This window comes from Syntrophobacterales bacterium, from assembly GCA_019429105.1.
In the GTDB taxonomy this organism is placed as follows: Bacteria; Desulfobacterota; Syntrophia; order Syntrophales; family UBA5619; genus DYTH01.
The window spans coordinates 54964-96493 of record JAHYJE010000005.1 but is presented as its reverse complement, the minus strand read 5'-3'; the positions used below and the strand labels follow the sequence as shown (position 1 = coordinate 96493).

General features: G+C 53.1%; 37 protein-coding genes and 1 tRNA gene (1 of these 38 cut by a window edge). 34 read left to right on the top strand and 4 right to left on the bottom strand.

What is annotated here, in order from left to right; all coding sequences use genetic code 11:
• From K0B01_03045 to K0B01_03015, 7 genes are all read left to right on the top strand, one after another.
• The coding region (locus K0B01_03045) for a DUF4143 domain-containing protein (protein MBW6485114.1) at nt 1-483 on the top strand (483 nt) is incomplete at its 5' end.
• Nucleotides 484-924: 441 nt separating this feature from the next.
• Nucleotides 925-4311, top strand: a complete 3387-nt coding sequence (locus tag K0B01_03040) for a hypothetical protein (protein ID MBW6485113.1) — start codon at nt 925-927, stop codon at nt 4309-4311.
• Complete coding sequence (locus K0B01_03035) at nt 4308-7649, top strand: Eco57I restriction-modification methylase domain-containing protein (protein MBW6485112.1); 3342 nt, start codon at nt 4308-4310, stop codon at nt 7647-7649. The genes K0B01_03040 and K0B01_03035 overlap by 4 nt, the downstream gene beginning before the upstream one ends.
• Nucleotides 7627-8082 (top strand): hypothetical protein, encoded by a 456-nt coding sequence (locus tag K0B01_03030; GenBank protein MBW6485111.1) that lies wholly within the window; start codon nt 7627-7629, stop codon nt 8080-8082. Before K0B01_03035 ends, K0B01_03030 begins: the two co-directional genes overlap by 23 nt.
• A 77-nt stretch (nt 8083-8159) precedes the next feature.
• Nucleotides 8160-9335, top strand: coding sequence for an AAA family ATPase (locus K0B01_03025; protein MBW6485110.1), 1176 nt, complete (start codon nt 8160-8162; stop codon nt 9333-9335).
• Entirely contained in the window at nt 9332-9991 is a 660-nt protein-coding gene (locus K0B01_03020; protein ID MBW6485109.1) for a hypothetical protein, read from the top strand. Before K0B01_03025 ends, K0B01_03020 begins: the two co-directional genes overlap by 4 nt.
• 7 nt (nt 9992-9998) lie before the next feature.
• Entirely contained in the window at nt 9999-10685 is a 687-nt protein-coding gene (locus tag K0B01_03015) for a DNA-processing protein DprA (protein ID MBW6485108.1), read from the top strand.
• Nucleotides 10686-10897: 212 nt separating this feature from the next.
• On the opposite strand, the gene K0B01_03010 is transcribed toward K0B01_03015, so the two are convergent.
• Together K0B01_03010 and fusA are read right to left on the bottom strand one after the other, a co-directional pair.
• Nucleotides 10898-11398: a MogA/MoaB family molybdenum cofactor biosynthesis protein gene (locus K0B01_03010; GenBank protein MBW6485107.1), complete on the bottom strand. Its 501-nt coding sequence runs from the start codon at nt 11396-11398 to the stop codon at nt 10898-10900.
• Nucleotides 11391-13469, bottom strand: a complete 2079-nt coding sequence (gene fusA, locus K0B01_03005) for an elongation factor G (protein ID MBW6485106.1) — start codon at nt 13467-13469, stop codon at nt 11391-11393. Before fusA ends, K0B01_03010 begins: the two co-directional genes overlap by 8 nt.
• A 250-nt stretch (nt 13470-13719) precedes the next feature.
• Here fusA and secA point away from each other — a divergent pair, with 250 nt between their 5' ends.
• The 23 genes from secA (at nt 13720) to K0B01_02890 (ending at nt 36996) form a co-directional block, all read left to right on the top strand.
• Nucleotides 13720-16245, top strand: coding sequence for a preprotein translocase subunit SecA (secA, locus tag K0B01_03000; GenBank protein MBW6485105.1), 2526 nt, complete (start codon nt 13720-13722; stop codon nt 16243-16245).
• A gap of 53 nt (nt 16246-16298) precedes the next feature.
• Nucleotides 16299-17495: a bifunctional glutamate N-acetyltransferase/amino-acid acetyltransferase ArgJ gene (gene argJ / locus K0B01_02995; GenBank protein ID MBW6485104.1), complete on the top strand. Its 1197-nt coding sequence runs from the start codon at nt 16299-16301 to the stop codon at nt 17493-17495.
• A 187-nt stretch (nt 17496-17682) separates the two neighbouring features.
• Nucleotides 17683-18525 carry a 30S ribosomal protein S2 gene (gene rpsB / locus K0B01_02990; GenBank protein ID MBW6485103.1) on the top strand — a complete coding sequence of 281 codons (843 nt, stop codon included), beginning with the start codon at nt 17683-17685 and terminating at the stop codon, nt 18523-18525.
• A 20-nt stretch (nt 18526-18545) separates the two neighbouring features.
• The gene (gene tsf, locus K0B01_02985) at nt 18546-19148 is read left to right on the top strand and encodes a translation elongation factor Ts (GenBank protein MBW6485102.1); all 603 of its coding nucleotides are present in this window, start codon (nt 18546-18548) and stop codon (nt 19146-19148) included.
• 7 nt (nt 19149-19155) lie between these two features.
• On the top strand, nt 19156-19872 hold the full coding sequence (gene pyrH / locus K0B01_02980; GenBank protein ID MBW6485101.1) for a UMP kinase: 717 nt from the start codon (nt 19156-19158) through the stop codon (nt 19870-19872).
• Nucleotides 19873-19876: 4 nt separating this feature from the next.
• Entirely contained in the window at nt 19877-20434 is a 558-nt protein-coding gene (gene frr, locus K0B01_02975) for a ribosome recycling factor (GenBank protein MBW6485100.1), read from the top strand.
• Between the two features lie 122 nt (nt 20435-20556).
• On the top strand, nt 20557-21294 hold the full coding sequence (locus K0B01_02970; protein ID MBW6485099.1) for an isoprenyl transferase: 738 nt from the start codon (nt 20557-20559) through the stop codon (nt 21292-21294).
• Nucleotides 21291-22142: a phosphatidate cytidylyltransferase gene (locus K0B01_02965; protein MBW6485098.1), complete on the top strand. Its 852-nt coding sequence runs from the start codon at nt 21291-21293 to the stop codon at nt 22140-22142. Before K0B01_02970 ends, K0B01_02965 begins: the two co-directional genes overlap by 4 nt.
• The gene (locus K0B01_02960; GenBank protein MBW6485097.1) at nt 22139-23299 is read left to right on the top strand and encodes a 1-deoxy-D-xylulose-5-phosphate reductoisomerase; all 1161 of its coding nucleotides are present in this window, start codon (nt 22139-22141) and stop codon (nt 23297-23299) included. The genes K0B01_02965 and K0B01_02960 overlap by 4 nt, the downstream gene beginning before the upstream one ends.
• Entirely contained in the window at nt 23296-24396 is a 1101-nt protein-coding gene (gene rseP / locus K0B01_02955; protein ID MBW6485096.1) for an RIP metalloprotease RseP, read from the top strand. Before K0B01_02960 ends, rseP begins: the two co-directional genes overlap by 4 nt.
• Before the next feature lies 1 nt (nt 24397).
• Nucleotides 24398-25090, top strand: a complete 693-nt coding sequence (tsaB, locus tag K0B01_02950; GenBank protein ID MBW6485095.1) for a tRNA (adenosine(37)-N6)-threonylcarbamoyltransferase complex dimerization subunit type 1 TsaB — start codon at nt 24398-24400, stop codon at nt 25088-25090.
• 266 nt (nt 25091-25356) lie between these two features.
• Nucleotides 25357-26010, top strand: coding sequence for a phosphatidylserine decarboxylase family protein (locus tag K0B01_02945; GenBank protein ID MBW6485094.1), 654 nt, complete (start codon nt 25357-25359; stop codon nt 26008-26010).
• Nucleotides 26007-26789, top strand: coding sequence for a CDP-diacylglycerol--serine O-phosphatidyltransferase (pssA, locus tag K0B01_02940; protein MBW6485093.1), 783 nt, complete (start codon nt 26007-26009; stop codon nt 26787-26789). The genes K0B01_02945 and pssA overlap by 4 nt, the downstream gene beginning before the upstream one ends.
• A 115-nt stretch (nt 26790-26904) precedes the next feature.
• On the top strand, nt 26905-27921 hold the full coding sequence (locus K0B01_02935; GenBank protein MBW6485092.1) for an aspartate-semialdehyde dehydrogenase: 1017 nt from the start codon (nt 26905-26907) through the stop codon (nt 27919-27921).
• On the top strand, nt 27918-28493 hold the full coding sequence (gene rsmD, locus K0B01_02930; protein MBW6485091.1) for a 16S rRNA (guanine(966)-N(2))-methyltransferase RsmD: 576 nt from the start codon (nt 27918-27920) through the stop codon (nt 28491-28493). Before K0B01_02935 ends, rsmD begins: the two co-directional genes overlap by 4 nt.
• A gap of 70 nt (nt 28494-28563) precedes the next feature.
• Nucleotides 28564-29055, top strand: a complete 492-nt coding sequence (gene coaD, locus K0B01_02925) for a pantetheine-phosphate adenylyltransferase (protein MBW6485090.1) — start codon at nt 28564-28566, stop codon at nt 29053-29055.
• Nucleotides 29056-29057: 2 nt separating this feature from the next.
• A complete protein-coding gene (locus K0B01_02920; protein MBW6485089.1) occupies nt 29058-30293 on the top strand; it encodes a pyridoxal phosphate-dependent aminotransferase in 1236 nt (411 codons plus the stop codon).
• Between the two features lie 82 nt (nt 30294-30375).
• Nucleotides 30376-31449: a flavodoxin-dependent (E)-4-hydroxy-3-methylbut-2-enyl-diphosphate synthase gene (gene ispG / locus K0B01_02915; GenBank protein ID MBW6485088.1), complete on the top strand. Its 1074-nt coding sequence runs from the start codon at nt 30376-30378 to the stop codon at nt 31447-31449.
• Between the two features lie 15 nt (nt 31450-31464).
• Nucleotides 31465-33180, top strand: coding sequence for a proline--tRNA ligase (locus K0B01_02910; protein ID MBW6485087.1), 1716 nt, complete (start codon nt 31465-31467; stop codon nt 33178-33180).
• Between the two features lie 141 nt (nt 33181-33321).
• Nucleotides 33322-35463: a bifunctional (p)ppGpp synthetase/guanosine-3',5'-bis(diphosphate) 3'-pyrophosphohydrolase gene (locus tag K0B01_02905; protein MBW6485086.1), complete on the top strand. Its 2142-nt coding sequence runs from the start codon at nt 33322-33324 to the stop codon at nt 35461-35463.
• Nucleotides 35464-35653: 190 nt separating this feature from the next.
• A complete protein-coding gene (locus tag K0B01_02900) occupies nt 35654-36307 on the top strand; it encodes an N-acetylmuramoyl-L-alanine amidase (GenBank protein MBW6485085.1) in 654 nt (217 codons plus the stop codon).
• A gap of 25 nt (nt 36308-36332) precedes the next feature.
• Entirely contained in the window at nt 36333-36929 is a 597-nt protein-coding gene (locus K0B01_02895; protein MBW6485084.1) for an XTP/dITP diphosphatase, read from the top strand.
• A tRNA-Pro gene (locus K0B01_02890) sits at nt 36920-36996 on the top strand. The genes K0B01_02895 and K0B01_02890 overlap by 10 nt, the downstream gene beginning before the upstream one ends.
• On the opposite strand, the gene K0B01_02885 is transcribed toward K0B01_02890, so the two are convergent.
• Nucleotides 36975-37247 (bottom strand): hypothetical protein, encoded by a 273-nt coding sequence (locus K0B01_02885; protein ID MBW6485083.1) that lies wholly within the window; start codon nt 37245-37247, stop codon nt 36975-36977. The genes K0B01_02890 and K0B01_02885 overlap by 22 nt on opposite strands.
• Before the next feature lie 53 nt (nt 37248-37300).
• Between K0B01_02885 and K0B01_02880 the strand changes: the two genes are divergently transcribed.
• From K0B01_02880 to K0B01_02865, 4 genes are read left to right on the top strand one after another with little or no spacing between them, the layout of a single operon-like run.
• Nucleotides 37301-38275: an ABC transporter permease gene (locus tag K0B01_02880; GenBank protein MBW6485082.1), complete on the top strand. Its 975-nt coding sequence runs from the start codon at nt 37301-37303 to the stop codon at nt 38273-38275.
• Nucleotides 38276-38284: 9 nt separating this feature from the next.
• Nucleotides 38285-39118, top strand: a complete 834-nt coding sequence (locus K0B01_02875) for an ABC transporter permease (protein MBW6485081.1) — start codon at nt 38285-38287, stop codon at nt 39116-39118.
• The gene (locus K0B01_02870; protein MBW6485080.1) at nt 39096-40451 is read left to right on the top strand and encodes a DUF401 family protein; all 1356 of its coding nucleotides are present in this window, start codon (nt 39096-39098) and stop codon (nt 40449-40451) included. Before K0B01_02875 ends, K0B01_02870 begins: the two co-directional genes overlap by 23 nt.
• Nucleotides 40452-40487: 36 nt before the next feature.
• Nucleotides 40488-40859, top strand: a complete 372-nt coding sequence (locus K0B01_02865) for a hypothetical protein (protein ID MBW6485079.1) — start codon at nt 40488-40490, stop codon at nt 40857-40859.
• An 8-nt stretch (nt 40860-40867) separates the two neighbouring features.
• On the opposite strand, the gene K0B01_02860 is transcribed toward K0B01_02865, so the two are convergent.
• A protein-coding gene (locus K0B01_02860) for a hemolysin family protein (GenBank protein MBW6485078.1) crosses the window boundary here: on the bottom strand, nt 40868-41530 show its end. The gene runs 699 nt beyond the window's last position; only the last 663 of its 1362 coding nucleotides appear in the window; the start codon falls outside the window, past its right edge; its stop codon occupies nt 40868-40870.

The window sequence follows — 41530 nt, the reverse complement described above, 5'->3', positions numbered from 1 at the left end:
TGGCTTGACATTCTGGAGACGCTCTATGTCGTTTTCAAGGTGCCCCCTTTTCACCGAAACATTGCGAGGTCCATCTTGAAATCCCCGAAATACTATTTTTACGATACAGGTCAGGTGCCTGATGATCGGGGAATGAAGCTGGAAAATCTTGTTGCCTGCGCCCTGCTGAAAGAAACGCATTTTCGGGAGGATTGCCTTGGCGAAAAATGGGATGTTTTTTACATCAGAAACAAGGAAGGCCGAAAAATTGATTTCTTTTTAACCAAAGAGGATAGCCCCTCGCTGCTGGTTGAAGTTAAATGGGCAGGAGAGGAGAGGAGTCCCAACTTTGCCTTTTTCGATAAATATCTGACCGGTGCAAGAAAAATTCAGATTGTCAAGGAACTCAAAAGAGAGAAAACCTATCCCGACGGGCTGGAAATGCGAACCGCCCGAAGCTGGCTGTCCGAAATGCCTCTCGTAAAACCGGTGACATCATGCTGACGAGGGCTGACCCCCTCAACCCAAAGGACCCCCATGCCCTCAGACATGCACAACGAACGATGAAAATTAAGTTTGATGCGGTCGCGGGGCAGGGACATGGCATGCCCCGTGTCCCTGCGAAAACTTGGTTGCTCAATGTGTGGTATTAAACGGAAAAATTCTATTTTCACATGAGCCAATTGCAAAACTCCGTATGCGTCATTCCGGCGAAAACCTCAAAAGCGGAGCTTAATGTTCATAATCCAGTCATTTCAGTCCGTTCTGGGCCCCGGCTTATGCCGGGGCGACGGATAAGCTTATTTTGCAATTGGCTCCTATTATTATAGCTTTATTGCATCCATTGTGGTAGGTACAAGGCTCCTTGAGCCATCTGATATACAACGGACAGGCGGTACAGGCCTCCGCCCGGCATTTGTTCTGATTCAGGAGGACAATAACACAATGCCCCAGATATTCGACAATATAGAAAAACACCTTTTGCCCACCCTTTCGGAAGCGATGGGATTGTCGGAACGGGCGGATTTTTGCGTTGGTTATTTCAACCTGCGCGGATGGCGAAAAGTTGATTCACTGGTCGAGAAATGGACAGGAGGGGATGGCCATTGCTGCAGGCTTCTTGTCGGGATGCAGCAGATGCCGCAGGACCAACTGCGATCAGCCATGAGCCTGATCGGGGGCGAAGATCAAATTGATCAGGCAACGGCCATTGCCTTGAAGCGTAAGCTTGCTGAGGATTTTCGCGATCAGCTTACCATAGGGATTCCAACAAACGATGATGAAGAGGGCCTTCGCCGCCTTGCGGCACAAATTACAGCGCGGAAGCTGATCGTAAAGCTATTCCTTCGCCATCCACTTCACGCGAAACTCTATCTGTGTTTCCGGCAAGATCCCCTTAATCCCAAGATCGGTTATTTGGGCAGCAGCAATCTGACTTTGGCTGGTCTTTCTAAGCAGGGCGAACTCAATGTAGATGTTCTTGACCGCGATGCTTGTGACAAACTTGCCAGGTGGTTCAAAGACCGTTGGGAGGACAGGTTCTGCATCGATATTTCTAAGGAGCTTGTCGAGATCATCAACACCAGTTGGGCGCGCCCCGATCCGATTCCTCCGTATCACATTTACGTTAAGATGGCCTATCACCTTTCCCATGAGGCGCGGTCCGGTCTGACGGAATTCCGTATCCCCAGCGATTTCGGCGACAGACTTTTTGAATTTCAAAAGGCGGCGGTGAAGATTGCCGCCCACCATTTGAACAAGCGCGGGGGCGTTGTAATCGGCGACGTTGTTGGGCTCGGCAAGACGCTGATGGCGACTGCGCTCGCCCGCATCTTCGAGGATGATCACGGCGTCGAAACACTCATTATATGTCCGAAGAACTTGGTGAGGATGTGGGAGGATTACCGTCAAGAATATCGTCTTCGGGCCAAGGTGCTTTCCATTACCCAGGCTCAAGGCGAGCTTCCAGATCTGAGGCGGTTCCGTCTGGTGCTTATAGACGAGAGCCACAACCTGCGAAACAGAGAAGGCAGTCGTTATCGTGCTATTGCCGAGTATATCGCTACCAATGACAATCGCGTGATTTTGCTTTCGGCCACGCCATACAACAAGACCTACATTGATCTGTCGAACCAGCTCCGACTATTCATTGACGAAAAGAAGGACATCGGCATTCGCCCTGAGAAGCTGCTCCGTGAGCTCGGTGAGACGGAATTCATCCGGCGCCACCAATGTCCGCCTCGATCACTGGCTGCCTTCGAGAAGAGCGAATACGCTGACGACTGGCGGGATCTCATGCGGCTCTATCTTGTCCGCCGCACTCGAAGCTTTATCGAGAGTAACTACGCCAAGTTGGACCACGAGCGCAACCGAAAGTATCTCGAATTCTCGGACGGCACGAGATCCTACTTTCCAACGCGCATCCCCAAGACGGTCAAGTTCACGATCAACGAGAAAGACATTAACGACCCTTATGCGCGCCTGTTTTCAGACGACGGAGTCGATACGGTAAACGGACTGGCGCTTCCGCGATACGGCTTGGGCAACTATGTGAAGCCTTCACCCCACGAACCGCCGACACCCGACGAAGCGAGGGTGCTGGCCGATTTGTCCCGCGCGGGCACGCGACTGAAGGGGTTCTGCCGCACGAACCTCTTCAAGCGTTTGGAGAGCAGCGGGCAAGCGTTCACCCTATCCATCGAGCGGCACATCCTCCGCAACTTTATCTGCCTCCATGCCATTGAGAACGAGCTGCCCATCCCAATCGGGACACAAGACATGGGCCTGCTCGATACCTGGGCGAATGACCAGGACACCGACTTATGGGATCCCGCTGCCGACAATGACGACAATAACAACGCGACCGCAGATCCTGCCGTCACGACCTCGCATGTGGCAACCGAACGGGAATTTCAGGAGCGAGCATCCAATGTATACGACACTTATGCGAAACAGTTCCGCCGCAGGTTCAAGTGGCTCAAGCCTGAGCTTTTCAATGATGCCCTGGCCAAGGATCTGCGTAAGGACATCAGTTCGCTGATGAATGTCCTGAAAGAGGCCGGCGGATGGGATTCCAAGCGTGACACGAAACTACAAGAACTTGCAACTCTCTTGACCAAAAAGCACACCAACGACAAAGTCCTGGTATTCTCCCAGTTTGCCGACACGGTGGATTATCTTGCCGTTCAACTGAAGGCGGCAGGTCTGCAGGCTCTCGAAGGCGTCACCGGCGACACGGACGATCCCACAGCCATTGCCTACCGTTTCAGCCCAGTCAGCAATAACAAACACATCAAGCCGGAAGATGAGCTGCGCGTCGTTCTTGCCACCGACGTGCTCAGCGAAGGCCAGAACCTCCAGGACTGTTCAATCGTCGTGAACTACGACCTGCCCTGGGCTATCATCCGCCTGATCCAGCGCGCCGGTCGTGTGGACCGTATCGGGCAAAAGTCGGATAAGATACTGTGCTACTCATTCTTGCCTGCCGATGGTGTGGAAAGGATCATTCGTCTTCGCTCACGGGTTCAACAGCGCCTGCGGGAGAACGCCGAGGTTGTCGGCACTGATGAGATGTTCTTCGAAGATCAGGACAATGACCAGGTGGTTCGCGATTTGTTCACTGAGAAGGCGGGTATCCTGGACGGCGACGAAGACACGGAGGTTGACCTGGCCTCCTATGCGTACCAGATATGGAAAAACGCCATTGACCGAAATCCCGAACTGGCGAAGATCATCCCGGCCATGCCGAACGTGGTTTACTCGACGCGGCCGCATAAGCCGACGGCCAATCAGCCGGAGGGGGCGTTGGTTTACCTTCGAACCGCCGAGGGCAATGATGCCCTCGCCTGGATCGATAAGAACGGCAACAGCGTTACCGAATCTCAGTTTACGATTTTAAAAGCCGCCGAATGCCTTCCCGACACCCCGGCTCTGCCACGCCATAACGATCACCATGAGATGGTCGCCAAGGGCGTAAAAATGATTGTTGAGACCGAGAAATCCGTCGGCGGCCAACTCGGCCGCCCCTCCGGCGCCCGTTTCCGCACTTACGAACGCCTCAAAGCATACGCCGAAGAAATCAAGGGCGCCCTTTTCGATACGCCTGAACTCCGCAAGGCCATTGAGGACATTTACAAGTGTCCGCTGCTCCAGTCCGCAACCGACACACTGAACCGGCAGCTCAAGAGCGGCATCAGCAACCAGGCGCTGGCCGATCTGGCAGTATCGCTTCGCGCCGATGCCCGCCTCTGCCGCGTCGCTGAGACTGTCGAGTCGGTTGAACCCCGGGTGATTTGTTCCCTTGGCCTTAAGAGTGAGGATGCAGCATCATGAGAATCAATGTAACCGATGTCCGCCAATGCCTTAAATCGTTCGATTTCAAAACTCTTTTTCGCGAGCATCTTGGCTGGGATAATTACCAGGCAGCGCTGGAAATCCCGGTGGATGGACGAACCATTTTCCTGAGCGCCATCGCCCAGAAACGGGGATTTGTCGCCTTCGTTTGCGACGGCCCCATCCCGGACCGTGCCGTACGCCTGAAGATCGACCACCAGACCACCAAATCTGTCCACGAGCATTTCGTCATTTACGCCGACAGGGGCGCCGGACAGCAGGTGTGGCAATGGGTCCGCCGTGAGCAGGGCAAGCCCCTGGCCAGTCGCGACCACCGTTTTGACATCCGCCAATCGGGCGACCCCCTTATCCAGCGGCTTGATCAGATAGCTGTAAGCCTTGATGAGGAGGAACAAATCACCGTCGTGGATGTGGCGGGACGCACCCGGGCTGCCTTTGACGTGGACAGGATTACCAAACGCTTCTACGATCGCTTCAAGACCGAGCATGCCGCCTTTCTCGATTTTATCACGGGCATCAAGGCCGTCGCCGATCTTCAGTGGTACACCTCGCTCATGCTCAACCGGTTGATGTTCATCTACTTCATTCAGAAGAAAGGCTTCCTCGATGGCGATACGGATTACCTCCGCAATCGGCTGAAGATGGTTGAGCAGGCGAGGGGCAGGGATAAGTTCCAGTCCTTCTACCGCTATTTCCTCTTGCGGCTCTTTCAGGATGGCCTGGGCAGATCTCCGGAAGAACGCAGGTTTGATCCAATAATGGAGAAACTGCTCGGCAAGGTTCCCTACTTGAACGGCGGTTTCTTTGAAGTCCATGATCTTGAAAAGCGTTATCCTGAGATCGATATCCCGGACAAAGCATTCGAAAATCTCTTCGATTTCTTCGACCGGTACAACTGGCACCTTGACGAGCGTCCATTGCGCGCCGACAACGAAATCAACCCCGATGTGGTCGGCTACATCTTTGAGAAATACATCAACCAGAAGCAGATGGGCGCCTACTACACCAAAGAGGACATCACCGAATACATCAGCAAAAATACCGTTATCCCGTTCATCTTCGATGCTGCCCAAAAGAAGTGCGCCATCGCCTTCAACCCCGACGGCGCTCTCTGGCGCTTGTTGCGCGATAACCCGGAGCGCTACATATATTCTGCTGTCCTTCATGGAGTGCTCCGCGAAGACGGTTCCCTTGTTTCTGAGTCCGAGTTGCCCGATTTCGTGCAAAAGGGCATGCACGACCCCGAGGCCCGCATGCACGAAAACCGCTACAACCTCCAGCAGGCGCCGGGCGGTGATCCAATACGTCTGGTCACCGAAACCTGGCGCGAATATGTCTATCGTCGAACCCGCTGCCTGGAGGTGCACGAGAGACTCCAAAGGGGTGAAGTCTGTCAGATCAATGACCTGATCACACTGAACCTGGACATCTGGCAGTTAGCCCGAGACGCCATTATCAACGCCGAAGGGCCGGAGCTGCTGCGCGCCTTCTGGTATGCCATCGAGAAGCTCACCGTTCTTGATCCGACCTGCGGTTCGGGCGCATTTCTGTTCGCCGCCCTGCGGATTCTCGAGACACTTTACGGAGATTGCCTGGAGCGGATGGAAAGGTTTATCGAGGACCTTGAGGGAAAGCCTCATCATCCGGAACAATACAGCGACTTCAAAAAAGTTCTGGCCCGGATCGAAAAGCACCCCAATGAGCGCTACTTCATTCTCAAGTCCATTATCATCAACAATCTCTATGGCGTGGACATCATGGAAGAAGCGGTGGAAATCTGCAAGCTGCGCCTCTTCCTCAAGCTTGTTGCCCAGGTGGAAACGGCAGAACAGATCGAGCCGCTGCCGGATGTAGATTTCAACATCCGCGCAGGCAATACTCTGGTTGGCTATGCCACGGCAGATCAGGTGCGTAAGGCCTTTACGGAAGAGCGTCAATCCGATCGGCAGGTTCAGGGCCGGCTGCTCATGGGCGAAGATGAGGATAACTACAAGTGTTTTGAAGATGACATGGAGATTGTTAAACTGGCTTTCCGGGAGTATCGCCACCAGCAAACAACATACGGCGGTAGGGTCACGCACAAGGACAAACTGGATTTGCGCAAACGCCTTGCCGAACTCGATGCGGAACTCGACCGCAACCTCGTGGGCGAATATGGCATTACACCCAAAAACTATGGTTCAAAATCCGCTTATGAACAGGCGTTTAACCAATGGAAAGAAAGTCATCAGCCTCTCCATTGGTTTGTCGAGTTTTATGGAATTATGAGCGCGGGCGGGTTTGATGTTATTATTGGGAATCCTCCTTATGTGGAATATAGGAATGTTAGGCAAGATTATTGTGTTCACAACTTTGCTACAGAGTGTTGCGGAAATTTATTCGCTTTTGTAATTGAGCGGTCGTTTAACTTGGGAGTACCATGCGGACGTTTTGGCATGATCGTCCCGATTAGTATCGCATCCTCTGATAGGATGTCATCAGTCCGAGCAAAGTTGATGAATATTTGCGCGAGCGTATGGTTGAGTAATTTTGCTATCAGGCCACAACCCTTGTTTGCTGAGATTATGCAGCGTAATACGATTGCCGTTGCTGAGATTGGCCCGCGCCGAGGTGGGCGGCTTTTTTCAACCAATTATCTCCGCTGGTCTGCCGCTGAGAGAGAGACTCTGTTTGCCCGTCTATGTTACTCCGATGTCACAGAGGTACAAGCAGTCAAAGGAATTATTCCAAAAGTAGCATCTCACCCCTCTGAATCACTACTCCGAAAAATTATAAATACCTCATCACGAATTGGTCAACTTACCGGGCCGTCCAGCGGATCGCTATACTTTCATGATAGTGGGGAGTCCTACTGGACAAAGACGCTCTGTGATAAGCCTGTCGCCTACCGGAATGGTGTGAAAGTTGATCCGTCGCAATGGTTTCCTATTCAAGTTTTGGAGAGGGAAAGAGCGTTTGTCTATTTAGTTCTGAATTCAAATCTGTTCTACTGGCTGTGGACGGTATACACGGATTGTCGTCACATGACGAGAGGCTTCATCAATGACATGCCGCTACCCACCGATCGGCATTGCGATAACAACCTGTTGGATCGACTTCACCGAGCATATGATGAGAACACTACTTTATTCGAGAAGCGGCAGGGATACAAGTCGCCAGAGATAACTGTTCACAATTTCAAACCCCTCCTTGACGAAATCGACAAAGTGCTTGCTCAGCACTACGGCTTCACCGACGAGGAACTGGACTTCATCATCAATTACGACATCAATTACCGCATGGGAAACACCGACGATGAAAATGGTGATGATGGGTAAAGGGGGAAAGGCGATTTTTATGTTTAAGCCGAAATTTAACTACACCGATCAGATGGTCGGTTTTTTAACCCGGATAGCCGTGGCCAGGGAGGTTATCCTCGGTGCGCCGCTGATTCCCCGGTGGGAAATATCCCTGCGACGGGAGGCCATTGTTCGTAGCGCACATTCTTCGACCAGCATCGAGGGCAACAGCCTTTCGCTGGAGCAGGTAAGCGATCTTGCCGCCGGGCGCAAAATCATGGCCAAACGAAAAGACAAGGAAGAAGTCCTCAATTATATTCAAGTTCTCGAAAAATTGGACACCCTGTCCACGAACAGTGAAATCTCGGAAGCGAATATCAAAAACATCCAGAAACTGCTGACGGTCAACACGATTGACGACCCTCGGGATTGCGGCGCTTACCGGAGTGAAACCAATAAAAAGGAAAATTAAGAAAAAAAAGAAGGAATGGATTTGGTATTCTGATATGATTTAACTCGATTAATGACTGATTTATTGAGGAGCTCATTATGAAGATAAAGGAAAAGGGCAGGGGCGGAAAAAGCGAATCCGTCCGGGAAGATGTCGCCCCCTTCGCGGTGCCATTGAATAACGTGGAAACATTGTTGCCGTACAGTAGTTTCCAGGTCCGGCGCTTCCGGTGCTTGAAGGAAATCGTTATTGAACCGCTGGAGCAGGTTAATCTGATTACAGGCAAGAATGATGTGGGTAAAACCACGCTGCTGGAGGCACTGTTTCTTCATATCGGCGAGACCAATCCGGAATTGGCGCTGCGGATTGGCAACTGGCGTGGACTGAGCCTGGAGATGTTTTCTTCCTGGCGCTCGCTATTCTGGCAATTTGAAGACGACAAATCCATTGAGCTTGCCGCCACAACCATAAAAGGCATAAAACGTTCGCTGACAATTACGGCAAAAGCAGCCGAGGCGACAGTCATAGAGGAATTGTCGCCAAAAGAGGGAGCGGATTTTGTCAGGAGTTCAGGAGTAGAAATTACCTTTGACTATGCCGCCGAAAAAGGGAAACGTGAAAAGGTGGTTGCCGTGCCATACCAGGTCGGTCAGGGGGATGTGCTCAGGTTTGAATTAAGGATGAAAACGCCTGTACGACGAAATGCCTCGTTGAGCGGCATATTTTTGAATTCCCGCGGCATTGCAAACGTCGTGGAAGAAAACCGTCGCTTCAGTCAGTTGATAATGAAAAAACGAGACCATCTGCTCCTCGAGGCCTTACAAATCATCGAACCACGCCTGGAAAAAATCGAGATTCTTTCCCCTCAGGGCGCCCCCATGATGTGGGGCCATTTGAAAGGCTGCCTTGAGCCGATACCCCTTTCTCTGTTTGGCGACGGAACGCGAAGGCTTGCCTCGTTAATTCTGGCCATTGGGGAGGCGCAGGGGGGCGTGGTGCTGGTGGATGAAATTGAAAACGGCATCCACCACTCCGTGTTGAAAGACATGTGGCGCGTTGTTGCCGCGGCGGCAAGCCTTTTCAATACCCAGGTTTTTGCTACCACGCACAGTCATGAATGCCTGGTTGCCGCACATGAGGCATATATGGAAAGAGAACATTACCGTTTCCGGCTTCATCGGCTGGACAGGAAAAACGGGGATATTCGAGCCGTCACCTATGATCGGGACAGTCTGCAGGGCGCTTTGTCCATACCCCTTGAGGTGAGGGGATGAAGAAGATCGCCTGTCCTGCATGTGGAATAGAAATAAGCGATCTGCCTTTGAAGCTGCAAAAAAGTAAGCTGCTCCTGGTGGAAGGCAGGGATGAGGAAGAATTTTTCGGTGGATTGTTGCGCCATCTGGAGATAGACGACATCCAGGTGATCCCTGTCGGCGGGAAGGATCAATTCGCTGGTAAGCTGCAAGGATTGATAAAAGATCCTGACTTCGCCGACATCATCTGTATGGGCATTGTAAGGGATGCCGATGACGACCCGAAGGCAACGCTGCAAAGTATTGGCGACGCCCTGAAACAAGCCAGTTTGCCGGTTCCCAAAAAGGCAATGGCAAAGGCAAAACATAATGGCTCGCCCGACGTTATCATCATGATTCTTCCGAGCGCTGATGAGAGGGGCGCCCTTGAGGATATTTGCCTTGCGGCTGTAAAAGAAGATAACGCCAGCGCGTGTGTTGAGCAGTATTTGACCTGTCTCAAAGAGCAGAACGTTGCCGGTCCAAAACAAAAATGGTTGAACAAAGCCCGCGTGCGCGTCTTTCTGAGTTCCAAAGAAGAACCAACCTTGTCTCTGGGTATCGCCGCCCAAAGAGGCTACTGGCCCTTTGATCACAATGTTTTTGACGATGTTAAGAAGTTTCTGAAATCGGTGTAAGGCAATAATGAAAGAACTGGGCAGTGTCAAAACGGTGAACGCGCAACGAATCGTCCAGGGAGGCAGCGATTATCCAACGGTCCTGCAAAACCGCCTTTTCCAAGATGCGCCTCCTCAACTGGTTGCGCTGGGCGAAACGGTTGTTTTGGGTCGGCGTCTGCTGGGCCTGATTTGCTCGATTCAGTGTCCCGGCAGTCTTGTCCTCAAAACATTTGACGCCATCCGTGCCTTGCGGGATGCGGGAATGGCGGTAGTGGGCGGCTTCCTTTCGCCGATGGAGCAGGATTGTCTGGATATTCTGTTGCGCGGCAGGCAGCCGATCATTCTCTGCCCGGCAAGAGGGTTGAAAGGTTTGCGCCTCGGTGAAAAGGAAAGGCAAGCAATTGACGAAGGCCGTTTGCTTGTGCTTTCCGCATTTGCCGATGATGTCCGGCATACGACGGCCGCGCAGGCGGTAAGGCGGAACAATCTGGTTGCCGCCCTTGCCGATGCGCTTCTGGTTCCCTACGCCTCCCCCAACGGCAAGACCTGGACAACCGTCCATGCCGCGCTGAAAAGAAAACAGCCGGTGTTTACATTCGATGTGGAAGATAACGCCGATCTTCTCAAAGCAGGCGCGCGACCCTTTGAACTTCTGTTGGAGCAGGCGAATTCTCCTCAAACACAGAACGACCAATTCACTGTACCGCAATGAGGGCGCATACGAATGATATCCAACTCTTCCCACATGCTGCGGCCCGGGAAACTGGGCAGCGCCTGTCCTCGCGCCAGGCTGATGGTTTTTGGGTCAGGTTCTCCGGCAAAGGGGATTTTTGATATGAATTGGCCAGGTTGCCGAGAATGCCTCAGTGTCAGCAGCTATCGGAAATGCTTGGTTAAATGCTTATGAATTATATTCAACAGCACTCATGTCGCACAGTCGCGGGTGTCTCCCTGGATCTTTTCAATCGCATGATTCAGGGCCGGCAGGACGACGTTGAGATTTTCGCGGGCGCCGCGGGGGCTCCCGGGTAGGTTGATAATCAGGGTCTGGTTGAGGATGCCGGCGATGGCGCGCGAGATCATCGCGTGCGGGGTGACAAGGCCGCTTTGCCGGCGCATCTCTTCCGCCATGCCGGGGATTTCCCGTTCGATAACTTCGCGGGTGGCGTCGGGGGTTACGTCCCGGGGACTGACGCCGGTGCCGCCGGTCGTCAGGAGCAGATCGATTTTATTGCCTGCGCAGAATTCCACAAGCGTCTGCCGGATAACCTCCTTTTCGTCGGGGATTATCCGCCGGGCGACTATTTCTATCCCGATTGACTCGAGGATGCGGGCAATCTCCGGGCCGCTTTTGTCTTCCCTTTCACCGCGCGCTCCCCGGTCGCTGACCGTTACCACCGCGGCGCGAAATTTTGTCTCAGGCATCGGTCTTCTTCGCTTCCGCAATGATCTTTTCGGCTATGAACGAGGGAACCTCCTCGTAGTGTGAATGGGTGTAGGTGAAGTTGCCGCGGCCGCTTGTCATCGAGCGGAGATCGGGGGCGTAGCGGAGAATCTCCGCCAGCGGCGCCTGCCCCTTGATGATCTGGTTGTGGCCGAGGGAATCCATTCCGAGCACCTTGCCGCGCCTGCTGTTCAGATCACCGATCACGTCGCCCATGTATTCATCGGGAATCTCGATTACAATATTGACGATGGGTTCCAGGAGAATCGGCTGGCAATCGAGCACCCCCTTCTTGAAACCGAGGGAGCCCGCAATCTTGAAGGCCATTTCCGAGGAGTCAACCGTGTGATATGACCCGTCCACCAACGCCACCCGGAGGTCAACTACCGGGTAGCCGGCGAGGATTCCCTCTTCCATCGCCTCCACGATCCCCTTTTCCACGGCGGGACGGTACTGCTGCGGAATAACGCCGCCAAAGATCTTGTCGGCAAACTCAAAACCCGACCCCCGCGGCAAAGGTTCGATCTCCAGCCAGGTGTCGCCGAACTGACCGCGACCGCCGGACTGCTTTTTGTAACGGCCCTGTATCCTTGTCTTGCCCTTGATGGTTTCCCGGTAAGGAACCTTGGGCGTCTTCAGGATGACCTCGAGACCGAATTTGCGCTTCATCTTCTCGACGGCGACCTCGATATGGATCTGTCCCATGCCGGAGAGGATCATCTCGTTGGTCTGATCGTTTCTGTTGAATGATAAAGTCATATCCTCGTCGATCAGACGGTTTATCGAGGTGCTGAGCTTGTCTTCGTCGCCGCGTGATTTTGCCTCTACTGCAAAAGAGATAATCGGGACAGGCGGGATCATGCGGGGATAAACAATCGGTGCTTTTTCAGCGCACAGCGTGTCCCCCGTTGCCGTTTCCTTCAATTTTGCAACCGCGGCGATGTCGCCCGGGACCAGGCTTTCTGCCGGCTTCTGGCTCTTTCCTTCCAAGAAGAAGATGGTGCTGATCCTTTCCGTCAGATTGCGGGAGGCATTGTAGAGCCCCTGATCGGCGCTGAGGGTTCCGGAATAGACGCGAAAGAGGGTCAGGCGGCCGGCGAAGGGGTCGGCAATCGTCTTGAAAACGAAGGCCGAGAAAGGGGCGCTTTCTTCCGGCGCACGGACTTCCTGCTCCTCGCTTCCCAATTTTGTGCCGTAAATGTCTCCCCGATCGACAGGAGATGGACAATAATGGGCGATTGCATCGAGAAAGGGATGGATGCCGATATGCTTCAGCGCCGAACCGCAGTAAACAGGAATCAGCGAGCCTTTCAGGATTCCTTTTTTGAGACCCTCTTCCATGTCCTCGGGGCTCAGTTCTCCGCTTTCCAGATATTTGTTCATGAGGCTGTCGTCGGTCTCGGCGATGTCTTCAGTGAGTATTTCCCGGTACTTCTGCACTGTGTCGGCCATATCGGCAGGGATATCGACTGCCTTCACTCCCTTTTTCTGCTCGTCGTACTGCAGCGCCTTCATTATCGTCAGGTCAACCACGCCGGTAAAGGAGTCTTCCTTGCCGATCGGCAGCGCGCAGATCGTGGTCTTGGCGCCGAGACGATTTTTGACGCTTTCAACCGCCTTGAAGAAATCAGACCGTTCCCGATCCAGACGGTTGACGAAGACTACTCGGGGGAGGTGAAACTCGTTTGCATATTCCCACACCTTTTCCGTCTGAAATTCAACGCCGCCCACGGCATCGATAAGCACTACCGCCCCGTCTGCCACCCGGAGGCAGCTTTTCGTGTCGAAAGCGAAATTGGAGTCCCCCGGCGTGTCAATGATGTTTATCCGGCTTTTGTTCCAGTCGATACTGTTGGTTGCGGAGTTGATGGAGACATGCTTTTTCTGTTCTTCCGGTTCATAATCCATAACGGATGATCCGTCATCAACACGGCCGGGCCGGTCGGTTTTCCCGGACAGGTAAAGGAATGACTCGCATAATGTTGTTTTGCCTGTTCCGCCATGGCCGACGATGGTCATGTTTCTTATAGATTTTGATTCGTATTTTGACATGGACGCTCCTTTCAGATTATCTTTGATGCCACTGGTATGCGGGTGCATTTATTAGCGTAACCGTAATTGCAAAGTCAAGATAAATCTGGAATAAAATAGTCGCTTGACTTTGGGGGGCAGTATGGTATCTTCAGCCAACAGTTAACTGATGATATTCTGGCTGATTATCGGGAATATGGAGCTTTATAAAAAAATGAATTTAATAGTCAACTGACCGAAGCTGGGGTCGGTTTTTTTTTGAAAGGATATTATGCTTGGTCTGGTTCTGAAAAAAATTTTCGGCAGCAAGAATGAAAGGGAGATAAAGCGGCTTTCGCTTATCCTGGATGAGGTAAACCGCCTCGAACCGTCGATCAAGGCCTTGAGCGATGAGGAGCTGAAAGCCAAGACCCCTTATTTCAAACAAAAGCTGGAAAGCGGGGCGGAGCTCGCAGACATTATGGTCGAGGCTTTTGCCGTCGCGCGCGAGGCTTCCTGGCGGACGCTCGGTATGCGGCCCTTTGATGTCCAGATTATCGGGGGACTGACGCTGCACGAGGGGAAGATTGCCGAGATGAAAACCGGCGAGGGAAAGACGCTGGCCGCGACTCTCCCCATTTACCTGAACGCCTTGACGGGCAAGGGTGTTCACCTGGTTACGGTCAACGACTACCTTGCCCAGCGGGATGCGGCCTGGATGGGGCCGATCTACAACTTCCTGGGTATGAACGTGGGCGTAATCGTCCACGGAATGGACGACGTCGAGCGCCGCGCCGCCTATCATTCAGATATCACTTACGGAACAAACAATGAGTTCGGGTTTGACTACCTGCGCGACAACATGAAGTTCAACATCGAGGAGTTTGTGCAGAGGGATTTTAACTACGCCATTGTTGACGAGGTGGACAGCATCCTGATCGATGAGGCGAGAACGCCGCTGATCATCTCCGGACCCTCGGAGGAATCTACCGATAAATATGCGCGGGTAAACGGGATAATCCCCAGCCTGCGCAAGGAAAAGGATTATGTCGTTGACGAAAAGAGCCGCACGGTCGTGCTCACGGAAGAGGGGGTGGCCAGCGTCGAGCATAGTCTCAAGGTGGAGAATCTCTACGAACCGGCAAATATAGACCTGCTGCACCATGTCAACCAGGCGCTGCGCGCCCACACCCTTTTCAAGCGGGATGTTGACTATCTGGTAAAGGACGGAAAGGTTGTCATAGTCGATGAGTTTACCGGCCGGGTAATGCCGGGAAGGAGATACAGCGACGGACTCCATCAGGCGCTCGAGGCCAAGGAACATGTAACGATCGAGCAGGAAAACCAGACAATGGCGTCGATCACCTTCCAGAATTATTTCCGCATGTATGAAAAACTGGCGGGCATGACCGGGACGGCGGACACCGAGGCGGAAGAGTTCAGCAAGATTTATAATCTGGAGGTTCTTGTCATCCCGACTAATATGCCGATGATCCGCGAGGATTTCTCCGATGTCATCTACAAGACGGAAAAAGAGAAGTTTAATGCTGTCATAGAAGAAATAAAGGATCTGCATGAAGCAAAAAGGCCCGTTCTGGTCGGGACAATTTCCATTGAAAAATCGGAATTGCTCAGCAAGTACCTCACCCGTACCGGCATCAAGCACCATGTTCTCAACGCGAAGAACCATGAGCGGGAGGCGGAAATCGTCGCTCAGGCCGGGCAGCCGGGACAGGTAACCATTTCGACCAATATGGCAGGAAGAGGCACCGACATCAAGCTGGGCGAAGGCGTCGCCGAGCTGGGCGGTCTCCATATCCTGGGGACGGAAAGACACGAAAGCCGCCGGATAGACAATCAGCTCCGGGGACGTTCCGGACGGCAGGGCGACATGGGTTCTTCGCGCTTCTATTTGTCGCTGGAAGATGATCTGCTCCGGATTTTCGGCGCCGAGCGGATCTCCGGCGTTATGGAGCGGATAGGGATGGAAGAGGGGGAGCCTATCGAACACAAGCTCATTTCCAGGGCGATCGAAAACGCCCAGAAACGTGTCGAGGGTCAGAATTTTGATATCCGCAAGCATTTGCTGGAATATGATGACGTGATGAACCGACAGCGCCAGGTGATCTACGAGCAGCGCAAAAGGGTGCTCAAGGGCGAGACGCTCCGGGAAGACATCAAGCAGATGATCCGGGAGATCGCCGATGAGATGGCCCCGGTTTACATCGATGAAAAGAGTCATCCGGAAGAGTGGAATCTGGGAGGATTCGACGACGAAATCTTCCACCGTTTCGGGCTGAAGCTTGATTTGGCGGAAACCGGCAGGGAAGCGGGACCGGAGGCGCTGCAGGGGATGCTTGTTGGGGCTCTCGAAGAACATCTGAAAAAAAAGGAGAACGATTTCGGCGAGTCCCTGATGGATTATCTGATGCGGGTGATCATGCTGCAGGCGATTGATTCCCAGTGGAAGGATCATCTGCTGGCGATGGATCACCTGAAAGAGGGAATAGGGCTCAGGGGCTACGGCCAGAAGGATCCGGTGCGGGAGTATCAGAAAGAGGGATACGACATGTTCATGGAGATGATCGGTCGGATCAAGTATGAAAGCGTCGAGAAGCTCTGCCTGGTGCAGGTCCGCCGCGAGGAAGAGGTAGAGCGGATCGAGGCAAAACAGCGCCGGAACTACAGGCTTTCCCGGGGCGAGGATGAAGCGCAGGCCGCCGCTCCCATCAAAAGAAGCAAGCCGAAAATCGGGCGCAATGACCCGTGTCCTTGCGGCAGCGGCAAAAAATACAAGAATTGCTGCGGCAGGGGCTGAAAAAGGCTCTGGCGCCGGCAGCGTTACGGCAGATGGTTGGTGACGAGGTTGTTATGAAAAAGGTTCAGGAATGCAAGGTTCCGGGATTTCTTGCCAATGGAATTCCGGTTGGCATCAAGGAAAACGGCGAGCGGGATTTGTCGCTGATTTTTTCGCGGCAACCGGCAACAACGTCCGCGGTTTTTACGACGAACTGTTTCAAGGCTGCCCCGGTGCAAGTCGATATGGAGAGAATCCGCTCCGGGAAGATTCAGGCGATCGTCATCAACAGCGGCGTCGCCAATGCCGCAACGGGCAAAGAGGGCATAGCCGATGCGCTGGCCGTTTCCCGGGCTCTCGCCGCAGAACTTGCCATTGATGAAGAAAGGATTTTTGTCGCCTCCACCGGCGTCATTGGACGCCGCTTGCCATTAGGAAAGATCGTGGGTGGAATTAAGGACTTGGTGGCCGGCCTTAATGAAAATGGCATTGCGGACGCCGAGGCGGGAATCATGACGACAGACCGGTTTCCCAAAATCGCCTTTCGCCGCGGCGCGATAGGAGGGTGCGAGATTTCCCTCTGCGGGATAGCCAAAGGGGCCGGGATGATCCAGCCCAACATGGCGACGATGCTGGCCTTTGTCATGACCGACGTGGCAATAGAAAAGGAGGCGCTTGATGCCCTGTTTCACCGTGCCGCAGCAGGCACTTTTAACGCTGTGACGGTTGACGGCTGTATGAGCACCAATGACACCGCCGTCATTATGGCCAATGGAGTGGCGGGCAACAGGCCCGTAAAAAAGGGGTCGCGCTCGGCGGCGCTCTTCGGGGAGATGCTTGCGGATTTGATGCTGGAGCTTGCCAAGAGCTTGGTACGGGATGGCGAGGGCGCCACAAAGATGATTGAGATAAATGTAACCGAGGCGCTTACGCAGAAAGATGCCGAGAAGGTCGCCTACGCCATTGCCAATTCCAATCTGGTGAAGACGGCATTTTTTGGAGAGGACCCGAATTGGGGGAGGATTATCTCCGCGGCGGGAGCGGTTGGCGTCGATTTGCCCGTTTTGCAGGTGAAGTTGTTCATAGAGGATGTCCCACTTTTTGCAGAAGGCAAAGGAGTGTCAGGAAGGGAAGATGAAATAGCAAAAATCATGAAAAGGCCGGAAATAAAAATCGGCATCTCGCTGGGGATGGGTAAAAAATCGTGGCGGGTTTGCACATCCGATCTTTCCTTCGACTACGTAAAAATCAACGCGCATTACCATACTTAACTGCAGGCGGTCATCTGTTAGACGAAAGCCGACAGCTTATTTCACCTTGCTTATTTTTAATCTTTATGTTATCAGCCGCGCAAATTCGCACACCCCCGGATTGTCGGGCGTTGCCTTTATTAAAGTAAAGGTCCCCGCCAAGATGATGGTGGTGGAGGGAAAAAAACAAATAGAGGAGGATTTTACAGTGGCGAGTATTTCAATGAAGTTGTTGCTTGAGGCGGGGGTTCATTTCGGTCATCAGACCAACAAATGGAATCCCAAAATGAAAACGTACATCTTCGGCGCGAGAAACGGGATCTACATCATTGATCTGCAGCAGACGGTCGGGCTTTTTCAGACGGCGTACAAGTTTGTTGTGGATACAGTTGCCGAAGGCGGGGAGCTGCTCTTTGTCGGCACCAAAAAGCAGGCGCAGGAGTCGATCCAGGATGAAGCCGCGAGGTGCGAGATGCCGTGCGTCAATCAGCGCTGGCTGGGCGGCATGCTGACCAATTTTGTGACTATAAAAAAGAGCATTGATCGTTTGAACGAACTCGATCGGATGTTCGAGGATGACAGCATCAAGGCTTTCCCGAAGAAGGAAATCCTCGGCATGCAAAAGGACAGGGATAAGCTGATCAAGGTCTTAGGCGGGATCAGGAAGCTGAAAAAATTGCCCAAATGCCTGTTTGTTGTTGACCCCAAACGGGAGGATATCGCCGTGACCGAGGCGAGAAAACTGAAGATACCGATTGTGGCGATGGTCGATACCAACTGCGATCCTGATGTGATTGATTACATAATCCCCGGGAACGACGATGCGATCAGGGCGATTAAGCTGTTTTCCGCCAAGATGGCCGATGCCGTGCTGGAAGGCAAAAAACGTTTTGAAGAGCGTCTGCAGGCCGAAAGCGACAAGGAAAGGGTTGCGACTGACGGGCCCATAGTCACTTACGTAAAAGACGAGAACGATGTCCCGGAAACAGTGGAAAGCAAGGGTTTGGAAACCCCGGAAGGCATTTCTCCGGAACAGGAAGCGGCTCAGTAAAGAGCGAAAAGGAGGATAAATTGGAAATAACATCAGCGATGGTGAAGGAGCTCCGGGTAAAGACAGGCGCCGGGATGATGGATTGCAAACAGGCTTTGACTGCGGAGAATGGAGATTTTGAAAAGGCCATTGATTTTCTTCGTAAAAAAGGGATGTCCGCCGCAACGAAGCGTTCTTCCAAGGCGGCGAAGGATGGAACGGTAGCCTCGTACATCCACATGGGGGGCAAGATAGGGGTTATGGTGGAACTTAACTGCGAGACGGATTTCGTCGCGAAGACCGATGACTTCCAGACCATGGCGAGGGACATTGCCATGCACATCGCTGCTTCCAATCCCCGCTACATACGCTCGGAGGAGATACCCGCGGAGGCGTTGGAACGAGAAAAGGATATTTACCGCAGCCAACTTGCCGCAGAGAAAAAGCCCGAGAAAATGTGGGAAAAAATCATGGAGGGCAAACTGAAGAAGTACTATGAAGAGGTTTGTCTGCTCAACCAGAAGTTCATAAAGAATACCGATGTTTCGGTTGAAACCCTGGTCAACAACATGATTGCCAAGACCGGAGAAAATATTGTGATCCGAAGATTTTCAAGGTTCCAGTTAGGTGAAGAGCTGCAATAGGAAGACTATGGAACAGGCTGTTTACAAAAGGGTTTTGCTGAAACTGAGCGGCGAGACCTTCATGGGTAAGCTTTCCGCCGGCATAGATCCAGGCGTTGTTGACGCCCTGGCCGCTGAAATACGGGATGTTGCGGCCCTGGGCGTGCAGTTGGGCATTGTCATAGGGGGCGGCAACATTTTTCGCGGCATGTCGGAAAGCGCCAAGGGGCTGGACAGAACCACGGCGGACTATATGGGGATGCTTGCCACCGTTATCAACAGCCTCGCCCTGCAAAGCGCCCTCGAACATGCGGGCGTCATTACCCGCGTGCAGACGGCCATTGAGATGAGGGCCGTCGCCGAACCTTTTATCCAGAGGCGCGCCATGCGTCATCTCGAAAAGGGGCGGGTGGTCATTTTTGCCGCCGGGACCGGAAACCCCTATTTCACGACCGATACGGCGGCGGTGTTGCGGGCGGTGGAAATAAAGGCTGACATCATCATGAAGGCCACGAAGGTTGATGGCATTTATGATAGCGATCCGGTAAAAAACCCGGACGCAGTTATGTATAAGAAAATAAGCTATACCGATGTGTTGACAAAAGACCTTAAAGTAATGGATGCAACCGCCATCTCCCTTTGCCGGGCCAACAAATTGCCGCTGAATGTTTTCAACCTGCAGAAACCCGGCAACATCAAAAAAGTGATCTGTGGTCAGACGGTGGGCACAATTGTCGGAGGTTAAGGCTATGAAAGAAGAAATTTTTGAGCAACTTCACGAAAATATGGGCAAGATGCTCCAGTCTTTGGAGAAGTCCTTCAGCAAGGTAAGGACGGGCAGGGCGTCGTTGTCGCTGCTGGATGGGATTCGCGTTGAATATTACGGCACGGTGACGCCTCTCAATCAGTTGGCTTCTCTTTCCACGCCGGAAAGCCGGATGATCCTTATTTCTCCGTGGGACAGTTCTGTTCTGGGCGCCATAGAAAAGGCGATTCAAAAATCGGATTTGGGGCTGATGCCGAGCAATGACGGCAAGCTTATCCGGTTGTCAATTCCTGTCCTGACCGAGGAGAGACGCAAGGAGCTGGTCAAGGTTGTCCGCAAGGCGGCAGAGGAGTGCCGGATCAAGCAGCGAAACTTGCGGCGGGATGCCAATGAGGAGATTAAAAAGCTGAAAAAAGACAGCGCCATATCCGAGGATGAGCAATTTGCCATTCAGGAGGAAGTGCAGAAGATTACCGATGGTTACATAGCGCAAACGGACAAGCTCTTGACCGCGAAAGAAAAAGAAATCATGGAGATATAGGCTGATTCATCCGTAAAACTTTTATTGGGGAGCCTGCCGGCTCCCCGTTTTATTTTGCAATATAGGCGGGATGTTTTAATTACAAGCTCAATTACGGTCCGGCAATTCGCATCAGGTGGATAATGAGTAGTATAAATTCCGAGAAACTGCCGCAGCATATCGCGATTATCATGGACGGAAATGGTCGCTGGGCGAAAAGCCATGCGCTGGGAAGGGTTCTGGGGCACCGAAAAGGGGCCGAGTCCGTCCGTGTGGCGGTGAAGACCTGCCGCCGGATCGGCATCAAATTCCTGACGCTGTACGCGTTTTCCATGGAAAACTGGTTTCGTCCGCAAGAGGAGGTCAGTGCCCTGATGAAGCTCCTTGAGGAGTATCTGGAGGGCGAAGCCGGGGAGATGATGGAGCAGGATATTCGTCTCATGGCGATTGGCCGCACCGAGTCCCTCGAAAAAGGGGTTTTCAAAAAACTCCTGGAGACAATCGAGAAAACCGCCGGAAACGGCGGGATGGTTCTTAATCTGGCGTTGAGTTACGGCGGCCGTGAAGAAATTGCAATGGCGGCAAGAAGAATGCTCAAGGAAGGTATGGCGGGGAAGTTCAAACCGGAGGAGGTAACCGAGCAGCTCTTCCAACGTTATCTCTATACAAGTGAGCTTCCTGATCCCGACCTGCTGATTCGCACCGGGGGAGAGCATCGCATCAGCAACTTTCTGCTGTTTCAGGCGGCATACACGGAGTTCTATTTTTCCAATGTTCTGTGGCCCGATTTTCGCGAGCCGGAACTACTGGATGCCATTGCCGAATTCCAGAAAAGGGAACGGCGTTTTGGCCGTATAAGCGAGCAGTTGGAGAAACGGTGAGGACGGAAAAACTGCCGCTGCTAGCCGATGAAAAGGGAAATATGTTGTCACACGCCAAAAGATGGATAACCGCCCTGATTGCCGTTCCGGTTTTGTTCTGGACGATTGCCCGGGGCGGGATGACTGCCTTTGCCGTTTTAATTATCGCCGCCGCGCTTGCGGGGATGTTTGAATACAACCGGATGGCTTTCAGTCGCGGGTTTTCTGTTGAAAAAATCGTTACAACCGCCTGTGCCCTGTTATTTCCGCTGGCAGCCTGGGGGGGGGACAGGGAACTGCTTTTGGCTCTTGCCGCCCTTTCGGTCATAACGGTGTTTGTTTTAAACCTGCTTCAGACTAAAAAGGGCAGGCTGGAGATGAATCGCCCCGCCCGCGCCGTTCTGGGAATAATGTACATTCCCCTGTTGCTTTCGCACTTGCTTTTGATCCGCGCGCTGCCTGCCGGAGAATTATGGGTTTTTTATGTCCTCGTCATTGCCTTTGCCGGTGACGTTGCCGCCTATTATGTCGGGCGATCGCTCGGAAAACGGAAGCTCCTGATCGAGGTCAGCCCCGGCAAGACCGTTGCCGGTACCGTCGGCCTGATTGTCGGCAGCACTATCGGCAGCATTGTTTTCATGAAATATTTTTTTCCCTCTCTGTCGCTCTGGCATGCGGTTTTTCTTGGTTTGACCGGGGGAGTGATCGGCCAACTGGGGGATCTTACCGAATCAGCCTTGAAACGCGAGGCCGGGATCAAGGATTCCAGCTCCCTGCTTCCCGGACACGGAGGGATTCTCGATCGCCTCGATTGTCTCCTGTTTATTTCTCCGTTCGTGTTTTATTACAAGGAGTTCATCATTAAATGAAGAATATCTCGCTTCTCGGTTCCACCGGCTCGATCGGAGCAAACACGCTGGATGTGGTCGCTTCCCATCCGGCGGAGTTTGCCGTTTCGGCTCTTGCCGGCGGGCGCAATATCAATTTGCTGAAGGAGCAGATTGAACGCTTCCGGCCGCGGTTGGCGGTAGTTATTGACGAAGAACATGCGGTGGGATTAAAAAACATTTTAAATAATTCCCGCACGACCATTTTATCAGGGGCGGATGGCTACCGGGAGGCGGCCTCTGTCCCGGAGGCACATATCGTCGTTTCCGCGATTGTCGGCGCCGCCGGTCTAATCCCCACGCTGGACGCAATTGACGCCGGCAAGGATATCGCTTTGGCTAACAAAGAGACGCTGGTTATGGCCGGGGGGCTTGTACTGGGCAAGGCAGCTTCCAAGGGGGTCAGAATTATCCCGGTTGACAGCGAACACAGCGCCATTTTTCAGTGTCTGCAGGGAAACGATCCCCGCTCGGTGCGGCGGGTAATCCTGACGGCGTCGGGGGGGCCATTCCTCCACGCAACCCGGAAAGAGCTGGAAGCAGTCACCCCGGGGCAGGCGCTGAAGCATCCCAACTGGCAGATGGGGAGGAAGATCTCCATCGATTCGGCGACGATGATGAACAAGGGGTTCGAGGTCATCGAGGCAAGCTGGCTCTTCGGGCTTGCGGCAACGAAAATCGACGTGCTGGTTCACCCGCAAAGCATTGTCCATTCGCTGGTTGAATATTGCGATGGAAGCGTGATTGCCCAGTTGGGGATTCCGGATATGAGGATTCCGATCGCGTACGCCCTGTCCTATCCGCAGCGTCTGAAGAGCTCCGGAGGCCGTCTTGACCTTGCCGCGGCCGGAGAGCTTAGCTTTTTAAAGCCAGATTTAGAGCGATTCCCGGCGCTTGGTATTTCTTTCCGGGCGGCGGAAGCCGGAGGGACGTTGCCGGCCGTTCTCAACGCGGCCAATGAGATTGCGGTAACGGCTTTTCTGGAAGAGCAGGTCGGCTTTTATGGTATAAGTCGCGTTGTGGAGATGGTTCTTGCCAGGCATGAGCGAAAGGAGGAACCGTCTTTGGCGGAGATTCTAAAAGCTGACCGGTGGGCCAGAGTTGAGGCCTTAAATATTATCAAAGGAATGACAAAGTGATTGGAACAAGTATTGTATCGGTAGTAGTTCTGTTGGGTGCGCTGATCTTCATCCACGAATTTGGCCACTTTTTGGTTGCAAAATGGTCGGGGGTCGGGGTGCTGAAATTTTCCCTGGGCTTTGGCCCTCGCCTGATCGGCAGGAAAGTTGGGGAGACCGAATATCTGCTCTCTCTTATTCCGCTCGGCGGCTATGTAAAACTTCTCGGGGAGGAGCAGGGTGAGGAATTGTCGCCCGAGGAAGAAAAAAGATCCTTTGCGGTGCAGAAAGTCTGGAAGCGAATTGCCATTGTGGCGGCGGGGCCGATTTTCAACCTGCTTCTGGCCGTTTTGATCTTCACCGTCGTCAACATCTATGGAATGCCGGCGCTGACGTCGGAAGTGGGAACCATCCATTCTGATTCCGCCGCATTGGAAGCAGGGATGCAGGTAGGCGATAAGATAACCGCAATTGATCAGCGGGCTGTGAAAAAATGGGATGATATTGCCGCCATTGTTACCGAAAGCAACGGGAAGACCCTGCTTGTGGCCGTCCAGAGGGGCTCAGCCCTGCTGAAGATTGCCATTACTCCGAAACGGATGAAGGCCAGCAATATCTTCGGGGAAGCAGTCGAATCCTACAAAATAGGGATCTCTCCGGCAGCGAGCACCCAAATTGAGAGACTGAACCCGGCCATGGCCTTTGTCGAAGGTCTGAAGCAGACTGGACGAATCAGCAAGCTGACTGTTTTGAGCATTGTCAAGATGTTTGAAGGGGTAGTTTCTCCCAAGACCATGGGCGGGCCGATCTTCATTGCGCAGATTGCCGGAGCTCAGGCAAAACAGGGGGTTGCCGCATTTCTGCTTTTTATGGCCCTGCTGAGCATCAATCTGGGGATATTGAATCTGCTGCCGATTCCGGTGCTGGATGGGGGTCATCTATTTTTTATGACAATTGAACTTATAACCGGCAAGGAGGTAAAGCAGCGCTGGCGGGAAATGGCCCAGCAGGTCGGTTTTACTCTGCTTATTCTGCTGATGATTTTTGTCTTTTTGATGGATATAGAGAGGCTGGACATCAGATTCATAAGCGATTTCATCCGAAAAATTACCGGTTAAGATGATTACTCTGGCAATCGAGTGCGCGACAAAAGCGGCAAGCGCGGCCCTCCTGGTGGGTGAAGAGGTAACAGGCGAGGTATATCTGGATGCAGGGGGTCATCATTCCGGGGTCGTGCTTCCGGCCTTGGAGAGCCTTTTGGCGTTAGCAGGGTTGACAATCAAAAATGTCGATCTTTTCGCCTGTACCACAGGACCGGGTTCCTTTACCGGTGTGCGCATCGGGATCGCCACGGTCAAGGGGCTGGCTCTTGCCACCGGACGACCGATAGTTGGTGTTTCCACCCTCGAAGCGCTGGCCATGAACATCAACTTTTCCAAACGACTGATATGCCCCTTGCTGGATGCCCGGAAAAACCGGGTTTATGCCGGTCTTTACCGCAGCGGTGAGGACGGGTTGCTCCGATCCGTAGTTGCCGATTACCTCGGCGATCTGGAAACAGTTCTGAAGAGTCTGCCCCGTGAAGAGATAGATTTTATTGGCGAGGGGGCCCTCCGGTATCGGGACAATATCCGCGCAGAGTTCCCCACGGCAAACATCAGCAAGTTTGCGAAGATTAACAACCCCAATGCCGCGTCACTGGGGATTGCCGCAGTTGGCCGCTATAAGCGCGATGGCGTGGTTGAGAATGCGCTGTCGCTGCAGCCGACTTATCTGCGCTTGTCCGAAGCTGAACAAAAAAAAGGCCTCTGAAAAATTTTGCAGGGAAAACTGCGTGCCTTCCCCTAAATCCGGGATTGACATAGTTTAAAAACTGAGATAGTTTAACGTCCCGATGGGTTATTCTTCCTGCGGGGCTGTTTTTGGTGGGGGGAGGCTTTGCAAAGGCATTTATTCCTTTATCTTTTATTTAAAAATGTCCTGCCGCTGTCCCTTCCTCTCAGCGGGAGAGGATAGGGAGGAGTTACATCCTTCCATATTCCCGTCGCGGGTATGGGGTTTATAAAGGGAGGCAGTAATTGTCTAAAGAGGATCAGCACAGCAGTTACATAATCGGGGAAGGGCTCCCCTTTGTCTTTGCTTCATTTCTTGCTGCCATTCTGATCTATTGGGCCGGTTTCCGCTTTGCCTCCCTGTTTTTTTTCTGTCTTGCCCTTTTCATAACCTGGTTTTTTCGTAATCCGGAAAGGAAAACACCTGAAAAAGAGGGGTTGATCATCTCTCCAGCCGATGGCCTGGTAATAAAGATCGAGGAGGCCCAAAGCGAGGAGAGCCCTGGTCAAATCATGCGTAAGGTAAGCATCTTCATGAACGTTTTCAATGTCCACGTCAACAGGTTCCCCTGTTCGGGAGAAATCCGGACGATAAGTTACAGGCCGGGAAAGTTCCTTTCCGCCAACCTGGACAAGGCATCGGAAGTGAATGAAAGAAATACGGTTGTCATCAGAATGGCCGACGGCCGCGAGATCGTAACGATTCAGATTGCCGGTCTTATTGCCAGACGAATAGTCTGGTGGATCAAGGAACATGATATTGCTCAAAAGGGGAAAAGGTTCGGAATGATCCGTTTCGGTTCACGGCTCGAGGTTTTCATGCCTTTGAGTTCTGCCGTTCTCGTCAAGATTGGCGATAAGGTCAGGGCCGGAGAAACGCCCATAGGAGAATTGACATGAAAAATAACAGACAATCGGCGAATAGAAGGAGTATGGTCGTTTATGTGCTTCCCAACCTCTTCACGACGGCCAACCTGTTTTGCGGTTTTTATTCAGTAATTGCAGCCATGAAGGGTATGTATGAAGTTGCGGCGATTGCTATTCTGGTTGCCGTAGTTCTGGATAGTCTGGATGGCCGGATCGCGCGCATGACCCATACGACCAGCCGGTTCGGCGGCGAATACGACTCTTTATGCGACCTTGTGAGTTTCGGCGTGGCGCCGGCACTCATGATTTACAACTGGTCGTTGTTTTCTTTCGGGAAATGGGGCTGGCTGGTGGCTTTTCTGTTCGTTGTCTGCGGCGCGCTGCGGCTGGCCAGGTTCAATGTGCAGGTGGGGATTATCAACAGTCGGGTCTTCAATGGTTTGCCGATTCCCGGCGGCGCGGCGGTGTTGGCTACGTTCATACTGCTTTTTTATTATCTGGGCGGAGTGGGGCGCTACCCGAGCCTGCCGACCATGATTGGCGTGGCCGCGACAGCGATTTTTATGGTAAGCAATATAAAATATTACAGTTTCAAGGACCTTAATTATTTTTCCCGCAAGCCTTTTATGTGTTTTGTGTTGATTGTCTTAATCCTCGTTATCATTGCCGCGGAGCCGCAGATTATGCTCTTTACGTTCGCCTTTGGTTACAGTCTAACCGGCCCTGTATGGGCTTTGCTGAAACTTATCAGGCGAAAACAGGCAAATGTTGAGCTGAAAAAGCATGTTCAATCTCACGACCGCCCCGTTTAACAGGAAAAAGATGGATAAAGATACAGGTTTTCGGGTTTGAGCTCTTGCATGTCGTTTGGCGGCGCTGCGGGGTTTACTTAAAAAAAATAAAAATTACCAATCAAGGAGTGTTTAAATGAGAAGCTACAAGGTGGCGGTTGTCGGGGCGACGGGAGCAGTCGGCAACGAGATGATCAAGGTTTTGGAACAGCGCAACTTTCCTGTTAAGGAATTGACGCTTCTAGCCTCGGACCGATCGCTGGGCAAGGAACTCACCTTTAATGGCAAATCCATACCGGTTGAGGTGCTGACCGAAAACTCCTTCAGGGGAATTGAGATAGGGCTTTTTTCCGCCGGGGGTAGCATCAGCGAAAAGTTTGCCCCGCTTGCCGCCGCCGCCGGTTGCGTGGTTATCGACAACACCAGCGCCTTCCGAATGGTCCCGGAGATTCCGCTGGTCGTCCCTGAGGTCAATCCCGAGGCGATCGCCCTTTACAAAAACCGCGGAATCATCGCCAACCCCAACTGTTCCACGATACAGATGGTTGTAGCGCTGAAACCGATTCACGACGCGGCGCGGATAAAAAGGATCGTGGTTTCGACCTACCAGGCTGTTTCGGGAACGGGCAAGCGGGCAATCGAGGAGCTTTCTCTGCAGACGCAGGCGCTTTTGAGCTTCCATGACCCAGTCGTCAAGGTATATCCGCACCGGATAGCCTTCAACTGTCTGCCGCATATCGACGTCTTTCTGGAAAACGGCTATACGAAGGAAGAGATGAAAATGGTCAATGAGACCAAGAAGATATTTAACGATCAAGCGATCAGGGTAACCGCCACAACCGTGCGGGTTCCCGTTTTTTACAGCCATTCCGAGGCGGTAAATATTGAAACAGAAAAAAAGCTAACGGCAGCACAGGTCCGCGAACTGCTTTCCCGCGCGCCGGGGGTTGTGGTTGTCGATAACCCGGCCTTCAACGAGTACCCGCTGGCAATTGACGCCGCCGGCAGGGATGAGACGTTTGTCGGAAGAATAAGGGAAGATGAGTCCATTCCCAATGGGATAAATCTCTGGGTTGTGGCGGATAATATAAGAAAAGGCGCTGCCCTGAACGCCGTCCAGATCGCCGAGATTTTGAGCAGCAAGTATCTATGAGAATAAGCGGAGGGGAGGCGAAGGGAAGGCTGATCCGCATTCCGGCGGGGGGGCATGTCCGGCCTACAACCGATCGCGTCAGGGAATCGCTTTTTAATATACTCTCTACAGTAGCGGAAACATCATTCCTGGATTTATTTGCAGGCAGCGGGATGGTCGGCATGGAGGCGCTGAGCCGCGGCGCTGCTCATGCCGTCTTTGTGGAAAAGGATGTAAAGGTTGCCGACGCTTTGAGGGAAAGGATCAGCGGGTTCGGATTTACAGACCGGGCCAGGGTGATTTCCGCCCCTGTGCATAAGGGGCTGGATATTCTCCGTCGCAGCGGGAAAAGATTTGACATAATTTTTGCAGATCCTCCCTATAACGAAGGTCAGGCTGTTGAAACCATACATTTTCTGGAGAATGGGGAGTTGATGGCGCCCGCTGGCGTTTTGGTACTGCAGCATTCCGCAAGAGAGAAAACCGGGGAGCTGAAGGCCGTCTCGCTTTTTTTGACCGACAAGAGACAATATGGGGAGACGGTTTTATCTTTTTTCCGAAAAGAAGATTCAGGTGGCGGTGGCAGACAATGATCGCAATCAGGGAGTGATTGACGCGGAGTTGGGTGAAGTCCTTATCAAAAACTCAAAGGGGAGCATATCTGTGAAGAAAATTGCGGTGTATCCTGGCTCTTTTGACCCGATTACCAATGGTCATGTGGATATCATCAGGCGCAGTCTGCATATGTTTGATGAAGTAACCGTTTTGATAGCGCATAATCCAACCAAGGACACTCACTTTTCTCTTGACGAACGGTTGGAGATGATCAGGGAGGTTACCCGGGATTGCAAAAATATTCATATCGACAGCTTTGACGGACTGCTTGTCGATTATCTCAAAGAAAAGGGCGCGAACATCATTATTCGAGGGCTTAGAGCGCTTTCCGATTTTGAATACGAGTTTCAGCTTGCCCTGATGAACCGCCGCCTTAACCGTGATATCGATACGGTTTTTCTTATGACGGGATTCCAGTGGTTCTATACCAGCTCGGCGATTATCAATGAGGCGGCCAGTATGGGCGGCTCTGTCGAGGGGCTGGTCCCGGATATAGTGAACATGAAGCTGATAGAGAAATATTCAAACAAAGGGGCATAGGCATGGAAAAGAAGGTTGTTCCACATAAATTGGCAAAGAGGATTGGGCTGATCAAGCCGTCGCCGACACTGGCGATCCAGGCAAAGGCAAATGCCCTGAAAGCAGCGGGACGCGATATAATCAGCTTCGGGGCGGGGGAACCCGATTTCGATACCCCGGACAACATCAAGGAAGCGGCGATTGTCTCGATAAAGGCGGGGTTCACCAAATATACCCCCGTCGGGGGGATCGATGAGCTTAAAGATGCGGTCATTGCCAAGTTGGCGCGGGACAGTCAATTGCGATACGGGCGTTCCCAGATTGTCGTCTCCTGCGGCGCCAAACACTCCCTTTTCAACATTGCCCATGTGCTCTTCGAGGAGGGCGACGAGGTGCTTATTCCCTCGCCCTATTGGGTCTCCTACACCGACATCGTCTATCTGACCGGGGCCAAACCGGTGGTGATAAAAACCAGCGTTGAAGATGGCTTCAAGCTTCAGCCGGCGCAACTGGAGGCGGCGATAACGCCGCGCACCCGGGCCATGATCATCAACTGCCCATCAAACCCCGCCGGGGTCTGTTACAGCCGGAAGGAGTTGGAGGATCTGGCCGAGATACTTCTGCGGAAGGGTATTTTGATCATCTCGGACGATATCTACGAAAAGATAATCTACGACGACAACAGATTTTATTCGCTGGCATCATTCAGCGAGGAGCTCAAAAACAATACGCTTGTCGTCAATGGCGTATCCAAGAGCTATGCGATGACCGGCTGGCGCATTGGCTACACGGCCGGCCCCGAGGAGATAATTGCGGCGATTACGAAATACCAGAGTCAGAACACCTCCAATCCGACCTCGATAGCCCAGAAGGCGGCGGTGGAAGCGCTTAACGGCCCCCAGGAAGGTGTTCTGGCGATGGACCGGGAATTCCAGCAGCGCCGGGATGTTATTGTCAGCAGGCTCAACGAGATACCGGGGATCGCCTGCCTGAACCCGCAGGGCGCCTTTTATGTGTTTCCCCGTGTCTCGTCTTTCTACGGCAAATCTTTCGGGGGAAGGGTCATCGGCAATTCCTCGGAAATGGCCGCTTATCTGCTGGAAGAGGCGAACGTGGCCCTGGTCCCGGGGGTGGATTTTGGCCATGACGATCATCTGCGCCTCTCCTATGCCACGTCGCTTGCGAAGATTGAACTGGGGGTTGAGAGAATGCGGGCGGCTCTACTGAAGAGTCAGCTTAACCTTCAGCAACCCCGCTGATTTTAACTTTTCATAATCGGAAGCGGGCAAAGAAGGTGAAGGCGCTCAGTCTGCCGCCGTCAGAAAAGATAGAGGTCTTAATTTGAGTTTGCCGAGAAAAAAAACAAAGGTTCTCGATGTGGGAGGGGTAAAGATTGGCGGTGACTTTCCGGTTGTTGTCCAGTCGATGACCTCCTGCGATACCCGCGATGTTGCCGCCACGCTGAAGCAGATCAAGATTCTGGCAGATGCCGGGTGTGAAATCGTCAGGGTGGCGGTCCCGGATGAAACAGCCGCCGCAGCGATCAGGGAAATACGTTCGCAAATAACCGTTCCGCTGATTGCCGACATCCATTTCCGCGCCGACCTTGCGGTTATGGCGCTGAATAATGGCGCCGACGCGATCCGCATCAACCCGGGCAATATTCCGGTTGACGACATTCGCCGGATTGTCAAGGAGGTGAAAAAGAACAAAAAGGTCATCCGGATCGGGGTTAATTCAGGTTCCCTGGAGAAGGACATTGCCCTCCGTCATCGCGGGGCGACGGCCCCCGCCCTTGTGGAAAGCGCCCTGCGGAATATCCGTCTTTTGGAAGAAATGGACTTTGCCGACATGAAGCTTTCGCTTAAGTCGTCGGATGTGGCAACCACCATTGAGGCCTATCGTTCGATCTCCGCCTTGACCGACTACCCGCTGCATCTCGGCGTTACGGAGGCGGGAAGCCTTCTGCAGTCGGCTATAAAATCGGCGCTGGGCATCGGCGCCCTGCTTTATGACGGAATTGGCGATACGATAAGGGTTTCCATCACCGGCGACCCGTTGCAGGAAATCGGGGTTGCCTTCGGCATCCTGCGGGCGCTGAAGCTGCGTAATGTCGGCCCGGAAATCATCTCCTGCCCTACCTGCGGCAGGTGCGAAATAGACCTCGTATCGCTGACTTCGCAGGTGGAAGAGAAACTCAAGGGGATGAAGGCCCCGCTCAAGATAGCGCTGATGGGTTGTGTCGTGAACGGGCCGGGCGAGGCCGGCGAGGCCGATATCGGGATTGCCGGGGGAAAGGGCGCGGGCATGCTGTTTAAAAAGGGAGAGGTGGTGCGAAAACTGCGCGAAGATGAATTCGTCCCGGTGCTGCTGGAAGAGATTGGTCTGATGTCCGGGGAGCGCGCCGGAAGTTAAAAGTGAGGAGATTTAATGCGTTATTCTGAAATGTTTCTGCCTACGGCGCGGGAGATTCCGTCCGATGCGGAGTTGGTCAGCCATCAGTTGATGGTGCGGGCCGGGATGATAAGAAAACTGACCAGCGGTGTGTATTCCTGGCTGCCGCTCGGTTACCGGGTTCTTCGCAAGTTTGAAGAGATAGTCAGACAGGAGATGAACCGGGCGGGCGCCCAGGAGGTGTTTTTGCCGATGGTGCAGCCGGCGGAGTTATGGCAGGAGTCGGGCCGTTGGGTTCATTATGGCAAGGAGCTCCTGCGTTTTCGGGACCGGCATGACCGGGAGTGTTGTCTCGGGCCCACCCATGAAGAGGTCATCACCGACCTGGTCAGAAACGAAATAAAGACCTACCGTCAGCTTCCGAAGAATCTCTACCAGATCCAGACAAAATTCCGTGACGAAATCAGGCCGCGGTTTGGGGTTATGCGTTCCCGGGAATTCGGGATGAAGGACGCGTACAGCTTTGACGCGGATGAAGCGGGAAGCGAGATCAGCTACGGAAAAATGTTTGAGGCGTATAAACGGATATTTTCCCGCTGCGGATTGAATTTCCGGCCGGTCGAGGCGGATTCTGGCAGTATCGGCGGACATTATTCCCATGAATTCATGGTGATGGCTGATTCAGGGGAGGATGCCGTTTGCTATTGCAGCTCCTGCGACTATGCGGCCAATCTGGAAAAGGCGGAGGTTGCGCTTCCTGAAGTCAATGCCCCGGCGACAGAGGTTGCCCCGATTGCCGAGGTTCACACTCCCTCGGTGAGAACCATCGAAGATATTGGTGCTTTTCTTGAAGTCAAACCGTCTGATGTTGTAAAAACATTGATTTTTTCCGCCGATGATATCCCGGTGGCGGTGCTGGTTCGAGGCGACCATGAGGTAAACGAGATCAAGGTCAAGAATTACCTCCATTGCAATTCAATAGCTTTGGCCGATGAGGCGACGATCAGGAAAGTTACTGGTTCGGCAAAGGGATTTGCCGGCGCCGTCGGAATCAAATGCCGGATAATCGCCGATTATTCGCTTTTGGGAAGGAACGACCTGGTTATGGGCGCCAATCGCGATGATTTTCACCTGCTTCACGTCAAGCCCGGCAGGGATTTTCCTCTGGAGGAATTTGCCGATCTGCGCCTGATCAGGGAAAACGATTCCTGTCCCCGCTGTGGTGGCGTCATCAACATCGCCCGGGGAATCGAGGTCGGTCATGTCTTCAAATTGGGATTAAAATACAGCCAGGCGATGAAGGCGGTTTTTCTCGATCGGAACGGCAAGGAACAGTTTATGTTCATGGGGTGCTACGGCATCGGCATCGGCCGGACCGTTGCCGCCGCAATCGAACAGAATAACGACAAGGATGGGATTGTCTGGCCGCCGGCCCTTGCCCCTTATCAAGTCATTATTACCCCGGTCAACGTAAGCGAAAGCGTCCTTGCCAAAGCCGCGGAAGAGCTCTATCAGGCCCTGCTCGCAAGGGGGGTTGAAACCATTTTCGACGATCGCGACGAGCGGGTCGGCGTCAAGTTTAAAGATGCTGATTTAATAGGCATTCCCTGGCGGGTGACAATCGGTCCGAAAAAGCTGGCGGAGGGGAATGTCGAAATCAAAGACCGACGCACCGGTGAGATCACAATCCTTCCCCTTGCCGAGGCGACGGCTTTTCTGGCCGAAAAAGTTCAGATTGATGTTAATAAATAGTCAATAACAGCGAGGAATAAATTATCATCTGGCACTTTCGGAATCCCTTTTCAATCTTTACCCGGCTGCCATTCCCGTATGTTTCCTGCGGGAAGCGGGCCGGAAAGCCGATAAATTGTTGTGGATAAGGGATCAGTCCCCATGCTTCGCATAAACGCCATTCTGGATAAAGTCCAAACCTATCTTTCCGCTGAGCAGATGGGGATGATCGAAAAGGCCTATATCTTTTCGGCCTCCGTTCATCAGGGACAGATCCGTCTCTCCGGCGAGCCCTACCTGACTCACCCGATGGAGGTATGCGGAATTATTGCCGATATGAAACTCGATACGGCAACGCTGGTCACCGGACTGCTGCACGACACCGTCGAAGACACCCTCACCACGATCGAACAGATTGAAGAATACTTCGGCAAAGAGGTGGCGTTTCTGGTTGACGGCATGACAAAGATCGGGAAGATCACCTTCGGCAGCAAAGAAAAACGCCAAGCGGAAAATTACCGGAAGATGATCCTGGCGATGTCAACCGATATTCGCATCCTGCTTGTCAAGCTGGCCGACCGGGTCCATAATATGCGGACAATGCAGTTTCAACCCCCCGAGAAGCAGTTGCAGATATCGCAGGAGACCCTTGATCTGTACGCGCCCCTGGCAAATCGGCTCGGGATAAACTGGATGAAGACGGAACTGGAAGACCTGTCATTCCGCTATATCGATTTTGCCGCTTATAACGAACTGGCGACAAGGATTGAAAGAAAGCAGGATAAAAGAAGCGAATACACCAATGAAATCAAACAGGTTATCTCACGGGAGATGGAGCGGTTCAACATCCGGGGCGAGCTCGAGGGGAGGGCCAAGCACCTCTACAGCATCTATAAAAAAATGAAGGAACAGAAGATCGACTTCGACGAGGTGTACGATCTGATCGCCTTCCGCATCATCCTCGATTCCGACGCCGTCAAGGACTGCTACGAGGCGCTCAGCATGGTTCACGCCCTCTGGAAGCCGGTTCAGGGAAGGTTCAAGGATTATATCGCGATGCCGAAGGCCAATCATTATCAGTCGCTGCATACGACGGTAATCGGTCCCTACGGGGAGAGGGTGGAAATCCAGATCCGGACCCGGGTGATGCACGAATGGGCGGAAGGGGGAATTGCCGCCCACTGGCGCTACAAAGAGGGGAAGGATGCCTCGAAAGACGATGAGGAGATAAAAAAGCTCCGGGATCTTCTGGAGGCGCAGCAGGAGGTGAAAGATCCCCGTGAGTTTATGTCCAACCTGAAGATCGCCCTTTTCCCCGATGATGTTTATGTTTTTACTCCCCAGGGGGAGGTAAAGGCCTTTCCGAAAGGCGCCACGCCGATCGATTTTGCCTACAGCGTGCATACGGATGTGGGGCATCAGTGCATCGGCGCCAAGGTTAACAGGAGCATTGTCCCCCTGAAATATCAACTGCAAAATGGCGATACGGTTGAAATTATTACCCAGGCCGGGCACCACCCCGGCAAGGACTGGCTGAAATATGCCGTTACCTCGCGCGCCTTGGCGAAGATTAGAAACTGGGTCAAGGCAGAAGAACGGGAAAAGAGTCTGGCGCTCGGGCAGGATATTCTCGACAAGGAGTTCAGGAAGCATCATCTCAAGCTCGGACAGGTGGCTAAATCTCCGGAAATGCAGGAGCTGTTCAAGGAACTGCACGTTGATTCCCTCGACGATCTGCTCTCCCTGATCGGTTTCGGGAGGGTTTCTGCCAGGCATGTCGCTCACAAATTTTTGCCCGAAGAGGAGATAAAAAAAGAGGAACTTCCTGAAAAGAAAAAGAAAAAAGGGGGGGGAAGCGAAGCAATCGGCGTTTCGTTAACCGGGGTGGACGACATCATGGTGAGCTTTGGCAAGTGCTGCCATCCGATACCGGGGGACGAAATCATCGGGTACATCTCCCGCGGACGGGGGATCATTGTCCACACAACGTCGTGTCCCCATGTCCGAGATATGGATCCGGAGCGGTTGGTGAGCGTACACTGGGATGCTGCTGACAAGAAGGAATACCAGGTTGAGATGACGGTTGTCTGCCACGACAGCAAAGGGGTGCTTGCGGAAATCAGCTCGGCAATTTCCGCGATGGACATAAACATTGCCCACGCCGAGGTAAATACGGATACCGGGGGGCGCGTTACCTGCAAGTTCAACGTAAATGTTGAAAGCCTGAAGCAATTTAATGAGCTAACGGTTGCAGTTCGGAAGTTGCGGGGGGTGATTTCGGCTGACAGGATAAAGCCCTCATAACTCACTTTGAGGGACAAGAGCGGCTGAAACGATTACAAATCGGCGGAGCCGCCAATTTTAACTTTGACGTTAGCGCCGGTTTGCTGTATGAAGCGTCTGGTTTTCAGGGACTGAGACCGGAAGGGAAGAGGGAACAATGCGTAGGCATTTGCTGATATATAGATTGTGGTTGTCCTTTGGCGTTGCTGTAATGTTTTTGTTGCCGATGGCCGAAACGGGGATGGCGCAGCCAAGGGAATTCGTTGTCCTGCTTGACCCGGCGCATGGGGGTGAAGACAAGGGCGTGGTTAATGATTCCTTCCAGGAGAAGGAGCTGACGCTAAAGCTTGCGCTGCTGATTCGCGAAGAAGCGCGGAAGACCCCGGGGCTGCAAATCATCTTGACCCGTTCGCTTGACAAAAAGGAATCTGCGGCCGAAAGGCGCAATGCCGTAGGGACAAGAAAGGCCGATTGCCTTTTGAGTCTGCATGTAAACGCGGGCTTTGGAAACAAGGCCAGCGGTTATGAAATCTATTTCCCGGGGTTCGCTTATCTGCAAACGGGAAAAGGGGATTCCCAAGCAATCATCAAGGATATGGTTAAAAACAGGTCTCTCAACGATTCCGTTTTGTTTTCGCAGTATATGCAGGCCGCCCTGGAGACGGTCTTTCCGAGAAAAGGCCGCGGCCTGCGGGATGCCCCTTATCCCTTGTTAACAGGGCTGGACATTCCCGGGTTGGCGCTCGAAATGGGTTTTGCCACAAATCCGGATGAGCGCAGGCTTTTAACCGACGAGGGCAAGCAGCAGGCCATAGCGAAGGCTGTAGTCAAGGGACTCAGGGAATATTCCCTGAAGGCAAGATAGGAAACCCTCGGTGCGAAGGATCGTAATTGCTTCGAAAAACAGCGGCAAGATAAGAGAGCTTCAGGCGATGTTTGCCGGTGCGGAGATGCAGATACTTTCCCTTAATGATTTTCCTGATTTGCCCGAGATCATTGAAGACGGAAAGAGCTTTTACGAAAACGCCCTTAAAAAGGCCCAGGTGGTAGCGGCGGCTACCGGAGAAACGGTGCTTGCCGATGATTCCGGACTGGAAGTGGCTGCGCTGGGAGGCGCCCCGGGGATATATTCCGCCCGTTACGGGGGCGAAGGCGCAAATGACCGGCAAAACGTCTTGAAGCTTTTGGATGAAATGAAGGGGCTGCCGGCCGAAAAACGGACCGCCGCCTTCCGGTGCGTTTTGGTGCTTTATGACAAGGACAATCACCATGAGGTTTTTGAAGGCCGCTGGGAAGGCGTGATTGCGGAGAATTGTGCTGGCTTGGGGGGATTCGGGTATGACCCGGTTTTTTATCTGCCGGAGCAAGGGATGACCGTTGCCCAACTGCCGCCGGAGTTAAAGAACAGGATCAGCCACCGCGCCCGGGCCTTTATAAAACTTAAAGAAAGACTGGAGCAGAAAATCGATAAATCAAACGGGGCGTAGCGCAGCTCGGTAGCGCGCCTGCTTTGGGAGCAGGATGTCAGGTGTTCAAATCACCTCGCCCCGACCAATTTTTCTTTTAGATATCAATTGTTTATAATCATCAGCTTCTTCCTTGGATTTGTCCTGGCTAACAATCTTGGCTAACAAAATGGGGTCAGGCGTGTTGGCGAAGTTGAGTTCAGGGAGTTGGAAAGCGGTTTTTTGCCGCATTTCCTCAACCAGGTGGGCGTACGCCGAAAAGATCATATTGACGCTGCTATGACCTACAAGGTGCGCCAAATCCAGGATGTCGGCGGCCAGGGGAAAGTGCCGATACAAGAATGTCCGCATACCGGGAATGCCGGAGAAAACGAGAGGGAAAGCAGAAAATAATGCTGCGCTATGTTGCCAAACGCCTGATTTTCATGATCCCGCTTTTATTGGGGATTACCATCATCTGCTTTGCCGTGATGCACCTTGCGCCCGGGTCTCCTACCGATTTGCAGACACAGATGAACCCGCGTGCCTCGATTGAGATGAAGCAGCGGCTGAAGGCGCTGTACGATCTCGATAAACCGCTTCCTGTTCAGTATTTCCTTTGGCTGAAAAAGATTGCCGTCTTTGATCTGGGGACCTCTTTTTCCACGGATCGGCGGCCGGTTTCCGACAAGATAAAAGAACGGCTGCCGATTACGATTCTCCTGAACGTGCTTTCGCTTTTCCTGATCATGATCGTGGCGATTCCGCTGGGGGTATTGTCGGCGGTGCATAAGGATTCGCTGTTCGACAGAATTTCCGGGGTTTTTGTCTTTATCGGCTTTGCCGTGCCTACCTTCTGGCTGGCGCTGCTTTTGATGATCCTGTTCGGCATCCACCTCGGCTGGCTGCCGATTTCCGGAATAAGGTCGCTCAATTACGAATACCTCCCGCCGGGGATGGCGCTCTGGGATTTTGTCAAACATCTGATTATGCCGGTTCTGCTTTCCGCCTTCGGGGGGCTGGCCGGTCTTTCCCGCTACATGCGGGCGAATATGCTGGAGGTGATACGACAGGACTATATCCTGACGGCCCGGGCGAAGGGGCTTTCGGAAAATAGTGTCATATATCGGCATGCCCTCAGAAATGCGCTGCTGCCGGTGATTACGATTCTCGGCCTCTCGGTGCCGGGGCTGATCGGGGGGAGCGTTATTTTTGAGACGGTCTTTGCGATTCCCGGCATGGGACAGCTCTTTTATATGGCGGTTATGGCAAGGGATTACCCGGTGGTGATGGGGATTCTTTTCATCGGCGCCACCCTTACGCTTCTGGGGAATCTGCTTGCCGACGTCTCCTACGCGTTGGCCGATCCCAGAATCCGGGTATCGTGAGGGGGGCTTATGGGGAATGATTTCTGGAAGAGATTCCGTAAAAACAGGATGGCCGTGGCGGGGGGACTCATCGTTGTCTTTTTGTTTATCGTGTCGCTGCTGGCGCCGTGGATCGCCACCTGTGATCCGAATGCGATCAACCTGAAAGATGTGCTGGCGCCGCCTTCGATCGGTCATCCCTTCGGCACCGATCAGCTCGGCAGGGATGTTTTGTCCCGGATGATCCATGGGGCGGGGATTTCTCTGAAGGTCGGCTTTGTGGCGACGGGGATTGCCATCCTCATCGGGACAATTCTCGGGGCGCTTGCCGGATATTACGGCCGCTGGGTTGATGCCGTGATCATGCGGTTTGTTGATATCATGCTCTGCTTTCCGACTTTTTTTCTGATTCTGGCCGTGATCGCCTTTCTGGAGCCGTCGATCTGGAACATCATGATCGTCATCGGACTGACCGGCTGGATGGGGGTAACCAGGCTTGTTCGAGCCGATTTCATCTCGCTGAAAGAACGGGATTTTGTGCAGGCGGCCCGGGTTATCGGCGCGGGCGATCTGCGGATTATTTTCCTGCACATCCTGCCGAACGCAATGGCCTCGGTGATCGTAACGGCGACCTTGGGGATAGCGGGGGCGATTCTCACCGAATCGGCGCTGAGCTTTCTGGGAATCGGGGTGCAGCCGCCGACGCCGAGCTGGGGAAACATCCTGACCGCAGGGAAGGACAATATCGACATCGCCTGGTGGCTTTCCCTTTTTCCCGGGCTGGCGATTCTGATCACCGTTTTGGGTTACAATCTTTTGGGGGAAGGGATTCGCGACGAGCTTGATCCGCGCCTGCGAGGTTAATGATAAGGATATTTACGGGGTGGATATGGGGGAATGGCTGCTGGTTTTGCCGGCCTGGCTGAAGGTCGGCGTATCATTTTTGGGGATATTGCTGTTAAACCGGTTGGGCTTTGCGCTCGGGTTTAGCATTTTGTTGTCTTCGATAGCTCTTTCCCTCTGGTCAGGTGCGGGGATGGCCGGTCTTTATTTCCAGTTGGACAACTTTGTTCTGCCAGGGAATTACCTGCTGCCTGTGGTTATCGTCCTTTTGCTCTTGCTGGTTGAAGTTCTCGGAAAGACCGGCCGCATGGAACGGACGATGAACGCCCTGCAGGCGATGTTTAAAAACCGAAAAACGCTTTTGGCCGGGCTGCCCGCCCTGATCGGCATGCTGCCGATGCCCGGCGGCGCCCTTTTTTCCGCCCCTCTCGTGGCGGCAGTGGATGACAGCCGTGAACTTGCGGCTCCGGAAAAAGCTGCCATCAATTACTGGTTTCGTCATATCTGGGAATACTGGTGGCCGATGTATCCGGGCACTATTCTGGCGGTTAAATTCTCGGGACTTTCTTTTACGAAATACATGCTGCTGCAGTTTCCCTTTACGATAGTTACGCTGGTGGGGGGATATTTTTTCCTTCTCCGGAAACTGCCCGCCCAAGAGTCAGTTGTCAAATCATCGCTGCAAAGTAAAAAGGAAGATATCTTTTCCGCCCTTGGCCCAATCTTCCTGCTGGTTCTGACGGCAATTCTGGGATCGTCCGTTCTTGCCGCCAACGGGGTTTCAAAAACAGTTGCGTCCCTGCTGGCAATGCTTGCCGGGATTATCTTGGCAATAACCGCCTCCCTGAGAGGCAACAGCCCCGCATTTCGGCAATCAATCGGCATCTTCAAAAGGCGCAATTTGTGGCTGATGGTGCTTTTGATAATAAGCGTGCAGGTTTTTTCCATAGTTTTGCGATGTCCGCTGGATCAAGCCGGCCGCACCATCGTTGCCGGCATGCGTGACGAGTTTGTCCGGGCGGGCATTCCCGTTTTTTTGATTATTATTATGGTGCCGTTCATTTCCGGATTGGTCACCGGGGTCGCCTTTGGCTTTGTGGGGGCGAGTTTTCCGATCGTTTTTGCCATTATCGGCGCCGCACCCGCCCCGGGGGTAGTTGCCTCAGCAATTGTGCTGGCTTATTCCAGCGGTTATATCGGGATGATGCTTTCTCCGCTGCATGTCTGTTTTGCCGTTACCTGCGAATACTTCGGCACCCGGATGTCGGATGTTTACCGTTACCTGGCGGGGCCATCCCTGCTGATTTTACTGACCGGACTCATTCTGGCAGGTCTTTATCTGACTTTTCTGTGATATTCCGGGGACATAACACCATGGTGAAAAAGCTTCATGGCAACCTCGGAGCAGAATGAACTCGGCCTGCAGGCGGAAACCCGTCGTCTGAAGGGGATCTATTGGATTCCCGAAGTGGATCGCGTGCAGGTCAAGGGAAAGACCAACAGCGTCGGAGTCTTCGAGGTTCTCGACTACCATACCGAAGAGACCAGCCCCCACCTGATGGAAGTGGTCAACCACTTCCGGGACGGTCTGGCCCTCTACCGCCGGCGGGAGTGGGACAACGCCATTTTCAGATTCAACGATGCCCTCCGCCTGAATCCGGATGAGAATATTTGCGGGATGTATATCGAACGTTGCATCCATTTCCGGGAGGAGCCGCCGGGTGACGACTGGGACGGCGGCTGGATCATGAAAACAAAATAGTTGGGCGTTTAGTCGCTGTCTTCTTTTTGTTCGATAACTTGGGTGGCGACGGAGTCCCCTGGCGGTTCTGCGTGGCGGGAGATTTTCACCTTCAGGATGGCCGTTTCGGTGACCTCTTCGCAGGTCAGTATATAATCCCGCCATTCGACCTGCTCGCCTTTCTGGGGGAATCTGCCAAAGCGATCCAGAATCAGCCCGGCCAGTGTATCAAAAGGCAACCCTTCTTCAACGGCGATGCCGAGGTGTTCCTCCATCTCATTGACTGGCAGCAGCGCATCCACCATCATGCTGCCGTCGGGGAGCTTCTGGACGCGCCGCGTTTCGCCGACGTCATGTTCGTCCTCTATTTCCCCGACGAGTTCCTCGAGGAGATCCTCCGTTGTCACCAGACCGCTCATGATTCCGTATTCATCAACCACCAGCGCCATCTGGATGCGTTTTTTCTGCATCTCCCGCAGCAAGCTGCTCACCTTTTTCCCTTCCGGGACAAAAAGCGGGGTCCGCATTATTTTTGCGAGGTCAATTTCCCGGCCGGAGCAGAGATTGCCGATAAGGATGTCTTTCGTGTGGACAAAACCGATCACATGATCCATGTCGTCCTTGAATACAGGGTAACGGGAGTACATGTTTTCGTGGACAACGCGGACAATCTCATCGCTGGGGAGCTCCCG

Bases quoted from the DNA above. Each gene is read 5' to 3' on its own strand.
- K0B01_03040 (MBW6485113.1), top strand. From the start codon at position 925: ATGCCCCAGATATTCGACAATATAGAAAAACACCTTTTGCCCACCCTT.
- K0B01_03035 (MBW6485112.1), top strand. From the start codon at position 4,308: ATGAGAATCAATGTAACCGATGTCCGCCAATGCCTTAAATCGTTCGAT.
- K0B01_03030 (MBW6485111.1), top strand. From the start codon at position 7,627: ATGAAAATGGTGATGATGGGTAAAGGGGGAAAGGCGATTTTTATGTTT.
- K0B01_03025 (MBW6485110.1), top strand. From the start codon at position 8,160: ATGAAGATAAAGGAAAAGGGCAGGGGCGGAAAAAGCGAATCCGTCCGG.
- K0B01_03020 (MBW6485109.1), top strand. From the start codon at position 9,332: ATGAAGAAGATCGCCTGTCCTGCATGTGGAATAGAAATAAGCGATCTG.
- K0B01_03015 (MBW6485108.1), top strand. From the start codon at position 9,999: ATGAAAGAACTGGGCAGTGTCAAAACGGTGAACGCGCAACGAATCGTC.
- K0B01_03010 (MBW6485107.1), bottom strand. From the start codon at position 11,398: ATGCCTGAGACAAAATTTCGCGCCGCGGTGGTAACGGTCAGCGACCGG.
- fusA (MBW6485106.1), bottom strand. From the start codon at position 13,469: ATGTCAAAATACGAATCAAAATCTATAAGAAACATGACCATCGTCGGC.
- secA (MBW6485105.1), top strand. From the start codon at position 13,720: ATGCTTGGTCTGGTTCTGAAAAAAATTTTCGGCAGCAAGAATGAAAGG.
- argJ (MBW6485104.1), top strand. From the start codon at position 16,299: ATGAAAAAGGTTCAGGAATGCAAGGTTCCGGGATTTCTTGCCAATGGA.
- pyrH (MBW6485101.1), top strand. From the start codon at position 19,156: ATGGAACAGGCTGTTTACAAAAGGGTTTTGCTGAAACTGAGCGGCGAG.
- frr (MBW6485100.1), top strand. From the start codon at position 19,877: ATGAAAGAAGAAATTTTTGAGCAACTTCACGAAAATATGGGCAAGATG.
- K0B01_02970 (MBW6485099.1), top strand. From the start codon at position 20,557: ATGAGTAGTATAAATTCCGAGAAACTGCCGCAGCATATCGCGATTATC.
- K0B01_02960 (MBW6485097.1), top strand. From the start codon at position 22,139: ATGAAGAATATCTCGCTTCTCGGTTCCACCGGCTCGATCGGAGCAAAC.
- tsaB (MBW6485095.1), top strand. From the start codon at position 24,398: ATGATTACTCTGGCAATCGAGTGCGCGACAAAAGCGGCAAGCGCGGCC.
- pssA (MBW6485093.1), top strand. From the start codon at position 26,007: ATGAAAAATAACAGACAATCGGCGAATAGAAGGAGTATGGTCGTTTAT.
- K0B01_02935 (MBW6485092.1), top strand. From the start codon at position 26,905: ATGAGAAGCTACAAGGTGGCGGTTGTCGGGGCGACGGGAGCAGTCGGC.
- rsmD (MBW6485091.1), top strand. From the start codon at position 27,918: ATGAGAATAAGCGGAGGGGAGGCGAAGGGAAGGCTGATCCGCATTCCG.
- K0B01_02920 (MBW6485089.1), top strand. From the start codon at position 29,058: ATGGAAAAGAAGGTTGTTCCACATAAATTGGCAAAGAGGATTGGGCTG.
- K0B01_02910 (MBW6485087.1), top strand. From the start codon at position 31,465: ATGCGTTATTCTGAAATGTTTCTGCCTACGGCGCGGGAGATTCCGTCC.
- K0B01_02905 (MBW6485086.1), top strand. From the start codon at position 33,322: ATGCTTCGCATAAACGCCATTCTGGATAAAGTCCAAACCTATCTTTCC.
- K0B01_02900 (MBW6485085.1), top strand. From the start codon at position 35,654: ATGTTTTTGTTGCCGATGGCCGAAACGGGGATGGCGCAGCCAAGGGAA.
- K0B01_02880 (MBW6485082.1), top strand. From the start codon at position 37,301: ATGCTGCGCTATGTTGCCAAACGCCTGATTTTCATGATCCCGCTTTTA.
- K0B01_02875 (MBW6485081.1), top strand. From the start codon at position 38,285: ATGGGGAATGATTTCTGGAAGAGATTCCGTAAAAACAGGATGGCCGTG.
- K0B01_02865 (MBW6485079.1), top strand. From the start codon at position 40,488: ATGGCAACCTCGGAGCAGAATGAACTCGGCCTGCAGGCGGAAACCCGT.